44 protein-coding genes and 1 pseudogene are annotated in these 52605 nt (G+C 70.8%); 36 read left to right on the forward strand and 9 right to left on the reverse strand.

The features are described from left to right. Positions 1 to 762: 762 nt before the first annotated feature. Positions 763 to 2991 carry an ATP-binding cassette domain-containing protein gene (locus ACFT41_RS20860; RefSeq protein ID WP_377586600.1) on the reverse strand — a complete coding sequence of 743 codons (2229 nt, stop codon included), beginning with the start codon at positions 2989 to 2991 and terminating at the stop codon, positions 763 to 765. A gap of 86 nt (positions 2992 to 3077) precedes the next feature. Further along, the gene (locus ACFT41_RS20865) at positions 3078 to 3299 is read right to left on the reverse strand and encodes a hypothetical protein (RefSeq protein ID WP_377586602.1); all 222 of its coding nucleotides are present in this window, start codon (positions 3297 to 3299) and stop codon (positions 3078 to 3080) included. A gap of 370 nt (positions 3300 to 3669) precedes the next feature. Here ACFT41_RS20865 and ACFT41_RS20870 point away from each other — a divergent pair, with 370 nt between their 5' ends. The 9 genes from ACFT41_RS20870 (at position 3670) to ACFT41_RS20910 (ending at position 11547) form a co-directional block, all read left to right on the forward strand. Next, complete coding sequence (locus tag ACFT41_RS20870) at positions 3670 to 4338, forward strand: helix-turn-helix domain-containing protein (RefSeq protein WP_377586604.1); 669 nt, start codon at positions 3670 to 3672, stop codon at positions 4336 to 4338. Then, positions 4335 to 5225 carry an SRPBCC family protein gene (locus tag ACFT41_RS20875; protein ID WP_377586606.1) on the forward strand — a complete coding sequence of 297 codons (891 nt, stop codon included), beginning with the start codon at positions 4335 to 4337 and terminating at the stop codon, positions 5223 to 5225. The genes ACFT41_RS20870 and ACFT41_RS20875 overlap by 4 nt, the downstream gene beginning before the upstream one ends. Before the next feature lie 50 nt (positions 5226 to 5275). Next, positions 5276 to 5827: a dihydrofolate reductase family protein gene (locus tag ACFT41_RS20880; RefSeq protein ID WP_377613955.1), complete on the forward strand. Its 552-nt coding sequence runs from the start codon at positions 5276 to 5278 to the stop codon at positions 5825 to 5827. Between the two features lie 42 nt (positions 5828 to 5869). After that, positions 5870 to 6118: a hypothetical protein gene (locus ACFT41_RS20885; protein WP_377586609.1), complete on the forward strand. Its 249-nt coding sequence runs from the start codon at positions 5870 to 5872 to the stop codon at positions 6116 to 6118. 147 nt (positions 6119 to 6265) lie between these two features. Then, positions 6266 to 7423, forward strand: coding sequence for an acyltransferase family protein (locus ACFT41_RS20890; protein ID WP_377613956.1), 1158 nt, complete (start codon positions 6266 to 6268; stop codon positions 7421 to 7423). A 109-nt stretch (positions 7424 to 7532) separates the two neighbouring features. Further along, positions 7533 to 8669 carry a pyruvate dehydrogenase (acetyl-transferring) E1 component subunit alpha gene (pdhA, locus tag ACFT41_RS20895; protein WP_377586611.1) on the forward strand — a complete coding sequence of 379 codons (1137 nt, stop codon included), beginning with the start codon at positions 7533 to 7535 and terminating at the stop codon, positions 8667 to 8669. Then, a complete protein-coding gene (locus tag ACFT41_RS20900) occupies positions 8669 to 9649 on the forward strand; it encodes an alpha-ketoacid dehydrogenase subunit beta (protein WP_377586613.1) in 981 nt (326 codons plus the stop codon). Before pdhA ends, ACFT41_RS20900 begins: the two co-directional genes overlap by 1 nt. A gap of 10 nt (positions 9650 to 9659) precedes the next feature. Then, entirely contained in the window at positions 9660 to 10892 is a 1233-nt protein-coding gene (locus ACFT41_RS20905; protein WP_377586615.1) for a dihydrolipoamide acetyltransferase family protein, read from the forward strand. Between the two features lie 346 nt (positions 10893 to 11238). Further along, on the forward strand, positions 11239 to 11547 hold the full coding sequence (locus ACFT41_RS20910) for an SCP2 sterol-binding domain-containing protein (protein ID WP_377586676.1): 309 nt from the start codon (positions 11239 to 11241) through the stop codon (positions 11545 to 11547). Between the two features lie 64 nt (positions 11548 to 11611). Here ACFT41_RS20910 and ACFT41_RS20915 read toward each other — a convergent pair whose 3' ends face one another. The 3 genes from ACFT41_RS20915 to ACFT41_RS20925 all read right to left on the reverse strand — a co-directional run bounded on the left by ACFT41_RS20915 (position 11612) and on the right by ACFT41_RS20925 (position 14929). After that, positions 11612 to 12670 carry a carboxymuconolactone decarboxylase family protein gene (locus ACFT41_RS20915; protein WP_377613957.1) on the reverse strand — a complete coding sequence of 353 codons (1059 nt, stop codon included), beginning with the start codon at positions 12668 to 12670 and terminating at the stop codon, positions 11612 to 11614. 94 nt (positions 12671 to 12764) lie between these two features. Next, a complete protein-coding gene (locus ACFT41_RS20920) occupies positions 12765 to 14402 on the reverse strand; it encodes an FAD-dependent oxidoreductase (protein WP_377586619.1) in 1638 nt (545 codons plus the stop codon). Next, positions 14399 to 14929 (reverse strand): DUF5987 family protein, encoded by a 531-nt coding sequence (locus ACFT41_RS20925; protein WP_377586677.1) that lies wholly within the window; start codon positions 14927 to 14929, stop codon positions 14399 to 14401. Before ACFT41_RS20925 ends, ACFT41_RS20920 begins: the two co-directional genes overlap by 4 nt. Positions 14930 to 15332: 403 nt before the next feature. Here ACFT41_RS20925 and ACFT41_RS20930 point away from each other — a divergent pair, with 403 nt between their 5' ends. Both ACFT41_RS20930 and ACFT41_RS20935 read left to right on the forward strand, forming a co-directional pair. Next, a complete protein-coding gene (locus tag ACFT41_RS20930; protein WP_377586621.1) occupies positions 15333 to 16361 on the forward strand; it encodes a carboxymuconolactone decarboxylase in 1029 nt (342 codons plus the stop codon). 30 nt (positions 16362 to 16391) lie between these two features. After that, complete coding sequence (locus ACFT41_RS20935) at positions 16392 to 16538, forward strand: hypothetical protein (protein ID WP_377586623.1); 147 nt, start codon at positions 16392 to 16394, stop codon at positions 16536 to 16538. 25 nt (positions 16539 to 16563) lie between these two features. Here the strand turns inward: ACFT41_RS20935 and ACFT41_RS20940 are convergent, their stop codons facing one another. Then, positions 16564 to 16782 (reverse strand): hypothetical protein, encoded by a 219-nt coding sequence (locus tag ACFT41_RS20940; RefSeq protein ID WP_377586625.1) that lies wholly within the window; start codon positions 16780 to 16782, stop codon positions 16564 to 16566. A 66-nt stretch (positions 16783 to 16848) separates the two neighbouring features. On the opposite strand from ACFT41_RS20940, the gene ACFT41_RS20945 reads away from it, so the two are divergent. The 10 genes from ACFT41_RS20945 to ACFT41_RS20990 all read left to right on the forward strand — a co-directional run bounded on the left by ACFT41_RS20945 (position 16849) and on the right by ACFT41_RS20990 (position 32769). After that, entirely contained in the window at positions 16849 to 17844 is a 996-nt protein-coding gene (locus tag ACFT41_RS20945; RefSeq protein WP_377586627.1) for a DUF1702 family protein, read from the forward strand. A 111-nt stretch (positions 17845 to 17955) separates the two neighbouring features. Continuing rightward, positions 17956 to 18927, forward strand: coding sequence for a DUF1702 family protein (locus ACFT41_RS20950; RefSeq protein WP_377586629.1), 972 nt, complete (start codon positions 17956 to 17958; stop codon positions 18925 to 18927). Positions 18928 to 18933: 6 nt separating this feature from the next. After that, the gene (locus tag ACFT41_RS20955) at positions 18934 to 24750 is read left to right on the forward strand and encodes an SDR family NAD(P)-dependent oxidoreductase (protein WP_377586631.1); all 5817 of its coding nucleotides are present in this window, start codon (positions 18934 to 18936) and stop codon (positions 24748 to 24750) included. Further along, positions 24747 to 25187 carry an acyl-CoA thioesterase gene (locus tag ACFT41_RS20960; RefSeq protein ID WP_377586633.1) on the forward strand — a complete coding sequence of 147 codons (441 nt, stop codon included), beginning with the start codon at positions 24747 to 24749 and terminating at the stop codon, positions 25185 to 25187. The genes ACFT41_RS20955 and ACFT41_RS20960 overlap by 4 nt, the downstream gene beginning before the upstream one ends. 31 nt (positions 25188 to 25218) lie before the next feature. Further along, positions 25219 to 25758 carry a flavin reductase family protein gene (locus ACFT41_RS20965; RefSeq protein ID WP_377586635.1) on the forward strand — a complete coding sequence of 180 codons (540 nt, stop codon included), beginning with the start codon at positions 25219 to 25221 and terminating at the stop codon, positions 25756 to 25758. After that, positions 25755 to 27131, forward strand: a complete 1377-nt coding sequence (locus tag ACFT41_RS20970) for a cytochrome P450 (protein WP_377586637.1) — start codon at positions 25755 to 25757, stop codon at positions 27129 to 27131. The genes ACFT41_RS20965 and ACFT41_RS20970 overlap by 4 nt, the downstream gene beginning before the upstream one ends. A 263-nt stretch (positions 27132 to 27394) precedes the next feature. After that, positions 27395 to 29359: a CRTAC1 family protein gene (locus ACFT41_RS20975; protein ID WP_377586639.1), complete on the forward strand. Its 1965-nt coding sequence runs from the start codon at positions 27395 to 27397 to the stop codon at positions 29357 to 29359. A gap of 5 nt (positions 29360 to 29364) precedes the next feature. Continuing rightward, complete coding sequence (locus tag ACFT41_RS20980) at positions 29365 to 30351, forward strand: enediyne biosynthesis protein (protein WP_377586641.1); 987 nt, start codon at positions 29365 to 29367, stop codon at positions 30349 to 30351. Positions 30352 to 30472: 121 nt separating this feature from the next. Further along, complete coding sequence (locus ACFT41_RS20985; protein ID WP_377586643.1) at positions 30473 to 31957, forward strand: cation:proton antiporter; 1485 nt, start codon at positions 30473 to 30475, stop codon at positions 31955 to 31957. Further along, positions 31954 to 32769 carry a TIGR03084 family metal-binding protein gene (locus ACFT41_RS20990; RefSeq protein ID WP_377586645.1) on the forward strand — a complete coding sequence of 272 codons (816 nt, stop codon included), beginning with the start codon at positions 31954 to 31956 and terminating at the stop codon, positions 32767 to 32769. Before ACFT41_RS20985 ends, ACFT41_RS20990 begins: the two co-directional genes overlap by 4 nt. Before the next feature lie 80 nt (positions 32770 to 32849). On the opposite strand, the pseudogene ACFT41_RS20995 reads toward ACFT41_RS20990, so the two are convergent. Beyond that, positions 32850 to 33074, reverse strand: a pseudogene (locus tag ACFT41_RS20995) (transposase); the annotation flags it as partial. 109 nt (positions 33075 to 33183) lie between these two features. On the opposite strand from ACFT41_RS20995, the gene ACFT41_RS21000 reads away from it, so the two are divergent. From ACFT41_RS21000 to ACFT41_RS21020, 5 genes are all read left to right on the forward strand, one after another. Continuing rightward, a complete protein-coding gene (locus ACFT41_RS21000) occupies positions 33184 to 33408 on the forward strand; it encodes a hypothetical protein (RefSeq protein ID WP_377586647.1) in 225 nt (74 codons plus the stop codon). Positions 33409 to 33799: 391 nt separating this feature from the next. Next, complete coding sequence (locus ACFT41_RS21005) at positions 33800 to 34555, forward strand: helix-turn-helix domain-containing protein (RefSeq protein ID WP_377586678.1); 756 nt, start codon at positions 33800 to 33802, stop codon at positions 34553 to 34555. A 100-nt stretch (positions 34556 to 34655) separates the two neighbouring features. Then, positions 34656 to 36023, forward strand: coding sequence for an aspartate aminotransferase family protein (locus ACFT41_RS21010; RefSeq protein WP_377586649.1), 1368 nt, complete (start codon positions 34656 to 34658; stop codon positions 36021 to 36023). After that, positions 36020 to 37624, forward strand: a complete 1605-nt coding sequence (locus ACFT41_RS21015) for a GMC family oxidoreductase (protein ID WP_377586651.1) — start codon at positions 36020 to 36022, stop codon at positions 37622 to 37624. Before ACFT41_RS21010 ends, ACFT41_RS21015 begins: the two co-directional genes overlap by 4 nt. A 103-nt stretch (positions 37625 to 37727) precedes the next feature. Next, a complete protein-coding gene (locus ACFT41_RS21020) occupies positions 37728 to 39092 on the forward strand; it encodes an FAD-dependent oxidoreductase (RefSeq protein WP_377586653.1) in 1365 nt (454 codons plus the stop codon). Between the two features lie 132 nt (positions 39093 to 39224). Here ACFT41_RS21020 and ACFT41_RS21025 read toward each other — a convergent pair whose 3' ends face one another. Together ACFT41_RS21025 and ACFT41_RS21030 are read right to left on the reverse strand one after the other, a co-directional pair. Beyond that, positions 39225 to 40454, reverse strand: a complete 1230-nt coding sequence (locus ACFT41_RS21025) for a cytochrome P450 (RefSeq protein WP_377586655.1) — start codon at positions 40452 to 40454, stop codon at positions 39225 to 39227. Positions 40455 to 40497: 43 nt separating this feature from the next. Beyond that, entirely contained in the window at positions 40498 to 41652 is a 1155-nt protein-coding gene (locus tag ACFT41_RS21030) for an epoxide hydrolase family protein (protein WP_377586657.1), read from the reverse strand. Between the two features lie 270 nt (positions 41653 to 41922). Here ACFT41_RS21030 and ACFT41_RS21035 point away from each other — a divergent pair, with 270 nt between their 5' ends. The 10 genes from ACFT41_RS21035 to ACFT41_RS21080 all read left to right on the forward strand — a co-directional run bounded on the left by ACFT41_RS21035 (position 41923) and on the right by ACFT41_RS21080 (position 52476). Beyond that, a complete protein-coding gene (locus tag ACFT41_RS21035) occupies positions 41923 to 42132 on the forward strand; it encodes an MbtH family protein (protein ID WP_377586659.1) in 210 nt (69 codons plus the stop codon). 6 nt (positions 42133 to 42138) lie between these two features. Then, the gene (locus ACFT41_RS21040) at positions 42139 to 43245 is read left to right on the forward strand and encodes an LLM class flavin-dependent oxidoreductase (RefSeq protein ID WP_377586661.1); all 1107 of its coding nucleotides are present in this window, start codon (positions 42139 to 42141) and stop codon (positions 43243 to 43245) included. Next, complete coding sequence (locus ACFT41_RS21045) at positions 43238 to 44671, forward strand: tryptophan 7-halogenase (protein ID WP_377586663.1); 1434 nt, start codon at positions 43238 to 43240, stop codon at positions 44669 to 44671. The genes ACFT41_RS21040 and ACFT41_RS21045 overlap by 8 nt, the downstream gene beginning before the upstream one ends. A gap of 14 nt (positions 44672 to 44685) precedes the next feature. Then, positions 44686 to 45483, forward strand: coding sequence for a hypothetical protein (locus ACFT41_RS21050; RefSeq protein ID WP_377586665.1), 798 nt, complete (start codon positions 44686 to 44688; stop codon positions 45481 to 45483). Positions 45484 to 45547: 64 nt separating this feature from the next. Beyond that, positions 45548 to 46078, forward strand: a complete 531-nt coding sequence (locus ACFT41_RS21055; RefSeq protein WP_377586667.1) for a phosphopantetheine-binding protein — start codon at positions 45548 to 45550, stop codon at positions 46076 to 46078. A 2-nt stretch (positions 46079 to 46080) separates the two neighbouring features. Then, positions 46081 to 47244, forward strand: a complete 1164-nt coding sequence (locus ACFT41_RS21060; protein WP_377586669.1) for a pyridoxal phosphate-dependent aminotransferase — start codon at positions 46081 to 46083, stop codon at positions 47242 to 47244. After that, complete coding sequence (locus tag ACFT41_RS21065; protein ID WP_377586671.1) at positions 47237 to 47998, forward strand: SDR family NAD(P)-dependent oxidoreductase; 762 nt, start codon at positions 47237 to 47239, stop codon at positions 47996 to 47998. Before ACFT41_RS21060 ends, ACFT41_RS21065 begins: the two co-directional genes overlap by 8 nt. A 29-nt stretch (positions 47999 to 48027) precedes the next feature. Further along, a complete protein-coding gene (locus ACFT41_RS21070) occupies positions 48028 to 49107 on the forward strand; it encodes a DUF2855 family protein (protein WP_377613958.1) in 1080 nt (359 codons plus the stop codon). 80 nt (positions 49108 to 49187) lie between these two features. Beyond that, complete coding sequence (locus ACFT41_RS21075; RefSeq protein WP_377586673.1) at positions 49188 to 51101, forward strand: MFS transporter; 1914 nt, start codon at positions 49188 to 49190, stop codon at positions 51099 to 51101. After that, on the forward strand, positions 51091 to 52476 hold the full coding sequence (locus ACFT41_RS21080) for a condensation domain-containing protein (RefSeq protein ID WP_377586674.1): 1386 nt from the start codon (positions 51091 to 51093) through the stop codon (positions 52474 to 52476). Before ACFT41_RS21075 ends, ACFT41_RS21080 begins: the two co-directional genes overlap by 11 nt. Positions 52477 to 52605: the final 129 nt, after the last annotated feature.

Below are 52605 nucleotides of genomic sequence, written 5' to 3' on the forward strand. Positions count from 1 at the left end.
TTCACGATCAGCCAACGTCAGCATGTTGCGCACGGCGGGCATCCTGTCCCACCGAACCACCAAGATCAAGTGCTACGACTGACTGAACTCGCCGTTTGGCTTAGCGATCTCCGAAGCGCTTACAGTTGTTGGCTGGGCTGAGGGGACTGTTGACGACGATGAGTCTCTTGCGCGCCTTCGGGGCGAAGTTCAAACCCCGCTAAGGGCTACCGACGCGAACCCCATGCCCGGTCGTGATGGTCAATCCGAGCCGGCTCGGCCCACCGTTTACCCCCGAAAACCCCGGCCCAGGGATGTCGGTCAGTAACAACTGATGACTAGCGCTTGGCCGTGTTTGCGCAGCTCAGTGGCAGCTTGCGACAAGCGGTGACAACTTCGATACGGTTACGTTCCGTAACAAGGGGTCGTCGGTTCGAATCCGGCCGTCCCGACACGAGAAAAGCCCTGACCAGCGGAAACGCTGGTCAGGGCTTTTGCTTTCGTCTATGGAGTTTTGAACCGCCCCCCGAACCTCCCCGATTACCCGGGGCGGCAACTAGGTTTGTCATCCGTGGTCATCGTCGTGCGCCCCTGGGCGTGGGGCGTCCGTTCCGGTCGGCGCCGAGGCGTTCGAGGACTTCGGGGACGTCCGGTGCTTGGACGGACGCCGAAGCGCTGATCGCCGACGCCGCCGCCCGCGAACGCGTCGATCCCGACCAATTGACCGTGCACGCCGACCACGGCGGCCGGCGTGGCCGACCGCCGTGGCATCACCGGGGCGAGTCAGATGTACTGCGCCGTCAACGACTGCTTGTTCTTCTTCAGATCTTTGGGCACGCCGGCGAATACCACCTGGCCGCCCTTCTTGCCGCCCTCGGGACCCATGTCGATGATCCAGTCGGCCTGACGGATGACGTCGAGGTTGTGCTCGATGACGACGACGGTGTTGCCGCCGTCGACCAGGCGGTCGATGATGTCGAGCAGGTGCTTCGTGTCGGAGGCGTGCAAGCCGGTGGTCGGCTCGTCCATCACGTAGATGCTGCCCTTCTTGTGCAGCTGCCCGGCGAGCTTCAGCCGCTGGCACTCACCGCCCGACAGCGTGCTCAGCGGCTGGCCGAGCGTCAGGTAGCCGAGGCCGACATCGTGCATGGCCTGTAGTTTCGTGGTGATCTCCGGGTGCTCGAAGAACTCCAGGGCTTCGGCGATGGTCATGTCCAGCACCTCGGCGATGTTCTTGCCGTTGAGCCTGTAGGCGAGAACCTCCTCCTTGAAGCGCTTGCCTTCGCAGATCTCGCACACCAGCTTGGACTCGTCGAGGATCGACATGTCGATGACGATGTAGCCGTTGCCCTGGCAGTTCTCACAGGCGCCGGTGGAGTTGAAGCTGAACAGCGACGCCTTGGCCTTGGTGGCCGTCGCGTAGAGCTTGCGGATGACGTCCATGACGCCGGTGTAGGTGACCGGGATCGAACGACTGTTCGCGCCGACCGGGCTCTGGTCGATGATGATAGCGTCGGGGTGCTGCCGAATGAACGAGTGGTTGATCAGCGAGCTCTTGCCGGAGCCTGCCACGCCCGTAACGGCCGTGAAGACCCCGGCCGGAATGTCGACGCTGACGTCCTTGAGGTTGTTCTCTCGGGCGTGCTCGATCGGCAGCGCGCCGCTGGCCTTGCGGACCTTCTCTTTCATCGACAGGGCCTTGCCGAGCCACTGGCCGGTGAGGGTGTCGGCTTCGAGCAGCTGTTGGTAGCTGCCCTCGAAGACGATGGTGCCGCCCTGCGAGCCGGCCCGCGGGCCCATGTCGACCACGTAGTCGGCCACCTTGATGATGTCGGGGTCGTGCTCGACGACGATCACCGTGTTGCCGTTGTCCCGCAGTTGCCGGAGCAGGTCGTTGAGCCGGTGCACGTCGCGCGGGTGCAGGCCGACGCTCGGCTCGTCGAAGATGTACATGACGTCGTTCAGCGTGCCGTTGAGGTACTTTACGAGCTTGACGCGCTGCGACTCGCCCCCGGAGAGGGTGTCGGTGGTGCGGTCGAGGCTCAGGTAGTCCAGTCCGATGTCGACCAGATGCTGCAGACGGACGAGCAGCGTGCTGACGATGGGGTTGGCGAGCGGGACGTCGATCTTCTTGAGGGCGTCGATCAGCTCATCGATCTGCATGGACGAGTAGTCGGCGATGTTGTGCTCGCCGATCCTGCTCGACAACGCCTGCTGGCTGAGCCGCGAGCCGTTGCACAGGTCGCAGTGTGTCATCTTCATGAAGGGGAGCACGGCCTTCTGGGCGCGCTCGGACAGCGACTTGACGTCCTTCTTGATGTACCGGCGGTTGAACGTGACGATGAGGCCCTCGAACTTCAGCTCGACACCGCCGCCCAGGTCGACCTTGCGCGCCTCGGCGTAGAGCAGCTCGTCCATCTCGGCGTCGGTGAAGTCGGCCAGCTTCTTGTCGGTGTCGAGTCCCGAGCTCATTACGACCTTCCAGGCCCAACTGTCGATCTTGTAGTCGAGCAGCTGGATGGCCCCCTCGGCGAGCGACTTGCCGTAGTCGAGGGCGGTGTCGCGGTTGAACCCCATCTTCTGGCCGATGCCGTTGCAGTCGGGGCACATGCCCTGCGGGTTGTTGAACGAGAAGAGGTAGCCGTGGCCGAGGTTCGGCTGCCCGGCCTTCGCGAAGAGCAACCGCAGCAAGGGGGCGATGTCGGTGGCCGTCCCGGCGGTCGAGTTCGAGCTGCCGCCCAGCCGCTTCTGGTCGACGACGACTGCCATGTTGAGGTTCTTGATGGCGTCGGCGTCCGGCTGCGTGACCTTCGGCAGGAAGTTGCGCACGAAGGCGCTGAAGGTCTCGTTGAGTAGCCGTCGCGCCTCGGCGGCAACGGTGTCGAAGACCATCGATGACTTGCCCGATCCGGAGACACCGGTGAAGATGGTGATCTGCCGCTTGGGGATGCGGACGCTCACGTCCTTGAGGTTGTTCTCGCGTGCGCCGAGGACCTCGATGAATTCCTGCACGGGTGCCCCATAACGTCGAAGGAGGATGCGAAATGGCGGTGGGCCGGGAAGCTATCCGCTGCCCGCTGTGTCGTCGGGTGTCGTGTTCAGCTCGTGCCAGCCGGGGTAGGGGGCAGCGGCGAGCCTGAACGCGTCGCCGTCGGCATCGCCGTAGGAGCCGCCGCGCCGATGCGCGACCTGGGTGACCAGATCCTGTTCGACGAGTCGCCTGACGGGGGCTCGGCCAGCTGTTGCGGCAGCTCGATGCGCTGCGGCTTGAGCAACGTCTCGGCCTGCTCGAGGCGCTCCAGGTGCAGGAGGTCTCTCATCACAAGGACACCTTGTGCGCCAAAAAATGTTTTGTCAACGCACTCCGGCGTGCCGTGCCGGGTCGTCACCCCTCGTTGTCGATGAGCGTCCCGGCCGGGACGCCTGCGGCGTCGAACGGCGTCAGATCGCCCGCATCGCCGGCGCCTCGTGGCGGCGCCGCAGTCGGGAGATGCCGTCGAGCCAGCCGACCTGGCCCTGGTACGGCGGGTCGTCCAGGTCGTACCCGCAATGGATGAACGTCAGCCTGGTCCGGCGCTGGGGGCCGGCCAGGAGGACGCAAGCGCGAAGGCCGTGTGACCACCATCGTCGCCGACCCGGCCGGATCCGGTCGTTGACAAAATGATTTTTGGCGTACAAGGTGTCCTTGTGATGAGAGACCTCCTGTACCTGGAGCGCCTCGAGCAGGCCGAGACGTTGCTCAAGCCGCAGCGCATCGAGCTGCTGCAACAGCTGGCCGAGCCCCGCTCGTGCACCGAGCTCGCGGCGGCGCTGGGCCAGACCTCCCAGCGCGTCTACTACCACGTCAAGCGACTCGTCGAACAGGATCTGGTCACCCAGGTCGCGGAGCGACGGGTCCATGGCATCAACGAAGGCATCTACCAGGCCACAGCCCGCGCATACTGGATCTCTCCCCGCCTTGTCGGGCGGATCGGCGAGCGGCTGCAACGCGACGAGGCGAGCCTCGGCTACCTCCTCGACCTCATGGAGGAAGTCCAGTCGGACGTCGCCATCCTGCTGGGCCGTGCGGCGCGCCGGGCGGCCGAGCATGTCGAGGCGTCCCAGCGGCCGCGCGGGCGCCGGGCCCGGGCCGCGCCGGAGCCTGACCTGCCGTCACTGGGGGTTTCGGGCGAGATCCGGCTGCGGCCGGAGCAGCGGCCGGAGTTCATGACGGACCTGAGGACCGCGCTGCAGGACCTCTTCACGAAGTACGGCGGCGGCGAGGGTGACGCATTCAGGCTCGCCGTCGCCTGCTACCCCGACCGGCACGAGATGCGGCTTGCGACCGACGGCGAGACCGAGCAGGGACGGCATCGATGAGCACGCTGCGCAAGTGCATCCGCATCCACGCGCCGATCGCGACGGTGCGCGAGGCTCTCACGGACCCGGCGGCGATGCGTGTGTGGCTAGCCGAGGACGTCCGGGTGGACGTGCCTGGCCGGTACGAGTTCTGGGGCCGTTTCACCCCGGACGGTGCCGCGCCGCACCAGCACCTGCTGCACGCGGACGACACGTCGCTGCGCTTCGAGTGGCGGCTCGACGGCATCGCCACCGCCGTCGACATCGGTCTGCGTGGCGGGTCCGGTGGCGGTGAGCCCGATGCGACCCTGCTGACGCTCACCCAGACCGACGTGCCCGGCTGGCCCGAGGTGCTGACGGAGACCGGTGACCGGTGCCTGATGCATACGTACTGGGCGCTGACCCTGGCCAACCTGGCCGACCACCTGGAGGGGCGCGACCCCGTCGGGGGATGCGACTTCACCAGCCCGGAGCTGCGCCGGGACGTCCTGATCGCGGCCGACCGGCACGCGGTGTTCACCTCGTTGACCGAGCCCGAGCACATCGCGAAGTGGTTCGGGGTGAAGGTCGAAGCCGAGCTGCACCCGGGCGGCCGGTGGGCGATGGGTGGCTTCGACGTGGACGCCAACCCCGCCCGCATCATCGATGTGCAACCGGGGCGTTCGATGTCCGTCGACTGGGGCGAGATGGTCGCGTCCTGGGAGGTGGCCGACGTCGGTGACGGCCGCAGCCGGCTGACGTTCTTCCGCAGCCGGTACGACCGGGCACAGCCGCCGTACGACGGCTGGCTGGGCTCGCTCAGTGGTCTGGCCGAACTGCGCCGGTACCACGAAATGCACGACTGGCGTCCCATGTGGGTGGAGGTCCGGATCGACGGCACCCCAGAGGGACTCCTGACCAACAATTAGCACGGCAACCACGACAGGAGAAACAACGCATGCGCAAGCTAGTGGTGGGCGTGGGCGACTACTCGCTCGACGGCGTCATCGGCGAGATGGGCAGCCCCTTCTTCATGTTCGCCCGCTCCATCCCCGACGACGCTGAGCACGCGGCCTGGACGGCCGAGGTGCAGCAGGGCGCCGAGGTGCACATCTTCGGCAAGAACACCTACGAGGGCTTCGCCAGCTGGTTCCCGAACGCGGCCGGCGACCCGACGGCCGACATCCTGAACAAGGGCCGCAAGGTCGTGTTCTCCAAGTCTCTCGAGCGGGCCGACTGGGAGAACACGACGATCGCCCGCGGCGACCTCGTCGAGGAGGTCGAGAAGCTGAAGGCCGAGGGCGGCGGGGACATCGCTGCGTACGGCGGTATCAGCTTCCTGCGGTCCCTGGTCCGCGCCAATCTGGTGGACGAGTACCGGCTGACGGTCTACCCGTACCTGGTCGGCAGCGGCGCCACGCTGTTCGACGTGCCCGAGTCGCGCGCCCTCGAGCTGGTCAGCGCCATCCCCTTCGGTAACGGGGTGGTTGGCCTGACGTACCGCAAGGCGAGCGAAGCGCCGGCTGCCTAGGCCTGACTCGAGTTCCCCCCCGGCCGGGTTGGTGCGGCTCGATTGCGTCGCACCAACCCGGTGAACTACGCCGCCCGCCCGGCACGCGCGCTGCCGTTCCGGGTCGCCGGCGCGCCAGCCGCCGCTGTCATCCGCGGCCTGCCGATCGACATCGGCTCGCGCACCGTTCTCGTCGCCGCCCGCCTGTGCGCCGCCGCGCCCCCGTGGCTGCCGGCCCCGGGGCGGCCGTTCAACCGTGAGCCCGCCATCTTCGTTGTTGCGGACTTCCGCCGACCGGCGGCCGCAGTGTAGCAACGCGAGAGATGTGCACCCGCAGGTCCGGTGTGAACATTCTGCCATGGACACCCTTCACTCATGGACAGCGATCGTTACGGGAGGCGAGGGAGCATGACCGCGCCGCTGAGCAAGGACGGTTCCCGGCTCGCTTCACTGACCGGGATGAGATTCCTAGCCGCCCTGATGGTTTTCGGCAGCCACGCCGCCCTCCTCGGGTACCTCCCGCCCGAGAAGGAGTTCAGCCTCGTCAAGTACAGCTATTCCAGCGGCTGGATCGGGGTCGTGTTCTTCTTCGTGCTGAGCGGGTTCGTGCTGACCTGGTCGGTGCGGGAGGGAGAGCCGAAGCGCCTGTTCTGGCGGCGCCGACTGGTCAAGATTTATCCGAACTACCTGGTGGCGTGGGTGGCCGCCATCGCGCTGTCCTGGTGGGCGTTCAAGCTGTTCGACTTTCCGAACCTGGTCCCGGGAACGTTCATGGTGCAGTCCTGGTACCCGAACATCGGGGTCATCGTCTCCACCAACACGGTCGCCTGGTCCATGAGCTGCGAGCTGTTCTTCTATCTCATGTTTCCGCTGCTGTACCGGCTGATCAAGCGCATTCCGGACGAGGGGCTCTGGTGGGCGGCCGGCTCCGTGACGGCGGTCATCGCGGTTGTGCTCCCCGCGATCGCCAGGCTGCTGCCCATGGCCGACGCCGACATGCTGCCCATGCTGAACATGTCTATCCAGCAGGAGTGGTTCATCCAGTGGTTCCCGCTGGCCCGGTGTCTGGAGTTCGTGCTCGGCATGCTGATGGCCCGCATCGTGATCCAGAAGCGGTGGATCGGTCTGCGGATCCTGCCGGCGCTGGCGATCGTCGCGGTCGGCGTGGTGCTCCAGGTCCTGATGTTCCCCAGCTTCTACAGCTTCGCCGCGACGATCGTGCTGCCGATCGCCCTGCTGATCGCCGCGGCGGCCGTTGCCGACTCGACTGGACGCCGCTCGTCGTTCCGGGTCAAGCCGCTGGTGTGGCTCGGCACGATCTCCTACGCGTTCTTCCTCGTCCACTTCCTGGTCCTGCTGTACGGACACATCCCGCTCGGCATCGGCAAGACCTGGCCCGTGCCCACCGCCCTCGGCATCCTCGCAGGCGTCCTGGCGGCGACGATCGTGGTCGCCTGGCTGGTGACGCGGCTGGTCGAGGAGCCGATGATGCGGCGCTGGGCCCGGCCGCGGCGCAAGCCGTCCGCCCCGGCCGAACCGGTGTCCGCCACGCCCGTCACCCCCGAGCCGACACCCGCCGTGGCCGCGAGTCAGCCACTGGAGCGGCACGAGTCGTGACGACCCGCCCGCCCGCATGAGGGCGGAGCCCGATCGGCGGTCGGGCTCCGCCCACTGCGCGGCAGGGCCGTCCGCACCGCCGACGCCAGACACGACAGGGAGACATGGGATGACGCATGGCGAAGCGACGGCCGCGACCTCCGCCCCGCGGGCGGCCGGACCGGATCCGGTGTTCGTGCAGCTGCTCACGCCGGAGGGGGACCGGGTCGAGCACCCGGACTACTCCGTCGACTTCACCGACGACGAGTACCGCTCGCTGTACCGTGACCTCGTCGTGGTCCGCCGGCTCGACGCCGAGGCGACGGCGTTGCAGCGGCAGGGTGAGATCGGGCTGTGGCCGAGCCTGTTGGGGCAGGAGGCGGCGCAGGTCGGTTCGGCCCGGGCGCTGCGGCCGCGGGACATGGCGTTTCCGACGTACCGTGAACACGGCGTCCTGTACTGCCGCGGCGTCGACCCAATCATGCCGCTGAGCCTGTTTCGCGGGGTCGACCAGGGCGCTCTGGATCCGCATGAGTGCGGCTTCGCCGCCTACGCGATCGTGGTCGGCGCGCACGCGTTGCACGCGACCGGCTACGCCATGGGCGTCGTCAAGGACGGCACGGTCGGCACCGACGACGGCGAGGCCGTGATCGCGTACTTCGGCGACGGGGCGACCAGCCAGGGCGACGTCAATGAGGCGTTCATCTGGGCCTCGGTCTTCAACGCGCCGCTGGTGTTCTTCTGCCAGAACAACCAGTACGCGATCTCCGAGCCGCTGGAGCGGCAGACCCGCGTCCCGCTGTACCAACGCGCGTCCGGCTTCGGCTTTCCCGGCCTGCGCGTGGACGGCAACGACGTGCTGGCCTGCTACGCGGTCACCCGCAAGGCCCTCAACGACGCGCGGCACGGGCAGGGCCCGTCGCTGATCGAGGCGTACACCTACCGCATGGGCGCGCACACCACGTCGGACGACCCGTCGCGGTACCGCATCGCCAGCGAGGTGGAGACCTGGCAGGCCAAGGACCCGATCAAGCGGCTGCGCGCGTACCTGACCAAGCAGGGCCTGGCGAAGGACGAGCACTTCGACGCGATCGACGAGGAGGCTCGGGTCGCCGCAGTCGAGCTGCGCCAGCGCGTGCTCGACATGCCCGATCCCGACCCGATGACGATCTTCGACCACGTCTACCCGCACGGCTCGCCGGAGCTGGCGCAGCAGAAGGAGTGGTTCGCGAACTACCTGGCATCCTTCGAGGGGAGCGGGCACTGATGGCGGCGGACAACCTCACGCTCGGCAAGGCCCTCAACATCGGCCTGCGCCGCGCGATGGAGCGCGACCCCAAGGTGCTCGTCATGGGTGAGGACGTGGGCAAGCTCGGGGGCGTCTTCCGGATCACCGACGGCCTGCAAAAGGACTTCGGCGACGAGCGAGTCATCGACACCCCGCTGGCCGAGTCCGGCATCATCGGCACCGCGGTCGGCCTGGCCATCCGCGGCTACCGGCCGGTCTGCGAGATCCAGTTCGACGGTTTCGTCTACCCGGCCTATGACCAGATCGTGTCGCAGGTGGCGAAGATGCACTTCCGCTCGCGGGGCAAGGTGAGCCTGCCGATCGTCATCCGGATCCCCTTCGGCGGCGGCATTGGCGCGGTCGAGCACCATTCCGAGTCTCCCGAGGCGTACTTCGCGCACACCGCCGGCCTGAAGGTTGTCTCGTGCGCCAACCCGGACGACGCGTACTGGATGATCCAGCAGTCGATCGAGTCCGACGACCCGATCATCTTCCTGGAGCCCAAGCGCCGCTACTGGGAGAAGGGGCAGGTCAACGTCGACGGCGTGAGCCTGCCGCTGCACGCCTCGCGGGTCGCCCGCCCTGGCACCGATGCCACGGTGGTCACCTACGGCCCGATGGTCCGCATCGCGCTCGACGCCGCCACCGCGGCCGCCGAGGACGGCCGCGACATCGAGGTCATCGACCTGCGCACGCTCTCGCCGCTGGACATGCGCCCGGTGTACGAGTCCGTCCACCGGACCGGCCGCGCCGTCGTCGTGCACGAGGCCCCCGGAAACCTGGGCCTCGGCGCCGAGGTTGCCGCCCGGATCACCGAGGAGTGCTTCTACTTCCTCGATGCGCCGGTCCTGCGCGTCACCGGGTTCGACACGCCGTACCCGGCCGCCCGCGTGGAGGAGGAGTACCTGCCCGACCTGGACCGGGTGCTCGACGCCGTCGACCGCTCGTTCGGGTTCTAGGGGGCCGCGCATGAGCAGGATAAGGGAGTTCAACCTGCCCGACCTGGGCGAGGGCCTCACCGAGGGCGAGATCCTCAAGTGGCTCGTCGCCGAGGGCGAGACCATCACGCTCAACCAGCCGATCGTCGAGGTCGAGACAGCGAAGGCGGCGGTCGAGATCCCGGCGAAGTGGGCCGGCCAGGTGACTAGGATCTTCCACCCGGAAGGCACCACGGTCGAGGTCGGCAGTCCGATCATCGCCATCGACACACACCCCTCCGCCGCTCGCACAGCGGTGCTCGTGGGCTACGGCCCGAGGACGACCACGGCCAAGCGCCGTCCAAGGTCAGCTGCAACTGCGGCGGTTGTACGCGACGAGCCCGCACCCGTAACTGGAGGCCCTGTGCTGGCCAAGCCTCCGGTACGCAAGCTCGCTCGGGATCTCGGCGTGGACCTCGCCGGCATCCGGGGCACCGGGCCCGACGGCTCGATCACCCGGGACGACGTCGCCGGGGCGCGGCCCGCTCCGGCCGCGGTCCAGGCGTCCCGCATCGTCCTCACCGGCGAGCGTGTGGAGCGCGTCCCGGTCAAGGGCGTGCGGAAGCTGACCGCCGAGAACATGGTGGCCAGCGCGTTCACCGCACCCCACGTGACCCAGTTCGTCACGGTCGATGTGACCCGCTCGATGAAGGCCCTGGAGAAGCTCAAGGCCCACCGCGACTGGCGGGACGTGCACGTCTCCCCGCTGCTGCTGGTGGCCAAGGCGGTACTGCTGGCGATCCGGCGGTACCCGATGGTCAACTCGACCTGGGCCGGCGACGAGATCGTCGTCAAGCACCACGTCAACCTGGGCATCGCCGCCGCCACCCAGCGGGGCCTCATCGTCCCCAACATCAAGGATGCCGGTGCGTGTACGGTGCGGGAGCTCGCCGACGCGCTCGACACACTGGTCGCCACCGCCCGCGACGGCAGGACACCGCCGGCCGATCTGACCGGCGGCACCTTCACCATCACGAACGTCGGCGTCTTCGGCGTCGACACCGGCACCCCGATCCTCCCGCCGGGCGAGTCGGCCATCCTGGTCCTCGGCGCCATCCGCGAGCAGCCCTGGGTCCACCGCGGCAAGGTGAAGAGCCGGCGGGTGAGCACCCTCGGCGTGTCGTTCGACCACCGCGTCGTCGACGGCGAGCTGGGCTCCAGGTTCCTGCGCGACGTCGGCGCCTTCCTGGAAGACCCGGAGCTTGCCCTGCTCGCCTGGGGTTGATGCCGCCACCCGTGACGCCCGCGAACCGCCCGGCCCGACCGGCCGGGCGGTCCGGCCGTGCCATGAATGCGCAGGTCAGGATGCGCACGGGCAAAGACGATGGCGGTGTCCGGCGTTGCCTAGGGTGCTGACATGGCCGCCTCGCATCGTACGGATGCGGCGGGAGGGCTGGCCCCGCCCCGGTAGCGGCGAAGAGGGGATTGCCATGTCAGTGCACGATGTCAACCCGGCGACGCTCGAGCCGCGAGCGTTCGCCCAACTGGTGAAGCGCAGCTCGGCCGACGACCTGCGCCGGCTGATCACCGGCGAGCAGCGCGATGAGGTGCTGGCCACGATCTTCGACCGGATGCCCGGCGTGTTCCGGGCCGACCGGGCGGGAACGACGGCGGCGGTGCTGCACTGGAAGGTCGGCGACCGGCCCGGCGGCGGAGCCGACACCTACGAGCTTGTCATCGCCGATCGCACCTGCACGCTGTCGGCCGCGCCGGACCGGCCGCCGACACTCGAGCTGAGCATCGGCGGTGTGGACTTCCTGAAGATGGTGACGGGCAACGCCAACCCCGTCGCGCTGTTCGTGCTCGGCAAGCTGAAGGCGAGGGGCGACATTGGGCTGACCGCCCGGGTACCGAACCTGTTCGACGTGCCCAAGGCATGATGTCGCAGACGACGAAGGCCGTCGGACGCCGAGCGTCCGACGGCCCCGTCGCGTAGCGCGCCGGTCAAGTGTTCGGTGCGCGCGGGGGCAGCCGGGCACCGATGGAGCGGGCGGCGGTCAGGGCCGCCCACGACACCACGGTGACCAGCGAGGCGTCGTGCGGGTGGTGGCGCTTGAAGCCGGCGATGACCGCGGGGCCGACCTGGTACGCCGATAGCGCCGTCAGCATCGCGAGCCGACCGGTCGGCAGCTCGTCGTCCGGCACGCCGGTCAGCGCGCTGTCCACCCAGGACGCCGACGGGCCGGGCGGGGTGCCGTCCCAGGCGGCGAGCCGCGCCCGCACCCGGTCCTGGATGCGTTCGGGGACGACCGGTGCCGCCGCCGCCGCGATCGCCGAACCGGCCCGGGCGAGCGCCTGCGCGATGCGGGTGGTTCCGGCCCACGCCAGGTCCGGTGGGACGGTGACCGGCGGCAGCAGGTCCAGTGCGGCACCGGCGACAACGGGGCGATAGGCGAGGGAGCTCATGACGCGTCCGGCCATCCACTTCGCGCCGCGCCGCGCCCGGCCGGTCAGCGGCGGCAGCGGCGAGGGTTGCAGGAAGACGCTGACCATCCGGTTGATGTAGTGGAAGACCACCGCGACGCCACCGAGGTCCGGCAGCTGCGCCGCGGGGAACGGCACCGCGGCGTCCAGCACCGGGCGGCGGGCCCATCGCACGACGGCTCGCAGCCCGGGGTCGGTGACGTCGTCGAGGCGGTCGGCGGCGATCGCGGCCGAGTCGGGCCGGTTGTCGAGGCCGGACAGGGTGGCGCCGTGGACGTCGACGCAGTAGGGGCAGGCGTTGGCCGCCGAGACGGCGGTGGCGACCGCCTCCTTCGTCGCGCGGGGTGCGGTCGCGGTCACCAGCAGACTCTCGTGCAGCATGACCCAGGCGGCGGCGAGCACGGCCGGGGCCGGCGAGTGCAGCGCGATCGGCGGGGCGAGCATGCCGAAGTCCCGCTCGACCTGGCGGTACACCTCACGGACCAGCCCGGTCGCGGCCGACGGGTCGACGGGGGTCACATGTTCGACGTGGGCCAGCGCGGCGCGGCGGGCCACGCGGGTTGTGAGCAGCGCGGTCAAGGAAGCCTCGCAGAGGTGACGGGAGCCCGCCGGAAGGGTTCTGGCGGGCTCCGATTGCCGACAGGCTGACAGAGTGAGGCGGGCTGAGGGGGTCTCAGGAACGGTCGAGCACCGGCCGCCGGGCGGCCGACAGGCCCGTCGGCGACGGCGCTCCGTAGGTGACGGCGACGCCGCGCTCCTGCAACGCCCGCACGATGCCCGGCACGGCGCGTTCGGCGAGCGCGGAGATGGTCAGTGCGGGATTGACGGTCAGGGCGCCCGGCACGGCCGAGCCGTCGGTGACGAAGATGCCGGGGTGGCCGCGCAGCTCATGCCGCGCGTCGAGGGCGGAGGTGGCCGGGTCGTCGCCGATGCGGCAGGAGGCGAGCGGGTGGACCGTGTAGGCGCCGACGAGGTCATTGGTCCACGGTGTCACCGTCGCCAGCCCGTCACGTTCCAGGATGTCCTTGACGTCGGCGTCGGAGAGGTTCCAGCCCCGCCAGGTGTTCTTCGTCGGCTTGTAGGACAGCGGGCCGTGACCGAGCATCTGCTGCGACATCCGGTGCGCGTTGCCGGTCTCAGGTGGCGGGCCGAACACGCCCTCGTTGTCGTCCTCCGACATCGTGAAGATGGTCAGCCACGACTTCCAGGTGCGCAGCATCTCCTTCTTCTCCACGCCGAACCAGCTGCTCGCGCTCGGATCCTTGACCTGCGTCAGGATCGTGCCGAGGCCGGGTGGGAAGTACAGCTGCTCCAGCGAGTACCGTTCGAATTCCGGCAGGTCGCCGTCGAGCTTGTCCCAGCTGGCGATGGTGGGGCCACGGCCGATCTGATACGCCTCGTAGGGCACGCCGTCGCCGCGGTCCAGGCCGAGGACGTCGCGGATGCGTTCCTCGGAGAAGACCGCGGTGTTGAGCCGCTCGCCGTTGCCGGAGAAGTAGCGGCCTACCGCATACGGCATGGTGCCGAGGTCCGCCTCGGAGCGCTGCAGGATGACCGGGGTGGCGCCGGCGCCGGCGGCGACGATCACGATCTTCGCGTCGATGACACCTTCGCCGTGCAGGATACGGTAGTCCTCGTCGTCGACGATGCGGTAGTGCACCCGGTAGGAGCGGTCCGGGTGGCGGGTGATGCGCTGCACCTCGTGCAGCGGCCGGATCTGCGCGCCGTGCGTGAGCGCCCCGGGCAGGTAGTTGAGCAGGAGTGAGCGTTTGGCGTCGAACCGGCAGCCGGCCATCATCCAGTTGCAGTTGGTGCACATGCCGACGTCGACGGCGGACGGCGACGGGTTGGCGGTGCGGCCGGCGTGCGCGCACGCGGCGGCGAAGAGACCGCCTGCGTAGGGCACCTGGTCCCATCGCTGCTGGGTGATCGGCAGCGCCTCGGACACCACGTCGTACCAGGGGTCGAGGGTGTCGCGGGTGATCTCGGCCGGCCACATCCGGCGGCCGATGCTGCCCCGCCGCTCGAAGACGAAGCGCGGCGCCCGGGGCATCGTGGCGAAGTACACGACGCTGCCCCCGCCGACGCAGTTGCCGCCGAGCACGCTCATGCCGTCGCCGACGACGAAGTCGAACGCCCGGGTGTAGGACGATCCCAGCTTGAAGTCGTGGTCGAACTCGTCGGTCTCCAGCCAGGGCCCGCGTTCGAGAATGACCACCTTGGCGCCGCCTGCGGCGAGGTGGTACGCGGTGATCGCGCCGCCGAAGCCGCTGCCGATCACCAGAACGTCGGTCGATTCCGCGTGCGTCATGCCGGGCTCCCGGTCGGGGTCGTGTTCGGGTGGATGGGGGCGAGCTGACGGCCGTACGAGAACCGCGGGAAACGCCACAGGCCGTCGGCGTCGGGCGCCGCGTAGCCGATCGCGAGCAGGCCCGGATGGCCGGTGGCGAGCGCGTCGGCGGTGTTCAGGTGCGCCGCGCTGTCGTAGGCCATGTTGCTGAACAGCGCGAGACCGATCCAGAGCTGCTTCTCCGGGTGCTCGGGGTCGGTGAGCCGGCGCACGAGCGCGGTACGGTGCGCGAAGTCCAAGGCGACGAACGGGGGGACGTCGTCGGCGAGGACCAGGTCGTGTTCGGCGGCGTACTCGCTGGCGTGCATGTTGAGCAGGAACGCCATCGTCTCGAGCTGGTGGGCGAGCCCACCGGCCGACCAGGCCAGCAGTTCCAGCGCGCCGGCGGCGACCGCGCCGCTGCCGGGGGCCGCGCCGAGGCAGACCCGGTCCCCGTCGAAGCGGCGTTCGCCGGGAATGATGGTGTCCGCGTACGCCTCGATCACCATTGCCTGGTCGGGTTCGATGTCCGCATTGGAGGTGAATGCGGGAAAGGTATCGGATTGCACGGCGGCTCCTGACGAGAAATGCGGAACAAAGCCCACGCGCATCGTCTCCGCCGCGGTTTCTGCAATGCACCTTCGGCCGTGCTGACCACCGAGTTCTTTGATCGTGCGGTGATCCGCGAATATCGACGTCAGGTATTCCTGCCGTACCGCGCGGGCCGATAACGTGGCGCGCAGTGTGGTGGTTGTCAGCACCTGCCACCGTCGAGAATGACGGGAGAAAGTCGTGGTCGTCGGCCGGGTGGCTTCCTCGGTGGCGCAACGCCAGGTCAAGTACGTGAGCGTCGTGCCATGGTCCAGTGCATCGGGTCTAGTTGCCGAAATCTATGCGCAGATTGCCGATGAGATGCGGCTGGTGGTGCCGCCGGCGCAATTGCATTCGCCGTCGCCGGACCTGCTGGCCGCGTATTGGATGCTCACTCGCGAGCCGCTGGTGGCACCCGCGGTGCCGCGCGCCGAGAAGGAGGCAATCGCCGCCGCCGTCGCGGTGGCCAACATCTGTCCCTGCTGTGTGGAGGTACACACCGTCGGCATGTACGACCTGAGCGGTGAGCACGACGCGGAGGCGGTCGCGGGTGACCGGGTGGAGGCGATGGCCGACCCGGCGCTGCGGGCGCTGACCGCCTGGGCCCGTACCGCCCACCAGCTCGACGACGCGGCACCGGAGCCGGCCGGGCTCAGCGCGGCCGAACGGGCCGAGCTGATCGGTGTGGCGGTGGCGTTCCACTACGTCAGTCGCGTGGTGAACGTGTTCCTGTCCAGCTATTTCCTGCCGCCGGGTCTCGGTCCCAGAGCCCGGCGGCGGATGAAGCAGGGGATCGGCCGGCTCCTGCGCCCCACCCTGCGCACACCCCGGCCGGGCGGCCGGTCCGTCGGGCTGCTTGCGCCGGCCCCGCCGCCGGAGGGTGTGACCTGGGCCGCCGGCAACGACGACGTCGCCGCCGCGGTCGCCCGGTCCTACCGGACGTTCGAGCTCGCCGGTGCGCGGTCCCTGCCGGACGCGGTCCGCCGGGTGGTCCTGGACCGGCTGGCGGCATGGCGGGGCGAGGACACCGGCCTCAGCACGGCCTGGTGCGAGGACTTGATCGCGGACCTGCCGGCGCACGAGCGGCCCGCGGGCCGGCTGGCGTTGCTGACGGCGATGTCGTCGCATCAGGTCGACGAGGAGGTCGTCGCGGAGTTCCGCCGGTTCGACCCGTCCGACGCCGGGCTTGTGGACGCGGTTGCCTGGTCGGCGTTCACTGCGTCTCGGCTGATCGGCAACCGATTGGCGGCGGCGCGGACGGACGCACCGCCGGTGGTGAGCAACTTCGGAGACCTGGAGGATGCCGGATGGCGCAACTCGGGGCGGCACGACCGCGGCAGGGCGGCCTGAACGGGCCGGAGCCACCCCGTCGGGCTGAACGTGCTCCAGCTCGTCTTCCCGCGGGTGGAGCGGCACCTGTTCTACGACACGATCGTCTTCCTGCCGATGGTGGTCGCGGTCATCCTGCACCTGGGGCCGACCCAGGCGGAGGCCGACGCGGTCCCTGCACCCGCGCGCGGCCGCTGACCGGCGACGGCCCGTACCTCGTCGCTTACCACGTGCGGCTGGCCGGCGGCGCGGAGGTGTCGGCCGTGACCCGGTTCGGCGTCGACGTCCCGGTGGCACCGATCGCCGGTGACCCGGCCGCCGTGGCGGTGCCGGGCACCAGCACGTCTGCGCCGACCCGATGACCGTCGCACTGCTCGGGGTCGACGCGGCGCTGCCGTTGGCGCTCGCCCACGCGCTGCTGCGGCGCCTGGGACGACGACACCGACGCTCCTGAGGCCGGAGGCGCCCGCCTCCGGCCTGGATCACCCAAGGTTGAGGAGGCAAGGCAATGCCGACCACGCTCGGCTCTCTGCGCCGTCTGGTGCTGACGCCGTCGTTCAAGGACGTCTCATTTGCACACCGGGGCTTCCCGGCCGTGCCGACCGACGCGACCCGCCGGCTCGAGGCCATCCCGCAGGCGGTGCTTGTCGGCTTCGAATGGGGCATCGACACCCGCACGGAGGCGGAGCTCGTCCGGCGGCTGGAGCTGGTGGAGCCGGAGATGCGCGGCTTCGCCTACGAGGGCGCCACGATGGCCGTCACGGTGCTCGACGCGATGGCCGGCGGCCGTGGCCGCCGCGCGCAGCGCCTGCTGTCCGGCGCCGCCGTGCCCCACACGTTCTTGACCTACATCGGAATCGGGTTCGCCATGGCCCGGCTGCCCCGGCCGCTGTGGAAGAAGATCCTGCCCGATCTCACTGGCACGCCGTACTACCCCACGATGAGCTGGCTCGCCGTGGACGGCTACGGCTTCGACCGTGCCTACTTCGAGACCGAGCGTTGGGTGACCCGCCAGGAACGGCTGGCCCCGTACCCCTGGCAGGGCCGCGCCGACTATTTCCAGCGCGCCTGCGACCAGGGTGTCGGCCGAGCGCTGTGGTTCATCCACGGCGGGCAGGTGCCCGACGTCGTCGCCGCCGTCCGGCGCTTCGCCGCGGACCGGCAGGCCGACCTGTGGAGCGGGGTGGGGCTGGCGGCCACGTTCGCCGGCGGCAGCGACGCCTCCGGCTTCGCGGCGCTGCGCGACGGCGCGGGGGAGCACTGGACCCACGTCGCGCAGGGCTCCGTCTTCGCGGCCAAGGCGCGGGTCTTCTCCGGCTTCGAGCCTGGGCACACCGCGGTCGCGGTCATCACCCTGACGGACCTGACGGTCGCGCAGGCGGCGGCCCTCGCCGACGAGGTGGCCGTCACCGACGCCGACGTGCCCGCCGGCGACCTCGACTATGAGGTGTGGCGCTCGAAGATCCGCGACGCCGTCGGCGCCCGGGCCGGGTCCCCGCGGTAGCGAGCGGCACTCACCAGGAACCGATCCGACTTCGGGGACCGCAAGCGCGGAGACGCTCGGGCGGGCGCTGCTCATCAACAATTTGTCGAATCTGTCTGACTGGGGGACCGAATGACGATGCTCCAATCCCTTCGACGACGCATCCTGACGCCCGACGTCAAGCAGACCAGGATGGACGTGCGCGGCTTCCATGTGAAGAGCCCCGAGGCGCGCGACCGGCTGGAGGCGGTCGGACGGTACTTCCTGACCGGGTACGCCATCGCCGCCGAGGCCGTCCACCCTGCGGACGCCGACGAGCGGCTCGACGGCGTCCCGCACGCCTACCGCGGCTTCGCCTACGAGGGCGCCTCCATGGCGTTCGCGGTTCGTGACGGGCTGCCCGTCGGCGGTTCCCGCCACGTCGAGGACTTCCTCGCCGGCCCGGCCGACGCCCACCCCTACATGGCGTACGTGGGCGTCGGCTGGGCCATGGCGCGGATACCGCGGTTCCGCTGGCCGAAGCTGCACGCGCCGGACCCGCTGCTGCGGTGGCTGGTGCTGGACGGCTACGGATTCCATCAGGCGTACTTCAAGACCCGGCAGTACGTCGAGCAGCGCTACCAGGCCGAGACGTTCCCGTGGCCGGTGGACGGTCCGGCCTGGTACACCAACCGCGTCATCGACCAGGGCGTCGGGCGTGCCACCTGGTTCGTGTGCGGCACCGACCCCCGACGCGTCGTGGCGACCTTCGAGCGTTTCGACGAGCGTCGTCGCGGCGACCTGTACGCCGGGGCCGGCCTGGCCGCCACGTACGCCGGCGGCAGCGACGAGGCGGAGCTGGCCTGGTTCAAGGAGGCCGCCGGCGCCTACGCCGGCGACGTCGCGCAGGGCTCGGCGTTCGCCGCCGCCGCCCGCGTCCGGGCCGGTCTCGTCGTGGCGCACAACGAGATCGCGACCGGGGTGCTCTGCGGGCAGACCCCGGACGCGGCGGCCAAGGTGACCGACGAGGCGCTCGTCGGGCTGCCGTTTGACGACGAGCTTCCCGCATACGAGATCTGGCGGCTCCGCATCAAGGCGGCGCTCACAGCGGGCTTGGAGAGGTGACCTGACATGACCAAACTCGCGGTGGTGGGCATGGCGTGCCGATATCCGGACGCCACCTCACCGAGGGAGCTGTGGGAGAATGCGCTGGCCGGGCGCCGCGCCTTCCGCCGGCTGCCCGACGAACGCATGCGGCTCGAGGACTACTACGACGCCGACCCCAAGGCCAAGGACCGGTTCTACGCCCGCCTCGCGGCGGTCATCGAGGACTACGAGTTCGACCGGGTCGCCTACAAGATCGCAGGCAGCACGTACCGGTCGACCGACCTGACCCACTGGCTGGCCCTGGACGTCGCCGCCCTCGCGCTGGCCGACGCGGGCTTCCCGATGGCCGAAGGCCTGCCCCGGGAACGCACGGCGGTCATCGTCGGCAACAGCCTCACCGGTGAGTTCGCCCGGGCGAACCAGATGCGGCTGCGGTGGCCGTACGTGAGCCGCACGGTCAGCGCCGCCCTCAAGGCCCAGGACTGGGACGACCAGCAGATGCAGAGCTTCCTGCAGGACCTGGAGGACGCCTACAAGGCGCCGTTCCCGGAGATCGACGAGGACACCCTCGCCGGTGCGCTGTCCAACACCATCGCCGGGCGCATCTGCAACCACTTCGACTTCAAGGGCGGGGGCTACACCGTCGACGGCGCCTGCTCGTCCTCGCTGCTGTCCGTGGCGACCGCCTGCAAGGCTCTCGTCGACGGTGAGGCCGACGTCGCGGTGGCCGGCGGGGTCGACCTGTCCATCGACCCGTTCGAGATCATCGGGTTCGCCAAGACGGGCGCGCTCGCCACCGGGGAGATGCGCGTCTACGACCGCGGCTCCAACGGGTTCTGGCCCGGCGAGGGCTGCGGCATGATCGTGCTGATGCGCGAGCCGGAGGCGCGGGCCGCCGGGCACCGGATCTACGCGTCCATCGCCGGCTGGGGCATCTCCTCCGACGGCAAGGGCGGCATCACCCGGCCGGAGGCTGGTGGCTACCAGCTCGCCCTGCGCCGCGCGTACCAGCGGGCCGGCTTCGGCATCGAGACCGTCGCCCTGTTCGAGGGGCACGGCACCGGTACGAAGGTCGGCGACGCCACCGAGCTCACCGCCCTGTCGGCGGCCCGCCGCGAGGCGGACCCGACGGCGGCGCCGGCCGTGATCGGCTCCATCAAGGGCATGATCGGCCACACGAAGGCCGCGGCCGGCGTCGCCGGGCTCATCAAGGCCACGCTGGCCGCCTACCACCAGGTGCTGCCCCCGGCGATCGGCACCCGCGACCCGCACGAGGTTCTCAGCGGGGACGCACCCGCGCTGCGGGTGCTGCGCAAGGCGGAGGCCTGGCCCAAGGACATGCCGGTGCGCGTCGGCGTCACCGCCATGGGCTTCGGCGGGATCAACACCCACGTCGTGCTCGAGAACACCGAGCCGCGTCACCGGACGCCGCTCAACAGCCGCACCCGGGCACTGGCCTCCTCGCTGCAGGACGCCGAGCTGCTGGTGGCCGACGGCGCGTCACCGCAGGAGCTGCGGGAGAAGCTCGACGAACTCGGGCACTTCGTGTCCGGCGTCTCCTACGCCCAGCTGGCCGACCTCGCCGTCACGCTGCACAACGGGCTGCGGGACCTGCCCTACCGGGCCGCGGTCATCGCGTCCTCGCCCGAGCACGCCGTGCAGCGCCTGACGGGGCTGTGCCGGGTCATCGACGAGGGCGACGTCAGCTACTTCAGCGAGGACGGCAACAGTTTCCTCGGCCACGTCAGCGGGCCGGGCAGGGTCGGCTTCCTCTTCCCGGGTCAGGGCTCGGGCCGGGGGGTGTCCGGCGGGGCCATGCGCCGCCGGTTCGCCGAGGCCGAGGAGGTCTACGTCGACGCTGCGCTGCCGGTCGCCGGTGACGTCGTGGCCACCGAGGTCGCCCAGCCGCGCATCGTCACCGGCTCGATGGCGGGACTGCGGGTCATGTCCGCGCTCGGCATCGAGGCGAGCGTCGCCGTCGGACACAGCCTCGGCGAGCTCGCGGCGTTGCAGTGGGCTGGCGCCATGGACGAGGCCGCCCTGCTGCGCATCGCCGCCCTGCGCGGACGCACGATGGCGCAGCACAGCGCCTCGGGCACCATGGCCGGGATCGCGGCCCCGCCGGAGAGCGTCGAGACGCTCGTCGCCGGGCTTCCCGTCGTCATCGCCGGCTACAACGGTCCCTCGCAGACCGTGGTCGCCGGGCCGCTGGACGCGATCCAGGCCGTCGGTGCGCGGGCGGACGCCGCCGCCGTGCCGTGGACTATGCTGCGCGTCTCCCACGCCTTCCACTCTCCGCTGGTCGCCCCCGCCGCCGCCGCGTTCGGCGCCGCCCTCGCCCACGAGGACTTCGCCCCGGTCGGCCGCCGGATCGTCTCCACCGTGACCGGCGACGTGCTGCACCGCGACACCGACGTCGCGGCGCTGCTGCACCGCCAGATCACCGACCCGGTGCTGTTCAACCAGGCGATCGAGCTGGCCGCCAAGGAGATCGACCTGTTTGTCGAGGTCGGGCCCGGGCGGGTGCTGAGTGAGCTGGCGGCTGCGGCGACCGACGTGCCCGCGGTGGCCCTGAACACCGACGACGAGTCGATCGCCGGGGTGCTCCGCGCGGTGGCCGCCGCCTATGTCGTCGGCGCCGCGCCGGTGGACAGCGCGCTGTTCCACGGCCGGCTCGTCCGGCCGGTGACGGTCGGCGTGCCGTCCAAGTTCTTCGCCAGCCCGTGCGAGCAGGCGCCGCAGGTCCGCACGGCACGGCGCGACGCGCTGCGGCTGGTGCCCGCCGTCGAGCCGCTCGAGCCGGCGGCGCCGGCCACCGACGCGCCGTCCACGGCGGAGGAGTCCACCACCGACCTGCTGCGGCGGATCGCCGCCGAGCGGGCCGAGCTGCCGGTGGAACTCGTCCGCGCCGACAGTCGGCTCCTGGACGACCTGCACCTGAGCTCCATCACCGTGGGCCGGGTGCTCAACGGGGTCGCCCAGCAGATGGGCCTGCCGGCCGCGCAACTGCCGACGAACCTCGCCACTGCCACCATCGATGAGCTGGCGACCGCGCTCGACGAGCTCGCCCTCACCGCCCACGACGGCGCCGCCCTGACCGTCACCCAGGTGAGCGGTGCGGCCCCGTGGGCCCGGGCGTGGTCGGTCGACCTCGACGCGGTACCGCTGTCCGCACCGGTCGCGCGGCAGGACGACGGCCGCTGGGAGGTGCACGCCGGCCCGGAGCATCCGCTCGCCGAGCCGCTACGCCGGGCGCTGGAACGCGCCGGGGTCGGCGGCGGTGTGCTCGTCTGCCTGCCCGAGCAGTGCACCCAGGACCAGCTGCGGATCGCGTTGGACGGCGCCAAGGCCGCGGTGTCCGGCGGCGGAGCCGGCCGTGGCCCCGGGCGGTTCGTGCTCGTGCAGCACGGCCGCGGCGCGGCCGGCGTGGCCAAGACGGTCCGGCTGGAGGCACCGCACCTGATCACTACGGTCGTTGACGTGCCACCGGTCGCCGCCGCGGTCGACTGGGTCGTCGGCGAGGTCGCCGCGACCACCGGCTTCTCGGAGGCCTTCTACGACGCCGACGGGGTGCGGCGCGTGCCGACCCTGCGCCCGATGCCGGTCGAGCCGACGATCACGCACACCCTGCTGGACCGGACCGACGTGCTGCTGGTGACCGGGGGCGGCAAGGGCATCACCGCGGAGTGCGCGCTGGCGATGGCCACCGACAGCGGGGCGTCGCTCGCACTGCTCGGCCGCTCGGATCCGGCGCAGGACGCCGAGCTGGCAGCCAACCTGCAGCGCATGACCGAGCAGGGCGTCAACGTCAGGTACTGCCAGGCCGACGTCACCGACGCGGCGGCGGTCCGCTCGGCCGTCGCGGAGCTGGCCCGGGAGCTCGGCCCGATCACGGCCGTGCTGCACGGGGCAGGCCGCAACGAGCCCGCCTCGGTGACCAACCTCGACATGGCGGCGTTCCGCCGCACGTTCGCCCCGAAGCTTGACGGGCTGCGGGCCGTCCTGGACGCGGTCGACCCCTCGGGGCTGAAGCTGCTGGTGACCCTCGGCAGCATCATCGGCAGGGCTGGGTTGCGCGGCGAGGCGCACTACGCCACCGCCAACGAGTGGCTCGCCGACCTCACCCAACAGACCGGCCGGGACTTCCCGAACTGCCGGACGCTGTGCATGGAGTGGTCCGTGTGGTCCGGCGTCGGCATGGGCGAGCGGCTGTCGGTCGTTGAGTCCCTGACCCGCGAGGGCGTCGTCCCGCTCACCCCGGACCAGGGCATCGGGATCCTGCGCCGGCTGCTGGCCGACCCCGAGGCGCCGCCGGTCGTTGTGATCAGCGGCCGCACCCAGGGGATCGACACCGTCCAGTACGACAAGCCGGAACTGCCGCTGCTGCGCTTCGTGGAGCGCCCGCTGGTGCGCTACCACGGGGTGGAGCTCGTCACCGAGGTTGAACTGAGCGCCGGCACGGACCTGTACCTCGCCGATCACCGGCTCGACGGCAACCTGCTGTTCCCCGCCGTCTTCGGAATGGAGGCGATGGCGCAGGTCACCATGGCCGTCACCGGGCACCCCGGGGTCCCGGTGATCGAGGACGCCCGGTTCCTGCGGCCGATCGTGGTGCCACCGGACGGCAGTACGGTGATCCGGATCGCGGCGGTGGTCACCACCGACGACACGGTCGAGGTGGTCATCCGCAGCGCCGAGACGCAATTTGCCGCCGAGCACTTCAGGGCGCGGCTGTGCCTCAACCGGGGCGTGGCCCCGGACGGGCCGCCGGTGCCGGTCGCCGCCGGGCTGCCGGTGGTTCGCCTCGACCCGATGACGGAGCTGTACGAGGGCGTGCTGTTCCAGGGCGCCCGCTTCCAGCGGCTGCGCGACTACCACCGGGTGGCGGCGCGTGACGTGGACGCCGACGTGGTGGCCGACCCGGGCACGCGGTGGTTCGCGGCGTACCTGCCGGATCGCCTGCTGCTCGGCGACCCCGGGGTGCGAGACGCGCTCATGCACGGCAACCAGGTGTGCGTGCCGGACGCGACCCTGCTGCCGGCCGGGGTGGAGCGCATCCACCCCGCGGGGGAGCGGCTCACCGCGATGACCGGCCTGCGGTACTCCGCGACGGAGCGCAGCCGCGACGGTGACCTCTACATCTACGACATCGCGCTGCGGGCCGACGACGGCACGGTGGTCGAGCGCTGGGACGGCCTGCATCTGCGGGCCGTTCGCAAGCTCGACGGCGCTGGGCCGTGGGTGGCGCCGCTGCTGGGTTCCTACCTGGAGCGCACGATCGAGGACCTGACCCGGGCGCGGGTGGCTGTCGCCGTCGAACCCGATGGACCGGCCGCTGACGGGGACCACGTTCAGCAGCGGCGGACGCGGACCGCGGTGGCCGCCGGGCGCGTCCTCGGCCGCGCCGTCGCCGTACGGTACCGGCCCGACGGCCGGCCCGAGGTCGACGACCCGCGGACCGTCTCCGCGGCACACGGCGCGGGCCTCACCCTGTGTACCGCCGCAGCCGGGGTGCTCGGCTGCGACGTCGAACCGGTCGTCGTCCGTGCCCCCGAGGACTGGCAGGGACTCCTCGGCGTGCACGCCGAACTGGCGGCCCTCACCGGCGGCGTGTCCGGCGAGGACCAGAACTCCGCCGCGACGCGGGTGTGGACCGTCGTGGAGTGCCTGCAGAAGGCGGGCCGCTCGACGCTCGGCCCGGTCAGCCTGCATTCCGCGGACCGTCCCGGCTGGGTCGTCTACTCCACAGGGGAGGGGTACGTGGCGACCTTCGCCACGAGCGTGCGCGGCATCACCGAACCCGTCGTCTTCGCAGTGCTGACCGGAGGAGCCCAGCAATGAAGCCGTACTTCGAATACCGGCACGTCGTCGGCTTCGAGGAGACCAACCTCGTCGGCAACGTGTACTACGTCAACTATCTGCGCTGGCAGGGCCGGTGCCGGGAGCTCTTCCTCAAGAACGAGGCACCCGAGGTGCTCGCCGACCTGCAGGCCGACCTGAAGCTGTTCACGCTCAAGGTCGGGTGCGAGTTCTTCGCCGAGATCACCGCTTTCGACGACGTGGCGATCAGGATGCGGCTGGTGGAGCTGGCCCAAACCCAGATCGAGTTCAGTTTCGACTACGTACGGGTCGCCCCGGACGGCGGGGAGCTCCTCGTCGCCCGGGGCGGGCAGCGGGTGGCGTGCATGCGCGGCCCGAACACCAGAACAGTGCCGGCGCGGGTCCCCGAGGCGCTGGCCCGGGCGCTCGAGCCCTACACGTCGATGGCCCGGGTCTAGCCGGACCGACCGGCCCGAACAGGAGGTGGACGTGGACGTCCCGCCCGGGTCACCGCTCAGTGCGGTGACCGATTCGAAGACCCTGCGGCGTGCCCTGGGTGCGTTCGCCACCGGCGTCACCGTGGTGACCGTCGGCGGCGTCTCCGCGCACGGCATGACCGCCAACTCGTTCACGCCGGTGTCGCTCGACCCGCCACTGGTGTCGATCTGCGTCGGCCGGCAGGCCATCATGCACGCCTCCCTGGAGGAGGCCGGCACCTTCGCGGTGTCGGTTCTCGCCTCGGACCAGGAGGGCGTGGCCCGCTACTTCGCCGACCAGCGCCGGCCGCTGGGCCGGGAGCAGTTCGACGCGGTCGACTGGATGGCGGCGCCGCACACCGGGGCGCCGCTGGTGCGCGGTGCCCTGGCCTACTTCGAGTGCGAGGTGTGGCGCACCTACGACGGTGGCGATCACACCATCTTCATCGGCCGCGTCCTGTCGATGAGCCGGGCCGTCAACGACGAGGCGCTGCTGTTCTTGTCCGGACGGTTCCACCACCTGCGCCAGGACCGGACCGAGGTGACCACGTGACGGCGCTCGAGCAGCCCCGCCTGCGGCTGCTCGATCCGCCCGGCACCTCGCGGATCACCGCCTTGGGCATGCTCGTGAAGATGACCCGCGACCGGATCGGCATGATGACCGACGCCGCGCGGGACTACGGCGACGCGTGCCGGCTCGCGGTCGGGCACAAGACGCTGTACTTCTTCAACCATCCCGACCACGCCAAGCGCGTGCTCGCCGACAACGCCGGCAACTATCACAAGGGCATCGGCCTGGTCCATGCCCGCCGGGCGCTCGGCGACGGCCTGCTCACCAGCGAGGGTGACCTGTGGCGCAAGCAGCGCAAGGTCATCCAGCCGGCGTTCCAGAGCCGGCGGATCGCCGCGCAGGCCGGCGCGGTGGCGGAGGAGGGTGCCAAGCTCGTCGAGCGGCTCCGCCGCCAGGCCGGCACCGGTCCAATCAACGTCACGGAGGAGATGACCACGCTGACCCTCGGCGTGCTCGGACGGACGTTGCTGGACGCCGACCTCGGTCGGTTCGCGGGGATCGGCGACGCGTTCGCCGCCGTGCAGGACCAGGCGATGTTCGAGCTGGAGACGCTCAGCGCGGTGCCGACCTGGGTTCCGCTGCCCCGGCAGCGGCGCTTCCGCCGGGCCCGCCGGAAGCTGGAGGCCGTCGTCGACGAGCTCGTCGCCGGCCGCCGCGAGCGCACCGGCGACCGCGACGACGTGCTGTCCCGCCTGATCGTATCGGCGGACGCCGAAACGGACCCGGCTGTGCGCCGCGAACGGCTGCGCGACGAGCTCGTCACGCTGCTGCTCGCCGGGCACGAGACCACGGCCAGCACGCTCAGTTGGGCGCTGTACCTCATCGGCGAGCACCCGGACGTGGGCCGCCGGATGCGCGACGAGGCGGTCGCGGTGCTCGGCGACCGGCTGCCGACCTTCGAGGACCTGCACGGCCTGCGGTACACCACGATGGTGGTGGAGGAGGTCATGCGGCTGTACCCGCCGGTGTGGCTCCTGCCGCGTAAGGCGCTGGGCGCCGACGACGTCGGTGGCTATCGGGTGCCGGCCGGAGCCGACGTGCTGGTGTCACCGTTCACGTTGCACCGGCACCCGGACTACTGGCCCGACCCGGAGCGGTTCGACCCCGAACGGTTCGACCCGCAGCGCCCGGCCGGAACCGCGGAGCGCCCCCGGTACGCCTACATCCCGTTCGGCGCCGGTCCGCGGTTCTGCGTCGGCAACCACCTCGGCATGATGGAGGCGGTCTTCGTACTGGCCCTGCTCACCCGGGACCTGCGGCTGGACAAGGTGCCCGGCTACCGCGTGGTTCCCGAGCCGATGCTGTCGCTGCGAATCCGCGGCGGCCTGCCGATGACGGTGACACCGCTCGGCTGAGCCACGTCGATCCACTATGGATGCCCGCCGGGGCGTGTGCCCGGCGGGCCTTCGGCGTTGTGCGTCGATGTCATATGCAGGGCGGGGATGAGCACATCCCGAGAAGCATTTGCCGCCGGCCTTCGCAACGATAACGGAGGATCGATGAACGCGGCCGACCAGGCGATTGTTCTCGACCAGCCCGCGAAGTCTCCGCCGGTCAATCTGACAGGTGTCCGGCCGTCCGGCCGCGGGTCACATGCCGTCGACCCCGAGGGAGAACTGTGTCATCGCATCCTGTCGGAGCCCTGCGCCGGCTCATCCCAGGCGCCTTCGTCCTGGTGCTTTTCACCGCGCTGTACGTGGCGGCTCAGCTGCCCGAGGCGTCAGCGGCCACCCGCAGCGCGCTCGCCAGCCGGTTCGCGTTCAGCGAGCTGCCGATCGCCCTGCCACCCGGCCTGCCGCAGCACACGGTGCGGCAGGTGAACCCCAAGTACGAGCACATCCGCGCTTGGATTTCCTCGGTCGGTGCCTCCATCGCCGTCAACGACATCGACAGTGACGGCCGGTCCAACGACCTCTGCCTGGTGGACACCCGCAGCGACTCGGCGATCGTCACACCCGCACCGCAGGGCGGGGCGACCTACGCGCCGTTCGTGCTCAACCCGGCCCCGTTGCCGACCGGCCCCACGATGGCGCCGATGGGCTGTGCCCCCGGCGACTTCAACGGTGACGGCTGGACCGACCTGCTCGTCTACTACTGGGGCCGGACGCCCGTGCTGTACATGCACAAGCCCGGCGCCACCGCGTTGGACATGGCCGCGTTCCACCCGACGGAGCTCGTCGCCCAGTCGGACACCCGGGCTGGTGGTTACGGCGGGGCGCTGTGGAACACCAACGCCGTGTCGATCGCCGACTTCGACGGCGACGGCCACGTGGACATCGGCGTGTTCAACTACTTCCCCGACACGCAGGTGCTCGACCCGCAGGGCGACCCGAACGTGCAGATGAACCACTCGATGTCGCGGGCCGAGAACGCCGGCGGCGCGCACGTGCTGCGCTGGGAGGCGGCCACCGGCGGCGCCGAGCCGTCCGTCACGTACGTGGAGCAGAAGGCGCTCCCGCCGTCGGCGGCGACCGGCTGGACGCTCGGCGCGGGCTCCGCCGACCTCGACGGCAACCTGCTGCCCGAGCTGTACCTGGCCAACGACTTCGGGCGGGACCGGTTCTTCCGCAACGTCTCCACGCCGGGCCATATCAAGTTCACCCTCGTCGAGGGCGAGCGGGGCGCGTTCACGCCGAAGTCGCTGGTCGTCGGGCACGACTCCTTCAAGGGCATGTCGATGGAGTTCAACGACCTGTCTGGTGACGGGCAGTTCGACATGTTCATCAGCAACATCACGACCAGTTGGGGTCTGGAGGAGAGCAACTTCTACTACGAGAACACTGCGAGGAGCCCGGAGCGGGCCGCCGCGACGCTCAAGGACGGCCGCGCGCCGTTCGAGAACAAGGCCGCCTCGGCGAACATCGCCTGGGTCGGCTGGGGCTGGGACGCCAAGGCCGCCGACTTCGACAACAGCGGCCGGCTGTCGCTGGTGCAGGCCGCAGGCTTCGTGCGGGGCACCATCAACCGCTGGTCGTGGCTGCAGGAGTTGGCGATGACCAACGACCTCCTGCTGCAGGAGCCGACGATGTGGCCCAACGCGAAGGTCGGCGACGATATCGCCGGCTCCCAGCCGTTCGCGTTCTGGGTCAAGGAGTCCAACGGCCGGTACGTCAACCTCGCCCCCGAGCTGGGCATGACCTCGGACATCCCGAGCCGCGGCGTCGCGATCGCCGACGTCGACGGTGACGGAGCCGAGGACTTCGCTGTCGCCCGGCAGTGGGGCGCCCCGTCGTTCTACCACAACACCAAGAGCGGCCAGGGCGAGTACCTCACCCTCAACCTGTACCGGCCGACCGCCGCCGCCACCGCCGCCGGCGGCCTGCCCGGCGGGCCTGCCTACGGCGCTCAGGTGCGCGTCACCACCGCCGACGGCCACACCCAGGTGTCGCAGCTCGACGGCGGCAGCGGGCACTCCGGCAAGCGCGGTTTCGAGCAGCACTTCGGGCTCGGCGCCAACGGAGGCAAGCCGGTCTCGGTCGAGGTGTGCTGGCTCGACAACACCGGGGCCATGCACAAGCAGACGCTCCGGCTGAGCCCGGGACGGCACGACCTCATGTTGACCACGCAAGCCCAGGAGGTGTAGCCGTCATGACCCACGTGCAACCCCGTACCACGACGCCGGCCGCCGCGCTCGCGACCGTGGTGGCCCCGAAACCGGTCGCCGCCACCGGCTTCAAGGCGCCACCGCGCGTCGACCGTCGGGACCCCCGCTACCTCGCCCTGCGCAACTTCGCGATCTCGATGAGCGTCTTCAACATTCTGGGCTACACCGTGCTCGGCTTCGAGCAGCCCTGGACGTGGCCGCTCCTCTCCCTCGCCATCGGCTACTCGACGGAGCTCGTCGTGGAGTGGATCGCTGCGCGTGCCGAGCGGCGGGCGCCCGGCTACTCCGGGCACGGCGGCTGGGGTCTGTACACGTTCCTGCTGCCGGCGCACATCACCGCGCTGGCCGCGAACATGCTGTTGTACGCCAACGACATCTACTGGCCGATAGCCTTCGCGGTCGTCGTCGCCGTCGGGCAGAAGGTCCTGCTGCGGGCCCCGATCAAGGGCCGGCTGCGGCACTTCATGAACCCGTCGAACTTCGGCATCACGGTTACTCTGCTGCTGTTCGGCTGGGTCAACGTGGCACCGCCCTACCACTTCACCGAGCATGTGCCGGACACGATCCGGATCGTGGTGCCGGTCGTCATTCTTACCGCCGGCACCATTCTCAACTCGCTGCTGACCAAGCGGGTCCCGCTGATCGTGGGCTGGGTTGGTGCCTTCGTCATCCAGGCCCTGATCCGGCACTTCGTGTGGGACGTCGCGCTGTGGGCGGCGCTCGGCCCGATGACCGGTGTCGCGTTCATCCTGTTCACCAACTACATGATCACTGACCCGGGGACCACCCCGACGTCGGGCAAGGCGCAGTTCATGTTCGGCTCCAGCGTCGCGTTCGTCTACGGCGCGCTGCTGCTGGCCAATGTGGTCTACACGCTCTTCTTTGCCGTCACCATCGTCTGCGCCGTGCGTGGGCTGTTCTGGTGGGCGAAGTGGTTGCGCGAGCGCCGGACGGCCGCGCTCGCCACGTGAGGCAGTGCTCGGCCGGCACCGGGACAACGGCGTCCCGGTGCCGGCGGCGGTTGTCGATCGAGGTACCGACAGCCTCAGCCGGGCGGTCCGTCGCTGTCGGCACCACCGGAAGGAGCATGTCATGGCGGTCCCCGCCCCCCTCGCCCCGCAGCGACTGCTGTGGTTCCTCGTCGGCATCGGCCTGCTGCTGCTGACCGCTCGCCTGCTCGGCGCGCTCGCCGAGCGGCTGCGGATGCCGCCTGTGGTCGGTGAGCTCACCGCGGGCGTGCTCATCGGACCGTCGGTGCTGGGGCACCTCGCGCCGGGGGTCATCGAACGGCTGTTCACCGGCGCCGCGGAGCAGTTGCACCTCGTCGACGCGGTGGGCCAGCTCGGCGTCCTGCTGCTGGTCGGCGTCACCGGCACGCACCTGGACCTCGGCCTGCTGCGGCGCCAGCGGGCCACGACCCTGACCGTCAGCCTGAGCGGCCTGCTGGTCCCGTTCGTGGCGGGCGTCGCCGTCGGGTTCGTGCTGCCGATGCCCGCCGTGCCTGGCGGCCCGGGCAACCGGGCAGTGTTCGCGCTCTTCCTCGGCGTCGCGATGTGCGTGTCGGCGATCCCGGTCATCGCCAAGACGCTGACGGACATGCGTCTGCTGCACCGCAACATCGGGCAGCTCACGCTCGCCGCGGCGGTCGTCGACGACGTCCTCGGCTGGCTGATGCTGTCGGTGGTCGCGGCCGCGGCGACGATCGGGGTGAGTGCGGGCGTCGTGACGGTGTCGGTGCTGTACCTCGTCGGCTTCATCGCCGTCGCGGCCACGCTCGGCCGGCTGCTTGTGCGCACGGTGATGCGGGTCGCCGCCGGGCGGCCCGGGGACGCGCCCGCGGTCGCGTCGGCCGTCATCCTCATCCTGCTCGGGGCCGCTACCACGCAAGCGCTGGGGATGGAGCCGGTCTTCGGAGCGTTCATGGCCGGCATCCTGATCGCCGGCAGCCGCGCGGTGCAGCCGAAGTTGGCCGGGCTGCGCACGATCGTCTTCGGGGTGCTCGCCCCGATCTTCATGGCGACGGCCGGGCTGCGCATGGACCTCACGGCGCTGGCCCGCCCGGCGGTGGCGTTGACCGCAGTGGTGGTGCTGGTGGTGGCGGTGGTCGGCAAGTTCGCCGGGGCGTACCTCGGTGCCCGGCTGCGCCGGCTGAGCCGCTGGGAGGCGCTGGCCCTCGGCGCCGGGCTGAACGCCCGTGGGGTCATCGAGGTGATCGTGGCGCTGACCGGCCTGCGTCTGAAGGTGCTCGACGTCGCCGGGTACACGGTGATCGTCCTGGTGGCCATCGTCACCTCGGTGCTCGCGCCGCCGCTGCTGCGCCTGTCCATGCGGCGGATCGCGGGCACCGACGACGAACGGCTCCGAGAGATCGACCACGACACGTGGCGCGGCCTGGCCCGGCCCGGCGGGCCGCCGCAGCCGAGCCTGGCCTGCGGTCGGGATGACGCCCCGGGCGCGCCGCGGCTGGCTGCCGCGTCGCTCGGCACACGCGGAGACGACACGGGCGGTGAATCGCAGCAAACTGAAGGCACACAACGGAACCGTTCCGCACTCCATCGACCGGAGGTTGCACCGTGACTGCACAGGACGTGATCGCCGACGTGGTAGCCGATGCCGAGGACATCGACCGGATGATCGCCGGGCTCGACGAGTCGCAGTGGAGGCTGCCGACGCCCGCCGAGGGCTGGACCGTCGCTCACCAGGTCGGGCACCTCGCGTTCGTCTTCCGCATCGCCGGATTGGCGGCCGGCAACCCGGAGGCGTTCAAGGGCTTGACCCAGCGCATCGGTGCCGGCTTCGGCGCGTTCGACAAGGCCGTCAACGCGGCCCTGGACGAATACCTCGCCCTGTCGCGGGAGGCGCTGGTGGTCCGGTGGCGGGCCGAGCGCGACGCCGGAGTGGCGGCGCTGGCCGCGGTACCGGACGGCACACTGGTTCCGTGGCTCGTCCGGCCGATCCCGGCTCCCGTGCTGTGTGCGGCCGGCATGACGGAGATGTTCGCGCACGGCCAGGACATCGCCGACGCGCTCGGCGTCGAGCGGGAGCACACCGACCGGATCAGGCAGATTGTCGGCTTCGTCGTGCACACGAGAGACTTCGGGTACGAGTCCAACGACCTCACGCCGCCGGCGGAACAGTTCCGTTTCGACATCACCGCACCGTCCGGCGAACAGTGGGTGTTCGGCCCGGCCGACGCCACCCAGACGATCACCGGCCCCGCCGTCGACCTCTGCCTGCTCGCCGGCCGCCGCCGCCACCACGCTGACCTCGGCCTCGTCGCTACCGGCCCGGACGCGCAGGCGTGGCTCGAGCTGGCCCAGGCCTATCGCGGCCCGGCCGGCAAGGGCAGGGCCCCCGGCCAGTTCGTGACGTCCCGGCAGCCGGTCTGACGACTCACTGCCCCCCGGCCGGTCGCCCGGCGGGACGCGCCGGCCAGCATTGGCCGGCGCGTCCGGCATGGACCCTGTCTCCCCTCACGCTGCCAACGCCGAAACAACGCGTACGCCGCAGCCCAGGGCCCGTAGCACTCCGGAACGTCCCGCCAAGGGGCACCGTCCCGTATCCCATCAATGAGCTGCCGTTTCGTCCATCTCGACGGCCGACCCGGCCTACGCCCCACAGGCAGCAACGGCTCCGGCGCCGCCCGCTGTGCGTCGGTCAGGTCATGCCGCCTCGGCACCGCTAGGGTGTCCACGAGGTCTCCGGTGCTCGGGTTCTGCTTGGTCGCTGAGCCCGATATCCCAGCTGGTTGGGCTGCGGCTGATCCGTGTGCTGACCGGGATGGGGCGTCTCAGCATCGCGCCGTGCGCGACGTCCTGTGGGCCCTCGACGATCCCGAGGTTGCCGCGGTGGAGCTGTACGCCGTCCTCGGCCGGGCCCGCGACGCCCGGCCGGCCCAGCCGTCCGAGCGGATGACCCTGATCACGCGCCTGGTGACCCTCGACGCGGCGTTCGACGCGCTGCGGCGCGTCGCCGTGGAGCATCACCTCACGGTCTGTGCATCGCGGCGGACCTTCGCTGCCTCCTGAGCGCCGGCCGGCCGGGCTCTCGGGCACCTCCCGCGCAGGTCGGCGTGGGTGGACGGCCACCGGCGGCCGATTACGCTCCGGAATGTAATCACGGTTCTCCCGCGGCCGGCTGCCGACGTGTGTGGCGAGGAGGCGGCCTGATCGCAATCTCTGAGATGCCGGGTGAGTGATCGCGTTGACACGATGGCTGCTGTATCCAGGTCGGATCTCTTGACAACTACCGCCCTCGGCCGGCCCTGACCAGGGCTTATGGCGTCGATCTGTTGCGCGTTCGTCCGTCGATATTGCGGCGGTGGACGCTGCTGCCTGGAAATGAAATAGCGCGACCATTTGTTTTGGGGGAGTCGTGGAAAATCGTTTCGAACAAGCCGTGCGGCGTTCACTCGACATGATGCGGGAGAATATTGGGGAAGAACTGACGGTCGACGACATGGCCCGTGCCGCGATATTCAGCAAGTTTCATTTTACGCGAGTCTTCCAACGGGTCACCGGGGTGTCGCCTGGCCGGTTCCTCTCGGCCATGCGGCTGCAGCGGGCGAAGGACCTCCTGCTCACCACCTCGATGAACGTGGCGGACATCAGCGTCCGCGTCGGGTACAGCAGCGTGGGAACGTTCAGCACCCGCTTCACCCGGAGCGTGGGGCTTCCGCCGACCGAGTACCGCCGGTCCCGGGGCGTGAGCAACCTCGTCGTGCTCAACGCGGCCGGCGAGCGCGCCGCAGCATCCGACGGCGTCGTCTCCGGAACGCTGTCTGTGCGCCCGTCGGCAGACATCGACGTCGCCTTCATCGGCCTGTTCCCCGGCCGGGTGCCCGAGGGCAGACCGGTGCGCTGCACGATCGTGCGGGGCCCCGGGCGCTTCATCATCGACAAGGTCCCGCCCGGCGACTGGTTCGTGCTGTGCCAGGGCGTCCCCCGCCGGATCGGCGACATGCACAGCGTCGACGAGTCCGGGGCGCCGGTTCCGCTCGTGGCCAGCGTCGGCCCGTTGCGGATGGACCCGCACGCCGAGGCCGTCGTGCACGTGCGGCTGAGACCCGCGCGGGTGTTCGACCCGCCGCTGCTGCTCGCCCTGCCGGACCGACGGACCGCGATGGTCACCACCCACAGCCGGCCGCACGCCGGCCTGCTGCGGCACGCGGCATGACGCCGCCGGCTCGCACACCATGAGATGACGCGGCGCGCACGGCACCGCGATGCTCCTCTGAGCAGACCCTCCCCGCGACTCGCGTACTAGGAGCAGCCCTGTGACCATCCTGCCCGAGCTGCAGAAACCATCGGCGGTTCAGCTGCGTGAGCTCGACCTCCGCCACCTCATCCATCCGCACCAGCAGGCCGCCCGGACCGAGCGCTGTGTCATCGTGCGCGGCCAGGGTTGCACGGTGTGGGACGCCGAGGGCAACGAGTACCTCGACGCGGCCGGCTCGGCGAACTGGCTGGCGCAGGTCGGCCACGGCCGTCGTGAATTGGTCGAGGTGGCCGCCCAGCAGATGAGCGACCTCGCCTACTTCACCGGCTGGGACGTCTTCACCAACGACAAGGCGGTGCTGCTGGCCGCGCGGCTGGCCGAGCTCGCGCCCGCCGGCCTCAACCGGGTCTTCTTCACCTCCGGCGGTTCGGAGGGCGTCGAGACGGCGGTGAAGGCCGCGCGCCTTTACCACCACCGGCGGGGCCAGCCGGACCGGAACTGGATCATCGGCCGACACTTCGGCTACCACGGCTCCACCTACGGCAGCGGCACCATCACGGGCCTGCCGCCGATGCAGGCCGAGGTCGGCCCGGCGCTGCCGCACATCGAGAAGGTCAGTGCGCCGGCCCTGTACCGGGCGGCCGCCCTCTACGGCGGCCAGGACCCGACCGACTTCCTCATCGACGAGCTGGCGGACACGATCGAGCGGATCGGGCCGCAGCGCGTCGCGGCGATGATCGGCGAGCCGGTGATGGGCGGAGGAGGCGGCATCCTGGTCCCCCCGGCCGACTACTGGCCTCGGGTGCGGGAGCTGCTCAGCCGGCACGGCATCCTGCTGATCGCCGATGAGGTGGTCACCGCCTACGGCCGGACCGGTGCCTGGTTCGACTCGGCCGAGCGCGGCATGGCGCCGGACATCATCGTCACCGCCAAGGGGCTCACCAGCGGGTACGTGCCGCTTGGCGCCGTGCTGCTGTCCGACGCCATCGGCGAGGAGGTGACCAGCCAGGCATTCTTCCACGGCTTCACCTACTTCGGGCACCCGGTCGCGTGCGCCGTGGCGCACAAGAACCTCGAGATCATCGAGGACGAGGACCTGCTCGCCCGCTCCCGGCTGATCGGCGAGTGGTTCCGCACGGCCCTGGCGCCGGCGGCGCAGCTGCCCGTGGTCGGCGACATCCGGATCGCCGGCGCGACCGTCGGCATCGAGCTGGTGACCGACCAGGACACCAAGGCACCGCTGATGGCGGGCGGTGCGGCCGCCCACATCCGGCGCCTGCACGGCGTCATCGTGCGCGACTACGGCCCGACGCTCGTGCTAGCCCCGCCGCTCGTGCTGGAGCGGCACCAGGCCGAACGAATCGCGGCGGCCATCGTCGAGGTGCTGTCCAGGCTGGACGGCGACGGCCGGCTGGCGCCACAGTGAGCGCCGGCATCGAGCGGCTGCTGGACGGGGACACGACGTACGACTACGTCGTGGTCGGGGCCGGCTCCGGTGGCTGTGTCGTCGCCGGACGGCTGAGCGAGGACCCCGGCGTCCGGGTCTGCCTCGTCGAGGCGGGCCCGCCGGACAACGACGCCCGTATGCGCGTACCCAGCGGTGCCGCTCTGCTCCAGCAGACGGAGTACGACTGGGACTACGACACCGCCGAGGAGCCGTTCTGCGGCAGCCGCCGGATCTACCTGCCCCGGGGCAAGGTCCTCGGTGGCACGAGCGTGCTGAACGGGATGGTCTACACCCGCGGCAACCCCGCCGACTACGACGGCTGGGGAATTCCCGGGTGGACCTACCGCGACCTGTTGCCGTACTTCAAGCGCGCCGAGGACAACTCCCGCGGCGAGGACGATCACCACGGCGTCGGCGGGCCGCTGGGCGTTACCGACGGCTGGTACCGCAGCCCCGCCACGTCCGCGTTCGTGGAGGCCGCGACCGCCGCGGGCTTCCCGGCCAACCGGGACTTCTGCGGGCCGGTCCAGGAGGGCTTCGGCTTCTACCAGATCACCGGGCGCAACGGCGAACGCTGCAGCGCCGCGACCGCGTACCTGCATCCGGCGCTCGCCCGGCCGAACCTGACCGTCGAGACTGGCGTGCTGGTGGAGCGGGTGTCGTTCGAGGACGGCCGGGCCGCCGGGGTCGTGGCGCGCCGCGGCGGCGAGCGGGTCACGATCCGGGCTACCCGGGAGGTCGTCCTCGCCGCGGGCGCCTACAACTCCCCGCAGCTGCTGATGCTGTCCGGCGTCGGACCGGCCGACCACCTGCGCGCGACCGGCATCCCGGTGGTGGCGGACCTGCCGATGGTCGGGCAGAACCTGCAGGACCACCCGCAGTGCTGGCTGGTGTTCACGCACGAGCTGCCGGTGAGCCTGGCGATCGGCGCCGAGCCGCGCCACACCCGCCAGTACGCGCGGGACCGGACCGGCCCGTTGGCGTCCAACGGGCCGGAGGCGGGCGGCTTCGTCCGGACCGGCCGCGGCCCGCATCCCGACGTGCAGTTCCACGCGGTCGCCGCCGGCCTGGCCGGGAACCGCCCGGCCGACGTGGGCGGGCACGCGTTCTCCCTGGCGCCGTGCGTGCTGGCGCCGCGCAGTCGTGGCAGCGTCGGGCTCGTCGGCGCGGACCCGGCGACCAAGCCGCAGATCAGACACAACTACCTCGCCGACGAGGCGGACCTGGACACGATGGTGGCCGGCCTGCGGATCGGGCTGGAGATCGCGCGGCAGTCCGCGCTGGCGCCGTTCACCCAGACCCGGTGGCAGGGGCCCGCGTCGGACTCCGACGCCGACCTGCGCGCCTATGCCCGCCGCAACACCCACACGCTGTTCCATCCGGCGGGGACCTGCGCCATGGGCGAGGTCGTCGACGGAGACCTGCGGGTTCGTGGCGTCGAGGGTCTGCGGGTCGTGGACGCGTCGGTCATGCCGGCCATCGTCCGCGGCAACCCGAACGCGCCGATCATCGCCATCGCCGAACGGGCGGTGGACCTGATCCGCGGGAACGTGCCGGCGCTGGCGGCGGCCGGCGCCTGAGCCCGCGCGGCCGGCGGCGCAGCGGCCGCCGGCCGCGATGCAGTGCATCAGATGCGACACAGCCAAGGAAACGACCAATCCGGCCCGGATGGAGATGAGTGCGATGAACAGCCAGGTGGGAAAGCGGGCCCTGGTGCTCGGCGGCAGTATGGCGGGGCTGCTCGCGGCCAGGGTGCTGGCCGACGCGTTCGCCGAGGTGGTGATCGTCGACCGCGACCGGTTGACGGGGGTGACCGAGGCCCGGCGCGGCGTGCCGCAGGGGCGGCACACGCACGGCCTGCTCGCGCGGGGACAGCAGATCCTGGACGAGCTGTTCCCTGGCTTCACCGCCGAGGCGATCGCCGCCGGGATACCGACCGGCGACCTCGGCGAGCTGCGCTGGTTCTTCAATGGGCAGCGGCTGCGGCCGAAGAGCACCGGCCTGGTGTGTGTGTCCGCCGACCGGCCCGTGCTGGAGAGCCACGTGCGGGCGCGCGTGGCGGCCCTGCCCAACGTCACCTTCATCGAGGAGTGTGACATCGTCGGGCTGCGGGCCGAGCCGGGCGGCCGGCGGGTGACCGGTGCCCGGATCCAGCGGCGCACCGACGGCAGCACCGAGGAGACGGTGGACGCCGACCTCGTCGTCGACGCCACCGGGCGCGGCTCGCGGACGCCGGTGTGGCTCGAGGAGCTCGGTTTCCCGCGGCCCGCCGAGGAGCGCATCAAGATCGACCTGACCTACACGACTCGGCACTACCGGCTGCCCGACGAGTCGATCCTCGACGGCGACCTGTCCATCAACCCGGTCTCCTCGCCGTCGCACCCGCGCGGCGCCTTCTTCTCCCGCGTGCAGGACGGCCGGTCGATCCTGTCGCTCACCGGCGTGCTCGGCGACGCCGCCCCGACCGACCCCGAGGGCTTCCTCGAGTGGGTGCGCTCGCTGCCGGTGCCGGACGTGTACGACGTGATCAAGGACGCCGAGCCGCTCGACGACCCGGTGTCCTTCACCTATCCGGCCAGTGTCCGCCGCCGGTACGACCTGCTCGAGGAGTTCCCCGACGGGCTGGTGGTGCTGGGTGACGCGGCGTGCAGCTTCAATCCCGTGTACGGGCAGGGCATGACGGTCGCCGCCCAGGAGGCGGTCGTGCTCAGCGAGCACCTGCGCAAGGGCCTGCCGGAGCCGCTGGCGTTCCTGCGGGACATCGCCGGAGTCATCGAGGTGCCCTGGCAAGTCTCGGCCGGCGGTGACCTCGGCTTCCCGGAGGTGGAGGGGCCGCGGCCGCCCGAGGTGCAGATGATGAACGCCTACATGGCGCTGCTGCAGTCCGCCGCGACCCGCGACGGCATGGTGACCCGGATCTTCATGCGGGTGGCCGGCCTGGTGGACCCGCCGACGGAGCTCATGAGCCCGGACACCGTCTACCGCGTGCTGAAGCACGGCACGCCGCCCCAGTCGGGCACGCCGGCGCCGGCCGGCGCCGCCGCATGATCGATCGATCACCGGCGAAGGGGCCCCGCAGCAGCGGGGCCCCTTTCCATTTGCAAGCGGGTCGACGACAGAGCTCAGGGCCAGTGCCTGAGGCACTGGCCCTGAGTCGGAAGGGTCGGACGTAGGCCCGCGTCAGGCGGCGGCCGTCAGCCGTACCGGCAGGGTGCGGTGGCCGTTCATGATGAACGTCGGCAGCGGCAGGAGGTCCGCGGCGGGGCCGGCCAGCTGCAGGTCCGGGAACCGCTCGAAGAGGCTGGACAGGCCGATGGTCGCGACGAGCCGGGCGATGCCGGCGCCGAGGCAGTAGTGCGGACCGTGCCCGAACGAGAGGTGTGCCTTGTCCGCCCGGGTGATGTCGAAGCGATCGGCGTCGGCACCGTGCAGGGCCGGGTCACGGCCCACCGCGGCGTAGTTGACGAGGATCGGGTCGCCCTGCGGGATGGTGACCCCGTCCAGCTCGATGTCCGTCACCGCGTACCGCAGCGGCAGGTGCGCCAGTGGCGACTCCACCCGCAGCGTCTCGTCGATCACGTCGTCCCACGAGACCTTGCCGGACATCACCAGCTCCAGCTGGTCGGGGTGGGTGAGCAGGGAGGTGATCGCGTTGTCGAAGAAGTTGATCGTGGTCTCAGAGCCCGCGCCGAGGATCGCGAAGATGGTGTCGGTCAGCTCCTGCTCGCTCAGCCGCGACCCGTCCTCGTCCCGCGACGCGATCAGGTCGCTGGTGATGTCCTCACCCGGCTGCCGGCGCTTGGTCGCGATGAGCTCGGCCATCGCGCCCCGCCAGCCGGCCAGCACGGCCTGGGCCTGCTCCGGGGTCACGGTGGTGTCGACCATCATGTCGATGACCTTGGCGGTCTCGGCCCTGGCCTCTTCCGTCATGCCGATAAGGTCGGCGACCAGGCGGGCCGGCAGCGGGTAGGCGAACCCCTCCCGCAGGTCGACCACCTCACCGGCCGGCACCGCGGCGAGCGCGTCGAGCAGCTGACCGGTCAGCTCCTCGATACGCGGCCGGATCGCCTCCGTCCGCCGCGGCGTGAACGCCTTGCCGACGAGTCTGCGTAGCCGGACGTGGTCCTTGCCGTAGGCGGTGACCATGTTGTCCATGGCGACCCAGCTGATCATCTGCCAGTCCGGCGGGATCTGGCCGTTGATGAACGCCGGCCAGTGGTTACGGGCACTCTTCGTCACCCGCGGATCGGTCAGGACGCTCTTGATGACGTCGTGGCGGTTGAGCGACCAGGCGATGACGCCGCCCGGCAGCTCCACCTGGGTCGCCGGGCCCTGCTCACGCAGGGTGGCGGCCTCGCCATGAATGTTGCTCCCCGTCGGATCCAGGGCTACAGGGCAGTGCATCTGCATCTGAGATCTTCCAATCGGTCGGGCGAAACGGACACGTTGCGGGCTAGGCGAGCCCACGGAAGAACGACCTGACGTCGTCGGTGAGCAATGCCGGCTGCTCGAGCGCGGCGAAGTGGCCGCCGCGGTCGAACTCGGTCCAGTGCGACAGCGTCGGGAGGTCCCGGTCGGCGAGCCGGCGTAGCGGGACGAAGATGTCGTGCGGGAACACCGCGACGCCGACCGGCGTCGTGATCGGCGGGGGCTGCACCCCGGACACGGCCTGGCGCACGCCCTCGGCACCCTCGTAGTAGAAGTGGGCCGACGGGCCGGCGGACTGGGTGAACCAGTAGATCGAGACGGTCGTGAGCATCCGGTCGCGGTTCACCGCGTCCTCGGGCACGCCGCCGGAGTCGGTCCACTCGCCGAACTTCTCCACGATCCAGGCGAGCAGCCCGGCGGGGGAGTCGTTCAGCCCGTAGGCGATGGTCTGCGGCCGCGTCGCCATCACCTTCATGTAGCCGGACAGCTCCGCGTCGAACCGGGCCAGCTTGCCCAGCCGGGCCTGGTCCGTCTCGCTCAGGTCCGCGAGCTCGGCCGGGTCGCCCGACGGGAAGGTCATGAGCATGTTGACGTGGGCGCCGATGACGTGGTCCGGATCCGTCCGGGCGACCTCGAGTGAGATCACCGAGCCGGCGTCACCGCCCTGCGTGCCGTAGCGCTCGTAGCCGAGCCGGCGCATCAGCTCGGCCCACGCCGCCGCGATCCGCGGCACGTCCCAGCCGGTCTCGGCCAGCGGCTGCGAGAAGCCGTAGCCGGGGATCGACGGGATCACCAGGTGGAACGCGTCGGCCGCCGCGCCGCCGTGCGCGCGAGGGTCGCTGAGCGGGCCGATGACGTCGAGGAACTCCGCCACCGAGCCGGGCCAGCCGTGAGTGAGCAGCAGCGGCCTCGCGTCCGGCTCCGGCGATCGCACGTGCAGGAAGTGGATGGTCGCGCCGTCGATTTCCGTGGTGTACTGCGGGATCTGGTTGAGCTCCGCCTCGGCCGAGCGCCAGTCGTACTCGTCGCGCCAGTAGTCGGCGAGCTCGCGCAGGTAGCCCAGCGGCACGCCCCGCTTCCAGCCGACGCCGGGCAGCTCCTGCGGCCATCGGGTGGCGGTGAGGCGTCGGTGCAGGTCCTCGATATCGGCCTGCGGAATGTCGAGCTTGAACGGTTCCATGGCTTACTCCGCCCGGTTCGGGTCCGTCGGCGGATGCGATCCATGCGCATCGCCGCCCGGAGCGACAGGCATCCAGGTTGAGGTACCGCCGGCGCGGAACGCCTCTTTCTTCTTGCGCAGAGCAGCGCATTCCAGGAGGTGCGGCCGGGCGCGGGAACTGCCTGGTCAGGTGCCGCTCACACCTGCGCAACCATGGAGATGATCCGGATTTCGGAGGCGGGGCACGCTGGTCGGACACCGCCCGGACGGGCCGAGCGAAATGAGGCTTCCGTGACGAATCCGTTCGAGGATACCGACGCCCAGTACCGGGTCCTCGTCAATGACGAAGGACAACACAGTCTGTGGCCCGCCGACATCGCCGTCCCGGACGGCTGGGTCATCGTGCACGACACCAACTCCCGCGCCGCGTGCCTGGACTACGTCGAGCGGCACTGGACCGACATGCGGCCGAACAGCCTCGTCCGGGCCGAGCAGGCGTGACCGAGGATGGACCTGGCCGGCAGCGGAGTGACCCTCTATTCGACATGCCGATCCAGCTACGCCTACCACGAGGGGTCCCGCCTCGAGACGTTGCTGGAGACTGCCCGGTGGGCTGATGACGCAGGCTACCGCGGCGCCCTGATCTACACCGACTGCGCCGCGCTCGACGCGTGGACGGCGGCGCAGGCGACGATCCTGAACACCACTTCGTTCGTGCCCCTCGTCGCGGTACAGCCGATCGACGCGACCCCGTTTGCGCTGGCCCGGTCGGTGTCGTCGCTGGCGCACCTGTACGGCCGGCGCGTCGACCTGAACTTCGTCAGCGGCGGGTTCCCCCGCGACCTGGCCGTGCAGGGCGACAGGCTGCCGCACGACGACCGGTACGACCGGCTCGTGGAGTACGCGACGATCGTCAGGATGCTGCTCGACGGCGGCATGACCAACTTCGCGGGCAGGTACTACACCATCCGGCGTGCCCGGCTCACGGCCCCGGTGCCCGCCGAGCTGCTGCCGACGGCGTACGTGTCCGGCGCCTCGCCGGCCAGCCTGGCGGCGGGCGAGGCGCTGGGGCTCAGCCAGCTGTCGTGCCCGCTGCCGCCCGCCGAGTACGTGAACCCGGACATCCGCCGCAACCGGTTCGGCTCGGGCGCCAGCATCGGCATCATCGCCCGCGAGGACTCGGCAGAGGCGTGGCGGACCGCGCGCAAACGGTTCCCGGTCAACCCGGACGGGGCCGCGAGGATGCGGCTGCTGCTCGCCGCGACCGAGTCGAACTGGCAAGCACAGCTCGCCGCCTCGCCCATCGACGACGAGCCCGAGGACGACGCGTACTGGCTGGTGCCGTTCCGGTACCGGCATACGTTCGCGCCGTACCTCGTGGGCAGCTACGACGAGGTGGCCCAGGTGCTGCGGACGTACCTCGACGGCGGCACCCGCACCTTCGTCGTCGACCTACCGCAGGAGCCCGACGACTTGCATCACGCGCGGATCGCCGTCGAGCGCGCCGTCGCGGCCATGGACAGCCAGCAGCAGCCCGACCCCGGCCGACCGAGCGCACAGGCGGCCGAGGCCGCAGGCCTCGCCTGCGCAGAGCGAAGGAAGAATGATGAGTGACAGCAACGAGACGGACGTCGTCGTCGTGGGCGGCGGGCCGTGCGGTTCGACCGTGGCGACGCTGGTGGCCAAGCAGGGGCACCGGGTCGTGCAGCTGGAGAAGGAACGGTTTCCCCGCTACCAGATCGGCGAGTCGCTCCTGCCGTCGACCGTGCAGGGCATCTGCCGGTTGCTCGGCGTCTCCGAGGAGTTGGCCGAGGCCGGCTTCCCGATCAAGCGCGGCGGTACCTTCCGCTGGGGCGCGAACCCCGAGCCCTGGACGTTCGCCTTCGGCATCTCGCCCAAGTTCACCGGGACGGCGTCGACCGCGTTTCAAGTGGAGCGCATGAAGTTCGACCAGATCCTCCTCGACAACGCCAGACGCAACGGCGTGGACGTGCGCGAGGAGCACACCGTCACCGAGGTCCTCGAGGAGGACGGCCGGGTTGTCGGGGTCAGCTGCACCGACGCCGCCGGCCGGCGCAGCGAGATCCGCGCGCGGTACGTGGTCGACGCCTCCGGCAACACCAGCCGGATCCACAGCCAGGTCGGCGGCAAGCGGCAGTACTCGGAGTTCTTCCGCAACCTCGCGCTGTTCGGCTACTTCACCGGCGGCAAGCGGATGCCCGCACCGACCGAGGGCAATATCCTGGCCGTCGCCTTCAGTTCCGGCTGGTTCTGGTACATCCCCCTCTCCGACGACCTCACCAGCGTCGGCGCGGTGCTGCTGCCGGAGGCGCTGGACCGGGTCAAGGGCGACAAGGAGCGCGCGCTGCGCGGGCTCATCGCCGAGTGCCCGATGATCGCCGACTTCCTGTCCGACGCCGAGCGGGTCACCGACGGCCCGTACGGTGAGATCCGGGTGCGCAAGGACTATTCCTACATCCAGGAGCGGTTCTGGCGGCCGGGCATGGTGCTCGCCGGCGACGCGGCGTGCTTCATCGACCCCGTCTTCTCCTCGGGTGTGCATCTGGCCACCTACAGCGCGCTGCTGGCTGCCCGGTCGATCAACACGGCCCTGGGCGGGTCCACCGACGTGGCCGAGACGGCGCTGTTCGAGGAGTACGAGGCGCGGTACCGGCAGGAGTACTCGCGCTTCCACGACTTCCTCGTCGCCTTCTACGACATGCACTCCGACGAGCACTCGTACTTCTGGAAGGCCAAGAAGGTCACCGGCAACACGGGCTCGGAGGTGCAGTCCTTCGTGGAACTCGTCGGCGGCGGCTCGTCGGACGAGCGCGCGCTGATCGACGTCGGCGCGTACATCGAGCAGCAGAGCCGCGACATCGACGAGCTGGCCTGGTCGGTCGCGCAGGCCGGGGCGAGCATCCAGATGCAGGCGGAGACCGGCGGCGTAGCCGACGAGCAGGACCCGGTGCGCCCCGGCGGGCTGGTGCCCTCCAGCGACGGCATGCACTGGTCGCGGCCGGCCACGACCGCGGCCTGACGGAGGAAACATCCATGCCTCCCGTTGCCGGAACCCGACCGGTCTGCCGCCAGCTCAGCTCCGGCGAGGCGGCGGCCGTCCTCGTCATCGACTTCCAGGCCCTCAACGGAGACCGCCGGCTGAGCGAGCTGCTGGCCGACGCGGCCGACGGCGAACGGTTCTACCAGGTCGACCCGCGCGGTGCGGTGGCCGGCGACCGGCTCTATGCCGACCTGCCAGCGCTGGCCGACGAGGCGGTGGCCGTGTTCCGCGCCGAGGAGCCCACGGCGGCCGCCGACCGGCGGGTGTTCGTCGTGAGCCACTGTAGCGCCGCCGGGCTGTCGCTGCGGATCGCCGGACAACTGGCCGGCGACCGCGAGGTGACCGCCATCCTGGTTGAGCCGACCTGGCCCGGCCCGGACGACGTCGTCGGGCGCTTCGCGGAGTTCCAGGGCAAGCTCGGCGCCGCCCGCCCGTGCCCGGCCCTGGATGGCGATCCGTGGTCCTGTGTGGCCGGCATGCAGCGGCTGATGCGCGAGGACCTCACGGCGATGGCGCAGCGGGTCGGCCTCGACACCGTCCCGCCGGCGTTCACCGAGCTGCTGGTGGCGTATCGGACCTGGCTGGCCTACTTGCTGGCGTGTGGCAACGACCTACCGGCGAAGCCGCCCGCGGAGGCGGTCGAGATCACCGTGCTGTCCCGTGAGCCCGGCTTCGTCGTTCCCGGCACCGCGCCGGGCCGCAGCCGGGTCGTCGAGCCGCCCCCCGGCGAACCCGACGCGGTGACGCCGGATCTGGTGCGGCTGCTGCTGGAGCAGATTCGGAGCCGGTGAACCCGGCGGACGTACCGCAGGACAGCCGGAAACTTTGGAGCCTGAAATGGAAGGTGAGCGGCTGATGACCACCGCTACGACCCAGGACGTGCACGACGTGCTGGCCGCCTACCCCGGACTCGCGGACGTCGTCGTCCGGGAGCACCGGGATGCATCCGCCGGTGAGGTCCTGGTGGCCTACATCGTGCCCGGCGCGCCGGGTCTCGACATGGCCGCGCTGCACTCGCACGTCCGGCAGCAGCTGCCGGCCGAGGCGGTGCCTGCGGCCGTCATCGTGGTTGACGCCATCCCGGTGGACGGGGCCGGCGCCGCGACGCTGCCGGCCCCGGACCTGCGTGGCGTGGCGCCGTACCGGGCCCCCGTCACGCCCCGCCAGGAGATCCTCTGCACCATCTTCGCCGAGGTGCTCGCGAGGACCCGGTGCGGCGTCGACGACGACTTCTTCACCCTGGGCGGCGAGTCGATCGACGCCATGCTCATCGCGAGCCGGGTCGGCCCGGCGGTCGGCCACGAGATCTCGATGAACGAGCTCTTCGACGCGCCGACCGTCGCGGAGCTCGACCGGCTGCTCGACCAGCTCAGCATTGGAGGCTGACGATGGTGAAGGTCGCCGACCGGTTGCAGGGGTGGCAGCAGTCGCCCCTGCGGGCAATGACGATCCGCTGCCAGGAGCTCGGCGCGATCAACCTCGCGCAGGGCCTCAGCCAGGTGCCACCGCCCCCCGCGCTGCTCGCCGAGGGCACGCGGGACTTCGAGCACCTCGGCCACTCCTACAGCGCGCCCGAGGGCCTCCCTGGCTTCCGGGAGGCCGTCGCCGACAAGCTCAAGCGGTACAGCGGGCTCAGCGTCGACCCCGCGACGCAGGTGGTGGCCACGGTCGGCGCGACCGGCGCGCTCATGGCGACGCTCACCGCGCTGCTGGACGCGGGCGACGGCGTGCTGCTGTTCGAACCCTTCTACAGCTACCACCTGGCCGCGCTGCGGATGCTGAAGCTGAGCCCGGAACCGGTCCGGTTGACCGGCCCCGGCTTCGAGACCACTGAGGCCGCGCTGCGGGCGGCGATCACCGACAAGACCCGGGCGATGATCCTCTGCACGCCGAACAACCCGACCGGGCGCCGGCTCACCGCCGGGGAGCTCGCGGCCATCTCGGCCGTCGCCGAGGAGCACGACCTGCTCGTCATCACCGACGAGGTGTACGCGGACATCTACTTCGGCGTGGCACCGCACCTGGCCCCGGCGACCGTCGGCGACCTCGGCCGCCGCACGGTGACGATCGCCTCGCTGGGCAAGACGTTCAGCATCCCCGGATGGCGCGTGGGCTATGCCTGCGGCCCGGAGGAGCTGATGAGCCGGATCCGGCTCGCCGCGGACGCGCTCGTGGTATGCGCGCCGGTGCCGCTGCAGGAGCTGGGCATCCGGGCGCTGCGGCTGGGCGACGACTACTACCAGGAGCTGCGGGCGATGTACGACCGCAAGCGCCGCATTCTCGCCGACGGTTTCACGGCCGCCGGGCTGACGCCCAATGCGCCCGAGGGTTCGTACTACCTGTACGTCGACTGCTCGCGGATGCCGGTCGCCACCGGGACGGAAGCGGCCGAGCTATTGCTCGAACGCAGCCTGGTCGGCACCGTCGCCGGCGAGGCGTTCTACCTGGACCAGCCGGACCGGCCGTACGTCCGGGTGTGCTTCTCGCTGCCGGACGAGGTCCTGACCGAGGCGGTCGACCGGATCGGGAAGGCGGGGTTGACCGATGGCTGAGGACGGCAACGGCCGCGCGGTGCTCGTCACCGGCGGCGCCGCCGGCATCGGGCAGGCCATCGCGATGCGCTTCGCTGCGGCCGGCGACCGGGTCGCGATCCTCGACATCGCACCGGCGAGCGCTGGCGCGCAGATGCTGGGCAAGCTGGATGGTGCCGGGCACGTCTTCGTCGAGGTCGACCTGGCCGACCCGGAAGCCGTGCTGCGCGCGGTGGACTCGGCCGCCGGGCAGCTCGGCGGCGTGGACGTCCTGATCAACAACGCCGGCGTCTTCCCGCCCCACCACATCGTCGACGCCAGCTACGCCGATTGGCAGCGGCACTGGCGGACCACGCTCGGGGTGAACCTGGTCGGCGCGGCCAACGTGACCTGGTGCGCGGTGCGACACCTGCGTGAGCGCGGCGGCCGGATCGTCAACGTCTCCTCGCGGGGCGCCTTCCGCGGCGAGCCGGACGCGCCCGCCTACGGGGCCAGCAAGGCCGGCCTGAACTCCTTCAGCCAGTCGCTGGCGATCGCGCTGGCGCCGTACCGGATCTCGGTCTCGGCCGTGGCCCCCGGGTTCGTCGCGACGGACATGACCACGGAGCACCTGCGGCCGCCGGGCGGCGATGCCATCCGGGCGCAGAGCCCATTCGGCCGGGTCGCCGAGCCGGACGAGATCGCCGCGGCCGTGTTCTTCCTGGCCAGCGCCCAGGCCGAGTGGACCAGCGGCGCGATCCTCGATGTCAACGGCGCCTCGTACCTGCGTAGCTGAGCGGATCCACACCACCCGAAGGAGGCACAGTGTCCACGCGAGAAGCATGGGAAGTGCTGGTCAGGCGCGACGACCTCACCGAGAGCGAGATCCGCGTCCCGGTCCTGGGCGAGCTGCGGCCCGGCGAGGTCCGGCTCGCCCTGGAGAAGTTCGGCCTTACGGCCAACAACGTCACCTACGCGAAGTTCGGCGACGGCGTGAACGCGCCCTTCTGGAACGCCTTTCCCGGGCCGCCGGGGTTCGGCCGGGTACCGCTGTGGAGCTTCGTGCGGGTCACGGAGTCGCGCAACGCGGACATCCCGGTTGGCGCCCGGTTCTTCGGCTACGTGCCGATGACGAGCGAGCACATCGTCCACGCGGAGGCGACGCCGCGGGGCTTCCGGGACACCGCACCGCAGCGGGCCTTCCTGCATCCCTGGTACGTGACGTTTCAGCGGGCGGACGAACCGGACGGCGTGGACGACTACCGGGCGCTGATGCGGCCCGTGTTCCCCGCGTCGTTCAACCTCGCCGGCCTCGTCGAGCAGCAGATCGCGCTCGGCGCGAAGTCGATGGTCGTCACCAGTGCCTCCTGTAAGACAGCGCTCGGCATGGTCGACGAGCTGCGCGAGCGAGGCGCCGGCATCACGGCCGTGGCGCTCACCTCGGCCCGGAACAAGGCCTTCGTCGAGCGCCTCGGCGGCTACGACGAGGTGCTCACCTACGACGCCATCGGATCGGCGCCCGTGACGGCGCCCGCGGTGCTCGTCGACTTCACCGGTTCGGCGCCGATCCTGGGCGCGGTCTACGAACACTTCGCGCCGTCGCTGCTCAGCGGCGTGCTCATCGGCCTCACCCACCCGGACCCCGCCGACCAGGCGCCGCCCGGGCTGCCGGACCCGCAGCCGGCGTTCTTCTTCACCCCTGCCGTGGAGGACCAGGCCATCGCCGCCGAGGGGGAGGACGCGTACTTCGCCCGCTATCTCGCGGCGGAGACCCGCTTCCTGCGACGCATGGCGTCGTGGCTGACGATCCGACCCGGGCAGGGCCCGGCGGACCTGGCGGACGCTTTCCTCCGCCAGGTCATCGGCAAGCAGCCGCCGAACGAGGGCCGCATCCTGACCCCGTAACGCGCATCGGCTACCGGCACGGCCACCGCTAGCGCACCCCTGGCCGTCGCCGTTGCGGCGGTACCACCGAGGCGTCCGCCGTGAGCTGGAGCAGTTTCGGATATGCACGGGCCGGTGCGCCGCTGCTTCACTTGGGTGCCTGCCTGGCCGAGGAACGTGTCTCGCCTCGCCGCCAGTGCCGCTCGGGCACGTCAATGGGTCTGCGTCGAAAGCGGGTCGTGATGAAGTTCAATCCAGTGCAGTACGCCAAGTCGCACATTCCCCCGCCGGGGCATCAGCGGACGTACATCACGGCCTACGCCATCGCCATGGTGGCCAACGGTGCCTTCCTGCCGATCTACGTGTTGTACCTCACGCAGATCGTCGGCATCTCGACCTCGAAGACCGCGATGGCCATCGCGATCGCCGGGCTCATCGGCCTGCCGCTGACCCTCGTGGCGGGCGACCTGGCCGACCGACTCGGCCCCCGCCGGGTCGTGCTGTTCGGCCTCGTGGGGCAGGTCGCTGGCATCGCCAGCTACGTGTTCATCCAGGGCTTCTGGTCGCTGCTGATCATCGTCATGAGCATGAACGTGTTCGCGTACGCGTACCTGGCGTCCGAAGGCGCGCTGCTGCGGCGCATCGGCGGCGACGACACCGTCACGTTCCGCACCCAGGTCCAGGTGCTCGGGAGCATCGCGGTCACCGTCGGGGCGGTCGGCGCCGGCGTCGGCATCGCAATCGGCACGCCTACGGCCTACCGCGCCATGTTCCTGGCCGTCGCGGGCGTCTACCTGGTGGTCATCGCCATCACCCTGCGCCTGCCGGACTACAAGCCGCTGCCAAAGCCCGAGCCGGCGCCGCCGGCGGATGGGGGGCCGGCCCGGCTGCAGCGCTGGATCGTCCTGCGCGACAGGCCGTTCATGGCCTACTCCGTGGTGTCCGGGCTGATGACGGTGTCCGCGTTCGTCGAGCATCAGCTGCTGCCGATCTGGATCGCCGTGTTCACCCCCGCGCCGCGCTGGACCGTCGCCCTCGCCTTCGTGGCCAGCACGGTCATCTCGGTGCTGCTGCAGATGCGCCTGAGTACCGGCGTCAGGACCACCCGCCAGGCCGGCTCGTCCATGCGGCGCGCCGGCGTCATGCTGTTGCTGGCCTGCCTGACGCTGGTCGAGATGCCGTACCAGACCGCGGCGGGCGCGACGGTCTTGGTGGTCGCCGGGGTCGGCTTCATCTCGATCGCCCAGATCTACCTGATCTCCGGCCGGTTCGTCTTCGAGTTCAACCTGCCGCCAGCGCACGCCCAGGGGCAGTACGACGGCTTCCTGAACACGGTCATGACGCTGAGCATCACGGGCGCGCCGCTGGTCCTGATCGGGTTCGTGGCCAACCAGGGCTACATCGGCTGGATCGTCATCGGGGCGGCCTTCCTCGTGCTCGGCCTCACCGGTCCGAGCATCGCGGCCTGGGCGGACCGCACACGCCCGGCGCCAGAGTCGCCGGTCGAGCCGGAGGCGCCCGAGGCGGACGCCGGCGCGGACGCGCTGGTGCCGGACGCCGGCGTGGACCCGCCCGCGGCGCCCGCGTCCCCGGTGCACGGCGGGCAACCTGCGGTCGTCGCGGACGATACGGTGGCGGCGCCGAACGGTGGCCAGCAGCCCGTCCTGGCGAGCGCCGCGGCCGGCGCGCTCGCGCCCAACGGCAGCCCGAACGGCGGCCCGAACGGCAGCCCGATCGGTGAGCCCGACGGCGGGAGGAGCACAGTCGTGGCGGATGGCGAAACGGACACGCACATGGCGAACAACGGCAACAAGGCGCTCGCCGCAAACGGCGGCGCGAACACCCTCCTAACCGACGCCAGGGCCTACGCGCTCATGGCCAACGGCGGGACGAACACCATCGTGGCGAACGACGGGGCAATCATCGTGCTCAACGCCGGCGCCACCATCGTGCTCAACGCCGGCGCAACTATCGTGGCGAATCCGCCGGAATGGACGGCAGTCGATGACCACTGAGCAGCGGACCGAGCAGGCCAGCGACGCGGTCGCCCGGCGTGCGCTGTCGCTCAACGAACAGGTCTGGGTCGCCCTGGACCCGGGCGACGAGTTCAGCGTGTTCGGCCCGCGCAAGATCGTGGCGGCCGGCTGGCGCCTGCACGGGCCGCTGGACGTCCCGAGCCTTCAGCTGGCGCTGGACGACGTCATCGCCCGGCATGAGGTACTGCGCACCATCATCGTCAGGAACCGGGCACACCCGCACGCGCGCATCCACCCGCCGGGTCCCGCCGCCCTGGCGGTCACCGATCTTCCGCCGGCCGCCGAGGCCGACCGCGAGCGGCGGGCGCACGAGTTCCTCAACGAGGTCGACGACGGCAGCCGGTGTGATCCCGGGCAGCTGCCGCTGCTGCGGGCCACGCTCGGGCGGTTCGACGACCACGAAGCCGTGCTCGTGCTCATCACCCACCATGCAGTCAGCGACGGCTGGTCCATGCACCTGCTCATGCGGGACATCGCCGTCTGCTACGCCCGGCGCCGAGGGCTGCCCGCGCCCGAGCTGCCGGCCGTGCGCCAGTACGAGGAGTACGCGACCTGGCAGCGCCAGGCGTGCCAGGCCCCCGCCGCCACCGTCTCGCGCGAGTACTGGCGTCGGAAGCTGGCCGGCGGCCGCTTTCTCACCATCCCCACCGACCGGGTCCGGCAGCTGGACGCGCCGCCGGCCTACTCGGTGTACCGGTTCCTGTTCGACGAGGAGCTCGTCCGCGCCACGACGGAGCTGGCCAAGTCGATGAACAGCTCCCCGTTCATGGTGCTCTACGCCGCGTTCAACCTGTTCCTGCACCGCCGGACCGGTGCGACCGACATCGTCGCGCCGATCTTCACGTCCGGTCGCACGGAGGCGGAGTTCCAGCAGACGGTCGGGCCGTTCTTCAACCTGCTGCCCATCCGGACCGATCTGTCGGACTGCGTGACCTTCGCCGACCTGGTACGCCGGACCCGGACCACGCTGCTGGAGGCGTACTCCCACGAGCTGCCGTTCAGCGAGATCGCGGCGGAGGCCGACCCGGCCCTGATGCAGGAGTCGCTCGAGGACGTCAACGGTGCCGCCAACGGCTTTGAGATCTTCCAGTACCCGCGTGACCTGGAGGCCGAGGTCATCGGTGACATGCGTTTCACCGGACTGCGCCGGCGTCTGATCTCCTCGTCGGACACCTCCGAGATCCTCGACGGCAACCTGTGGGACTTCGACCTCGACCCGGTCGGCGACCTGGTCGGCGCCGTGAAGTTCAACCGCCTGCACTTCGACGAGGCCAGCATCATCGCGATGATCGACGAGTACCGCGAGCTGCTGGGCGCCTCGCTGCGATCTCCCGAGGCCCCGCTGCTGCGCTGAGCGACCCACGCGCGGCACCGCCCCCGACGCCGGACCGGCCTCGGGGGCGGTTTCGCGTGCCCGACCGGTGGCGGACCGTACCGGGGCACCCAACCCGCGAGGGCCGCATCGACCAGGTCGATGCGGCCC

The organism is Micromonospora sp. NPDC057141, from assembly GCF_042670805.1.
In the GTDB taxonomy this organism is placed as follows: domain Bacteria; phylum Actinomycetota; class Actinomycetes; order Mycobacteriales; family Micromonosporaceae; genus Micromonospora.

Bases quoted from the DNA above. Each gene is read 5' to 3' on its own strand.
- ACFT41_RS20865 (WP_377586602.1), bottom strand. From the start codon at position 3,299: ATGAGAGACCTCCTGCACCTGGAGCGCCTCGAGCAGGCCGAGACGTTG.
- ACFT41_RS20870 (WP_377586604.1), top strand. From the start codon at position 3,670: ATGAGAGACCTCCTGTACCTGGAGCGCCTCGAGCAGGCCGAGACGTTG.
- ACFT41_RS20875 (WP_377586606.1), top strand. From the start codon at position 4,335: ATGAGCACGCTGCGCAAGTGCATCCGCATCCACGCGCCGATCGCGACG.
- ACFT41_RS20890 (WP_377613956.1), top strand. From the start codon at position 6,266: ATGAGATTCCTAGCCGCCCTGATGGTTTTCGGCAGCCACGCCGCCCTC.
- pdhA (WP_377586611.1), top strand. From the start codon at position 7,533: ATGACGCATGGCGAAGCGACGGCCGCGACCTCCGCCCCGCGGGCGGCC.
- ACFT41_RS20900 (WP_377586613.1), top strand. From the start codon at position 8,669: ATGGCGGCGGACAACCTCACGCTCGGCAAGGCCCTCAACATCGGCCTG.
- ACFT41_RS20905 (WP_377586615.1), top strand. From the start codon at position 9,660: ATGAGCAGGATAAGGGAGTTCAACCTGCCCGACCTGGGCGAGGGCCTC.
- ACFT41_RS20910 (WP_377586676.1), top strand. From the start codon at position 11,239: ATGCCCGGCGTGTTCCGGGCCGACCGGGCGGGAACGACGGCGGCGGTG.
- ACFT41_RS20920 (WP_377586619.1), bottom strand. From the start codon at position 14,402: ATGACGCACGCGGAATCGACCGACGTTCTGGTGATCGGCAGCGGCTTC.
- ACFT41_RS20925 (WP_377586677.1), bottom strand. From the start codon at position 14,929: ATGGTGATCGAGGCGTACGCGGACACCATCATTCCCGGCGAACGCCGC.
- ACFT41_RS20930 (WP_377586621.1), top strand. From the start codon at position 15,333: ATGCGGCTGGTGGTGCCGCCGGCGCAATTGCATTCGCCGTCGCCGGAC.
- ACFT41_RS20945 (WP_377586627.1), top strand. From the start codon at position 16,849: ATGCCGACCACGCTCGGCTCTCTGCGCCGTCTGGTGCTGACGCCGTCG.
- ACFT41_RS20950 (WP_377586629.1), top strand. From the start codon at position 17,956: ATGACGATGCTCCAATCCCTTCGACGACGCATCCTGACGCCCGACGTC.
- ACFT41_RS20955 (WP_377586631.1), top strand. From the start codon at position 18,934: ATGACCAAACTCGCGGTGGTGGGCATGGCGTGCCGATATCCGGACGCC.
- ACFT41_RS20960 (WP_377586633.1), top strand. From the start codon at position 24,747: ATGAAGCCGTACTTCGAATACCGGCACGTCGTCGGCTTCGAGGAGACC.
- ACFT41_RS20980 (WP_377586641.1), top strand. From the start codon at position 29,365: ATGACCCACGTGCAACCCCGTACCACGACGCCGGCCGCCGCGCTCGCG.
- ACFT41_RS20985 (WP_377586643.1), top strand. From the start codon at position 30,473: ATGGCGGTCCCCGCCCCCCTCGCCCCGCAGCGACTGCTGTGGTTCCTC.
- ACFT41_RS21005 (WP_377586678.1), top strand. From the start codon at position 33,800: ATGCGGGAGAATATTGGGGAAGAACTGACGGTCGACGACATGGCCCGT.
- ACFT41_RS21020 (WP_377586653.1), top strand. From the start codon at position 37,728: ATGAACAGCCAGGTGGGAAAGCGGGCCCTGGTGCTCGGCGGCAGTATG.
- ACFT41_RS21025 (WP_377586655.1), bottom strand. From the start codon at position 40,454: ATGCAGATGCACTGCCCTGTAGCCCTGGATCCGACGGGGAGCAACATT.
- ACFT41_RS21030 (WP_377586657.1), bottom strand. From the start codon at position 41,652: ATGGAACCGTTCAAGCTCGACATTCCGCAGGCCGATATCGAGGACCTG.
- ACFT41_RS21040 (WP_377586661.1), top strand. From the start codon at position 42,139: ATGGACCTGGCCGGCAGCGGAGTGACCCTCTATTCGACATGCCGATCC.
- ACFT41_RS21045 (WP_377586663.1), top strand. From the start codon at position 43,238: ATGAGTGACAGCAACGAGACGGACGTCGTCGTCGTGGGCGGCGGGCCG.
- ACFT41_RS21050 (WP_377586665.1), top strand. From the start codon at position 44,686: ATGCCTCCCGTTGCCGGAACCCGACCGGTCTGCCGCCAGCTCAGCTCC.
- ACFT41_RS21055 (WP_377586667.1), top strand. From the start codon at position 45,548: ATGACCACCGCTACGACCCAGGACGTGCACGACGTGCTGGCCGCCTAC.
- ACFT41_RS21060 (WP_377586669.1), top strand. From the start codon at position 46,081: ATGGTGAAGGTCGCCGACCGGTTGCAGGGGTGGCAGCAGTCGCCCCTG.
- ACFT41_RS21065 (WP_377586671.1), top strand. From the start codon at position 47,237: ATGGCTGAGGACGGCAACGGCCGCGCGGTGCTCGTCACCGGCGGCGCC.
- ACFT41_RS21080 (WP_377586674.1), top strand. From the start codon at position 51,091: ATGACCACTGAGCAGCGGACCGAGCAGGCCAGCGACGCGGTCGCCCGG.